Origin of the sequence: Antarcticimicrobium sediminis, assembly GCF_004348975.1 — a bacterium.
Lineage (GTDB): Bacteria > Pseudomonadota > Alphaproteobacteria > Rhodobacterales > Rhodobacteraceae > Antarcticimicrobium > Antarcticimicrobium sediminis.
The window spans coordinates 1-56,917 of the sequence record NZ_SMFP01000002.1; the positions used below are offsets into that span (position 1 = coordinate 1).

Here is a 56,917-nt window from a genome sequence, read left to right on the forward strand (position 1 = left end):
CCAACATCCCACACTGTGCTCCCCGATAGCCTCGGGGGCATTATCCACATCAGTGTAAGGGGGTCATTTTTGGACGCCGATCACCCCGCTACGGGGTCAATTTTGCATGCCTGTTCACAGTTCGACGTTCTTCTTCTGGTGTGCACGGAGGGGCAAACCGTTTTCGGGGTCGCGCGTGTGGAAGTGAATCGCGTTGAGCTCGTGGTTGCCCATGATGGCCTGCGCGCGACCTGCATCCGTAAGCTCGCGCACAATCTGGATGACAGCGCCGTTTTCGGGGCCACGATCGATGAAGTCGCCAAGAAAAACGATTTGCCGGTCAGGTTCCGGGTGCGACCACGTCAGCCCGTTGCGCTGCCAACCGAGATTTTTCAGTGCCACGCGCAGTTTCCCGGCTTGCCCGTGGATATCAGGGATGATGTCGGTAATGCTCATAGGGACGGGGTCTCTTTCTGGCAAACGGAACAGCAAGACACTGGATAGGTCGAATATGGTGGGTGCCTTGATTTTCTACGGTTCATTTTGTTCCGACTCCACTTAAAATCTCCAGTTGAGCCCGATCAATCCAGTGCACCGCCACATCTGGCGGCGACGATTTTTCTTGTTTCGCAAGCAGGCCCCTGTAGGCTGCCAACTGTGACAGATAGTTTGAAAAACTGCCCGAACCGCTCTTGTGGTCAAGGATCAGCCGCTTCCCTGGCCCCGTCGCCAGTAGGTCGATGAGCCCGTTGAATTCTGCACCTGACGCATCACGCTTCTGGATCGGCACTTCACATTCGATTTGCGTGTAACCCTCGGCGGTCAACCAAGCATTCAACGCACCAGCCTGGGCCTGCAGCACATCCAGCATAGCCTCGTCGAGCCCCGTTGCCGCAGACAGGCGTGGTCGCAGATCTGGCCGCATCAACAGAACACGCAGCGCCTTGTGCAGCGCTGTCCCTCTTTCGCTGGCCGTGGCCGCAAGGGTTACAGATTGCGGCGGAACGTCCAACGTCACAACACGCGTCTCAACTTCCTGCTGCGCCTCTGGCACGATCAACGATGGGCGGACACGCCAAGGCGTCTGTGTGCTCTCGATTGTCGGTCGCAGTTCACCAAACGCCACCCTGTCCGGAACCTCAGCGGGCCTCGCAAGTTCCGGCACGTCCGGTGCCTCGGCGCTGCAGATCAATGTGCGCGCCGGGAAACTGACGCCGCCCAACTTCAGACAGCCGGCCTCTGGCTCCATGTCGGCCTCGAGGACAAGCATTTCGGCGTGGTTCGCAGGCCCGTCGCTTTCACCGAGTTTCTTCAGTGCGAAATCCGGCCACTCAAGGATCAGTCGATCTCGCCCGCGGGTCAGGGCAACATAGAGAAGCCGCCGCGCATCCGCTTCCGATGCGGCCCGGCGATCAGCGATGAAGATCTCTTTCTTTTCCTTGATGGGCAGGTCGGGCGTCCAAATCAAATGGGCCCGCTCAAGGATCGCACCGAGATCGCTGAAATCCGTAAACTCCGCGCGCAAGCTACCCGGCTTCTCGCCGATTTTTTTGTCGAGGCCGACAACCACGGTGATCGGCCATTCCCGACCTTTGGAGGCGTGCCATGTGACGATCTCGACCCCCTGGCCCTGGCTCTGCCCCGGATCTGGGTGGCGGTCGAAATCGCGCTCATCGCGGCGTGCCTCGAGCCATCCCAGAAAAACCTGCGCGCTTGCCCCGTGGAACCCCGCCGCCGCCTTGAAGTCTCGATGCGCAGCCACGAACTCGCTGACTTCCGATTGCAGCCGCATCAGATCGGCATGGGCCTGCGCCGCTTCCGGCAGGTGCGCAGCCCAGTCGAGGATGCCCCCTGCGTCGAGCACCCGCAGCAGCAGGGTTTCGAGCGGCATGGCAGGAGCGTTCCGGGCGACATCCCGCAAGGCGCCGAGTTCGGCACAGGTCTCCAGTTCGCCGTCCGCAAGCATCGTCATCGCCTGCAGAAGAGGCATCGTGACGGGACCAAGGGTCAGCAGCGCCAGAGCGGCATGGCGATCCGTCGGGTCCACCGCGAAGGCCAGCGCATTGCGCGCCGCCATGACGGCCGGTGACTCCAACCAGCCCGGCGCGTTGATGCGAACGGGCACGCCTTGGCGTTCGAGCGCGCTGGCATATCGCGCGGCCATGGAATGGGTCGGCGAGAGAATGGCAATATCGCGCGGCTCGACCGGGCGGAACGAGGGAGCTTTGGGATCGCCGTCCCGCTCTACGATCGGGCCGCCCTGTTCGAGTATGTCGGCTACACGCGCCGCCACATGCTCCTCGGGGCGTGATTTCTTCGAACGGCGCCCTTCAGAGATTCTCAGGATCTCGGCAAAGGTTTGTCCCGTCTCAGGCCGCTGCGGTTCGAGCGGTACATAGGTTTCCCCAAAAAGGCCTGCCGAGATGGCGTTCACCATCTGCATCAAGCGCGGATCGGATCGCCAGTTCCCGGTCAAAGGCGAGGCTGCCTCGGGGTTCTGTTTCTCGAGCGCCTCGCTGAGCCGCGGGTCAGCCCCCTGGAAACTCATAATGGATTGTTTGGTGTCGCCCACGATCAGGACGCGCTTTGCGGATTGCGCGATCCGCCACAGCAGCGCGAACTGTACCGGGTTCGTGTCCTGGAATTCGTCGATGATGACACAATCCACCTCGGCGAGGAGCGCCTCGAGAATTTCGGGGCGCTTGCGCAGCAGCCGCTCCGCGTCGCAGATCATGTCCGCGTAATCGATGACGCCCACCTCGCGCTTCATCTCGGCGTATTTCGACATCACTTCCTGTGCGCCGTGAACCAGGGCCGTGAGATGCGCGCAGGCGTCGTCCAATGGCCCTGGATGGACCGCGATATCAGAGGCCGCCGCGATGACGCCATCGGAAAGCGCGTCGTAGCCTTCCGGGGTGGGCGCGCCCCGTTTCGATTGGCGCAACTCGCCTAGCGACTTCCACAGCCCCCAATCGCGGCGCAACTCCCCGGGCCGCAAGGCTCGTTTCAGCGACTTGAAGTCCTTGGCGAAGGCTTTGCGCGCGGCATCCGACGTGGCATGGGCAGTCAGGTCATTCGGAAAGGCCGCCAGCAAGGCCTCGATCGCTGCTGTCAGACGCGCATCCAAAGGCGTGGCATCGCCCACGACCGGGCCATAAAGGTCGCGCAGGCGCGTCACGGCCGCATCAGCCAGCTTGGGATCGTCGCCGCTGTCGCCAAGTCCTCTCAGAAGATCGATCGTCGTGAGAATCCTGCTGCGAAAACTGTCTTCCTGGCTGGCGCTCGAGAAAAAGCTCGACCGGTAGCCAAAGCGCGGCAGGTCTGCTTTCACGGTATCCAGAGACGCGGCATGCGCCATTGCCTGACGGATAAGCAGGTCGCGCTCAGCCTCGGCCAGCGCGCGCGGCTGCGGAGAAGCCCCTGCGGCAAAGGCATGTTCTGACAAAATGCGCAGCCCCAACCCGTGGATGGTCGAGACATAGGCCTGTTCGACAGCCAGCGCGGCTTCGACCATGCCCTCTACCAAGAGGCTCGACCTGATCCGACCACGCAATTCGGCGGCCGCAGCTTCTGTGAAGGTCACGGCCAGAATGCGTTCGGGACCCACAAGCCCTTCCTTGACCCATTTGGTCAGGTCGGATTTGATCCGAAATGTTTTCCCCGAGCCGGCCCCCGCAGGAACGATCGTCAACCTCTCAGCCATTTATGCCCTCCATGCTGTCGGTTGTCTCGGTGCCCGGCATCATGAAGCGCGACACGAGAGGCGAGGCGTCTAGCGCATAGGGCGCCAAGTTGGCCGTTTTCTCGAAGAAGCTTCGATCCCCCTCGCTATTCAGCCGGATTACACCGGAGCCCACCTCGGCAAGCCGGGTGATCAGTAGGCCCATCGCGCTCGCCGAGATCTCGCCGGTCATCACCGTGACCACGCCATCGGGTGGCTCGAGCCCCTCAAGGAGAACCCCCTGATCATTGATAAGATGGTAGGCGACCCCGATCTTTGGGCTCCCTGCCAAGGCGGCTTCGAGCACTTCACCGGTTTTTTCCGGCCGCATGAGCATCGCACGGTAGAGGCCAAGCTGCAGATCCCAACCTGCTTCGAGGCGCGCCCGACGTTTTGCGGTACCGCTTTTCTTGTGATCGACGACCAGCAGGCTGCCATCAGCGATTTGCAACAAACAGTCTGCACGGCCGCGCAACAGGATACCCAGCGCCTCACCCCGGAGATTGATCTCATTGTCGATCACTCGGGCACCCAGCCCTTCGAGGGTGTCGCGCCAGACATGGGCTGCATTGCGGATATCGCGCTGAAGACCCTCCCGTTCGACAGCCCAGATCGAGCGCTGCAGGAAAGGCGCATATTTGCGGATGGCCAAGGTCAGCAACTCCGGCACGGCTTCTTCGATCTGGTCATGATCTGGAAGGGGCGCATCCTTCGGGAACAGAAACTCCAGCACGTCATGAGTGATCGTCCCCGATACCATGACGTTGAGCCCGTCGGGGGCCCATGTCACCGGTTCTGCCCTGAACTCTGACAGGCTCCAGGCCAGCGGGCTGACCAGAAGCGTCTCCAAGCGGCTTGGAGACTGAGGCCGCATGCGTCCATCATCAGCGAGACGCCGCCGCAGCAGATCACGACCCAAGCGCAACAGGCCATCTTTCGGCAAGGCGCTGGTCTGCGGCTCTGTCGTCGTCTGGAGGATACTGTGCGCGAAGGGCCAACGCGCTCGCGGGATCGAGCGCAGATCATGGATCAGGGCCTCGGCGTCTTCGGTGCGCTTCTGCCCGTTTCCGACCGTGCGCGCCACGAGCGACAGTGCGGCGGCGGCAGGCTGGCGGCCGCCATTCGGGGCAAAGACGGGGCGCAGAAGGGTCAACGACTCCGAGGCACTTAGAAATTGACGTCGCAGTTTCTCGAGGTGCCGCGCCAAGGTATCGCCACGCGTTTCGATCTGCAGGCCTGTCTTTTCCCGCAGGAGACGCAGTTCACCATCGAGAAATAGTGGAGAGGCCGAAACGGAGCGGGGCCAGCGATTGCCACTCATCCCCATGGCGATGAGATGCCGCGCTGGGCGCCAGGGCACGGCCCCTTCCGTAAAGACACTCACGCCCTCGACGAAGGCCTCGGACGGTGTAGGCTTGGGCGTCGTTGGTGTGGCCAAGCGAAATAGCGGTGTCCAGTCTAACGCATTGCTTTGCGACAGGACAGCGCGCAACGCCGCAAGCTTCGAGTGGAAGGCGGCGACGTCCTCGCGATGTTCGGATGCCTTTGTTAGGAGCTGTGCGGCTTGCTCCAAAGCCTGCAGGATGCCAGCTGGCGTCTGGGCGACAGGGTTACGCACCAGCGCATAGAAGCGCTGGGCACGGCCCGTCAGCGATCTGGCTGCGAAGGGTTCGAACCGGCCTTGCATGATCTCCCGGGATAATTGGAGCCCCGTTTCCGCAGGCCATGGCATTAACGGCGAGATGTAGAGACTGGTCAGCGCCATGGCCGGCGCTGGCGCCTGCAAGCACAGAAGAAGGTGGAGAAGCGTTTCTCCTGCGATGTCGCGCCGCGCAGGCTGGTCAGGAAGCCCGGAAATCGGAACACCTGCGTCATCGAACGCCCGTCGAAGGTGCGCGAAATACCCCACTTCGTCCGGCACCAACAATCCGATGTCGGCGGGCGATACGCCTTGGTCGATCAATCGCTGCGTACGCGCGGCCGCAAAATCGGCCTCTTCCGCCTCATCGCGGAGCGCGAAGAACGCAAGCGTTTCGTCGAGCGGCCCTGAAGGAATGGTCGCCCCGGTCAAACCTTGCTGCGCGCGCCACAAGCTCGTGCCCTCGGGCGCACCGGCCAGCAGCGGCGCACGCCGCGCCGCCCACTCTTTGCGAAAAGCCTCATCGGCAAGCCCGTGATGAGCAAGCAAATGCGCATGGAGGCGCCGTTCGATCGGCGTGGCAAAGCTGCAAAGATCGGCGGCCACCAAGGGTAATTGCTCGAGCGCATCTGCGGCAGTACAGCTCAGCACATGGGTATAAACCTGCAGGTTCTCCGCGAGCGCCGCCGGGGCTTGACGCCAGAGGTCGCAGAGCGCCGCGAGGTGCCTGTAAAGGCGAGTGTCAGGGTCAAGGCAGGCAAGATCGATCTCGTCCGGGCGCAGACCAGAGGTCGCCAGCGTCACGCTCCGCAGCGCCGCTGACACGGCCGCGGCTGTTTCAACCGGTGCCACTTCCATGCTGGCAGACCAAGGAAACGCCTCGTCTGCCAAGACAGCGTTCAAGTTAATGGTTTGTGGGCGGGGGGCCAGATAGGTCTCGGCAAGCAGGTCGGATGTGATCGTCCGGAAGGCGCCGGTCCCGGCATAGACAGTCACCAAAGGCTCAAGACCAATCATCCGCTCCTCCTCGTCCTCATAGGTATCGACCCACATCTGCTCGTTCTTGCCTCGCATGGAGCGGCGCGTTCAAGCCAAGGCCTCAGGCGGAGCAACGAATCGAGACGATACGTGGTCCTCTAACCCCTGTTCAGGAAAAGTCTTTCTGGAATGGCCGCAAGTTTCAACCCACCCCTCTGCTCGGTACGTCCGGAAATGACGCGTCCACGATGTAGTCTCAAAACGAATCGAGACGAGAAGGAGATGCAATTGGTTCGAACGAGTATTTCCCACCCCCTGCGCATTGATGAACTGTCCCTCGGGAATGGACGTTTGGGCATCACCTTTTGCCCGGGCAAGAAAGGTGACAGCGTCTTTGGTGCCGCTTGGGATCGCGATCTCGATCACGATATGGCGGCCATCAAAAGTTGGGGTGCGGATGCGGTCTTGACCCTGATCGAGGACCATGAATTCGACTTGCTCGGTGTGCCGCGACTTGGCGATGCCGTGAAAGCCTGTGGCATCGACTGGGTCTACTTCCCTGTCCGGGATCTGGATGTTCCCACCTCGGCAGCCATGGATGGCTGGAGGGCGCTGTCGCCGAGACTGCACAAGATTCTCGAAGGCGGAGGGCGCATCGTCGTCCATTGCCGCGGTGGCCTTGGACGCGCCGGAACGATTGCTGCATTGCTGTTGACCGAACGCGGTTGCTCGGCCCCGCAAGCCATCTGCGATGTGCGTGCCGTGCGCCCCGGAGCGATCGAAACTGGCGAACAGGAGCGCTGGCTGACCCGTCGCGCGCGGCACTACGGCCTTCCCGGAATTCGGCTACATGCAAGCCTGCTCGGTGGCGCGTTGGGCGACAGTCTGGGCGCTGAAATCGAGTTTCTGTCACGCGACGCGATCCAGAGACGATACCCGGAAGGATTGACGGAGTTGCCGCCGCACCAAGGATTGCGCGGTGCTATTACCGATGACACCCAGATGACCCTGTTTACCGCAGAAGGGATCATCCGCGCCCATGTTCGCGGTGCGCTCAAAGGCATCTGCCACCCGCCCTCTGTGGTGCACCACGCCCTTTTGCGCTGGTATCGTACGCAAGGCGGCAAGCCCCGTGTTGCGACGGATGACATAGGCCTGATCACGGATCGGCGGCTCTGGGTCCGGCGCGCGCCTGGAATGACCTGCCTGTCAGCCCTCTCCGAAAGCCAGCACTTCGGGACGCCTGCACAGAATGGCAGCAAGGGCTGCGGCACGATCATGCGCGTGGCCCCGGTGGCTTTGATGGTGCCTCGCGAACAGGTCCGCCCCTTGGCGATCGAGATGTCGGCCCTGACACATGGACACCCAACCGGGCAACTGGCCGCCGCAGCATGGGCCGAGATGCTCGCCGACGTGGCCGGTGGATCGAGACTTGAGGAAACCGCAAAAACGATTGCCGCGCAATACGAACGTCTCGATGGCGGTCAGGAAACCGCCCATGCAATTCGCAAGGCGCTCGATGCACCGCGTGACGGGACGCCCGAGACGGTCGAGTCACTTGGTGGCGGCTGGACTGCCGAAGAGGCTCTTTCGATCGCGCTCTATGCTTGCGTCGCGGGCAAATCCTTCGACGACGCGCTCCAGATCGCCGTGCTGCATGGCGGAGACAGCGACTCGACCGGCGCGATCGCGGGCAACATGCTTGGGCTGATAGATCCCGCAGCGGTTCTGCAACATCGCTGGGCATCTGCGATCCAGGGGGCCGACATTATGGCTCGATTGGTACATGATTACTTGCTTTTGAAAAATGAAAACGAGGGCGCGGAACTGCTGGTCGGCGCTTATCCGGGGGTATGAAAAAAATGCAAAATCGTGATGAACATGGCTGCAAGGTGCAGCCCGCCACTGAAGCCACGCAACAGGCGCTGCGGCCCCCTATCTCTCTGGATCGGGAAATCGACGCAATGCTTGTTTCCGATGCCTATCTCTTTCGCGGCAAGGATCGCAATGCGCTGGAGGTATTGGCTTTCCGGGTGCTGGGTGAGCTTCTCAGGATGAACCCATTGGGCTCCAATGAGGCGTCCTTCATGTCACAGATCAGCAGGCTCGTACCGGGTAAAACCGATATCGAATATCAGGCGATTTATCAGCGGGCACTTGATGAATGGACGGAGGCATATGGCTATTGACGCGCGCCTTGTCTCTCCACAAACAGCACAATCAGACACCCACCATCGCACCCGTGTCGCGAGAAAATCGCCCCTGGGCGAGGCCCTGAAATACATCGCCAAATACTGGGACGGCCTCTGCCTGTTCCTGACCGATAGTCGGATTGAGCTCGACAACAACACCGTCGAGCGAACCATCCGCCCCATAGCATTGAACCGGAAGAACGCCCTCTTCGCCGGCCACGATGCCGGGGCGGAGAACTGGGCTGCCATCGCCTCGCTGATCGAGACCTGCAAGCTAAACTCCTTCGAGCCCCACGCCTGGTTGGCCGCGACCCTCAGCGCCATCGCGACCGGCCACATGCAAAGCCGGGTCGAAGAACGGCTGCCCTGGAACTACCCCTGCAAGGTGTGATCGGAACACCGGTTACGGTAATCCGGAAGTGATCGTGACTGAAAAACTTCGGTCATACGGTGCGGCGATGAAGATCGTGGGAAATGTTCATCGACAGGAAACAGGCCGCTGGCTAAACAACAAGGCCGAGAATTCACATCTGCCATTTCGACGACGGGAGCGGGCCATGCTAAGTTTCCGGCGGATGCGAAGTTTGCGGAAATTCGTCGCCGTCCATGCTTCCGTTTACAACCATTTCAACCAGGAACGACATCTCTACAGCCGGACCAATTTCAAGCTCAATCGGGCCGCCGCTTTTGCCGAATGGCGCGGTCTCGGCTCGGCATAAGGGACAGCCTCACTGACCTTGCAGAGACGAGTTTGCATTCGTCTGACAGCACCGCTACCGGGGCCGGGCGGGTCTCGGCAAGAGGGGGGCCAATCGTTTGGGGGTGGGACACGGCGCCCCTATTTCTCCAGCGCCTCGATCCCGCTCCAGCCCTCTGGCAGATCCGTGCGGGCCAGCTTCCGGGCCCGTTCGGCAAGCTGTCTGGCGGCCTTGTCCTGCGGATTGGCGTCGGCGATTTCGGCAAACCCGGCCTCTGCCGTTGCGAAACGCCCCGCGCGCAGCGCCGCCAGCGCGGCCTCGAACGCGGGGCGGGTGTCCGTTTTCATCCGGGCGCTGTCGGTCGGGTCGGCGGCGAAGATTTCGTACACCACAACAGGTTTGTTCCGCCCGGCCACGCGCACCACGTCCAGTTGTCGGTGCGGGTAGGCGGCGGGATCGGGTAGTGCGGCGATCACCTCTTCCGATGCGGCGATGCCGATACCGTAGCGCGCCGTGAGCCCCTCCAGTCGCGCGGCGAGATTGACCGCGTCGGACACGACATTTCCGCTCATCCGGTTCTTGTCCCCCATGATCCCCATGATCAGATCGCCGGTATGCAGCCCGATCCCGGTGGTGACAGGCGCCTGGCCCCGTGTCTCGCGGTCGGCATTGAAGCGGCGCAGTTCGTGCATCATTTCGACCGCCGCCTGCACACCATCGCGCGGCCTGCCCGGGAACAGCGACATGATCCCGTCGCCAAGGAATTGGTTCACCACGCCGTTGTTCTTGTGCACCAGCGGACCGAGACTGCCGAAATATTCGTTCAGAAAGGCAAAGGTCTCTGCCGGACCGCTCTTTTCCGCAAACCCGGTGAAGCCGCGGATATCCGAAAACATCACGGTCATCTGCCGTTCGACATTGTTGCCCAGTTCGATGTCCAGAATACTGTCGCGCTCCAGAAAGCGCAGAAATTCGATCGGCACAAACCGTTCATAGGCGGTCGACAGGCGGGCCAGTTCGATGTGCGCATGCATCCGTGCCGACAGTTCTTCGCGGGAAAACGGTTTGGCCAGATAGTCCGTGGCGCCCACCTCAAACCCCGCACGCAGGTTCTCGACCTGGTTCTTGGCGGTCAGCATCACCACAGGCAGGACCGCAGCCGGGCGGGTGGCCCGGATGCGGCGGCACACTTCGAATCCCGACATGCCCGGCATCATCACGTCCAGCAGCACGATATCGGGATCGAACCCGTCCTCGAGCTTGCGCAACCCCTCGGGTCCGTCCTGTGCCATCTCGATCCCGAACCCTTCGAGTTCCATGAAGTTGCGCAGCACTTCGAGGTTGATCGGGTCGTCGTCGATCAGCAAGGCGCGGTATTGCCGTTCCTTTTGATCCGTATCGCGCCGCCGGATGATCGGTTGCACCGTGGCGATGTCGGAGAAGGCCCCGGGATGAAACAGCTTGGTCCCGTCACCGGGGCGGGCTTGCGACATTGCCCCCGGCAAAAGCCGTGAGACAGTCTTGCTCTCGACCGGCTGGGCCGCGTCATCCGTGACCGCGATATCGAACGAGAGGGTCGTGCCGTGCCCCTCGCGGCTGTCGACCGTGATGTGCCCGCCATGCATCTCGACCAGGCTCTTGGTGATCGCGAGGCCCAGGCCGACCCCGCCAAATGCGCTTTCATCCGAGGCATCCAGCTTGCGGAAGCTTTCGAAGATGGTCGTCTGCGCCTCAAGCGGGATGCCCATGCCGGTGTCCGAGACAGTGACCTGCGCGCGGCCCTCACGCAGGTCCAACCCCACAGTAACCCGCCCGCCGGGGGAAAATTTGATCGCGTTGTCGACAAGGTTGAACAAGATCTGCTGCAAACGGTTTTCATCGGCCAGCAGCGCCCGCGCGTCCTTGGGCACCTCGTTGATCAATTCGACGCCGTTCTGCGCCGCGCGGGGGGCCATCACGCAGAACACCACATCGACCAACGCGCAAAGGTCCAGCGGCTTGGGCTGCAGGCTCAGTTCGCCTTCGCGCAATCGCGACAGGTCCAGGATATCGGTCACCAGATGCGACAGGCGCTCTCCCGAGAAGACGATCAGCTTCAGCGTGTCCAGCGCCGGGTCCGGAAGAGGCCCCTTGGCGCCTTCGATCAGCGCCTCGGCCAGCCCAATGATGCCGTTGAGCGGCGTGCGCAGTTCGTGGCTGGTGGTGGCGAGGAATTCGTCCTTCAACCGGTTGACCCGGGCCAGTTCCTCGGTGGCGCGCTTTTCCAACTCCAGCGCCTCGGATTGCCTTGCATACAGCAGCGCGTTCGACAGCGATATTGCCGCCAGCGAGGCCAGCGTCGACAGGATTTCCTGACGCTGGACCGTGAACACGCCTTCTGAGAGCGAGTTTTCCAGATGCAGAACCGCCTGCAGCCCATGCTGGCCCACCACCGGCAGGCACATCAGCGATTTCGGCGCGCGGGCGCGAACATAGGCCCGCCGGGCGTGGCGCGACGCCGACCGGGCATCCGACAGGATCACTGTATCGCGCGAAGCCGCCACTTGGGCGACCAACTCGCGCGGATACTTGGCCGGGTCAAGCGTGTTGACCTCGCCGCCATCGGTGCAGATGGTGATATCGGGCGCGACCCCTTGCATCCGCCCTTCGGCGGCCAGCCGCAGCTGCCCGTCATCATGCATCAGATATAGCGATCCGGCATCGGCCCCGGCATTTTCCAGCGTGATCTGCATCAGCCGTTTGAGCAGCGTGTCCAGTTCGGTGACTTCCAGGATCAGATGGCTGGCCTTGATGACCGAGGTGACATCAAGCGCATCATCTGCAGAGGCGGGCACCGAAGCCGGCACCGGTTCGACCAGATCGGGCCAGTCGGCCTCGAGCGCACGCAGCTTGTTGGTCGCGCCCCACCGGGCATAGGCGCGATGCGCGCGCCGCAGATATCCCGCGCAACCCGCGCTGTCCCCGGTTTCCTGCGCGAGAGCAGCGGCACATTCGCAGGCAATGCCAAGATAGCTCCAGGCGCCGCTTTCCTCGGCCTTGCGCAACGCCTCCTCGTAAAGTGCGCGCGCCTGGTCGGTGGCCCCGTTCATGCGGCGCTCTTCGGCCTTCAGCAGCGGATACTGATACAGGTGGTTGGTGGGGTACTTCTCGGTCATCCGCCTGAGCGCTGCGAGATGTTTGCGCAGCTGCACACGGCGTTTTCGGGGCGACGGTGCCGACAAGTGGCGACCGGTGCGGGTCAGGCTCAGCCCCAGAAGCAGATGATAATCGACAAATTCCGGGCCAAGCGTGGCAAAGCCCAACTGCGCCCGCAGCTTGGTGCTGATTTCCCCGACCATCCCCCAGTCGCCAAAGATATGGGTCAGCAGCAGTTCGGTGGTGCAGAAGGACCCGACAGATGCCTCGCCGATCATCTGGTCTTCGATCTGGCGATCGTCCTGGGTCCACAGCCCGGTTTCGCCGGGATTGCTCAGCCGGGCCACCGCACGGCGATAGATGCAGGTGATGGAGCTCAGCACCTCATGGCGCAGCCGACGATCATAGCGCTCGTACTCCACCAATTGATCGGCGATGCGATCCAGCGGTTCACACATCAGCCATGCGTATTTCAGCAGGCTGTAATAGTAGTACCCGACATATTCGAGGTCCGATGCGGTCCAACTCTGGACCAGCCCGACGCGCAATAGCGCACACAGATCGTCGTAGCGGCGGAAATGCCAGGCCAGGACGACGCTGTAGGTATAGGTGAACCGCCCGCGCACCAGCGGGTGGATATTCCGCGGCTCCAGAAGCTTGAACAGGTTGGTGCCGATTTCATAGGCCTTGTCGACCGAATTGAAGGCCAGATAGATGACGATGGCGTAATTCTGGATCGAGAACAGCCCGGCACTGGTCAGCCCCTTGCGCAGGGTCAGGCGGAACATGCGCAGTGAGATCAGGACGAAGAGGTCCTTGTTTTGCAGAAAAGCCGGGGTCGAGACGATCATCAACATCTCGATCAGCTGCTCGGACTTGGGGTCGTCCATATCCGGCAGTTTGGAGAAATCGAGAACATCATGCCGGCGCAGGTCGATCTGCGTGCCGATCAGCTGGGTCATGATCTTTGGGCCGGGGGCGCCGCCCAGATTGACGCCCAGAAGTTTCAGCCCCTCGACGCCGAATTTGATCGCCTTTTCATACTCTGAACGCGAGGTGAACAGGGTGACGAGGGTCTGATAAACCCGCGCCTTTTCCGCGTCCGAGGCGAGATGGGCAATCAATTCCTGAAAATGCGGTTCTGCAGCGGCAAAGCCGCCGGACATGAACGCGGCCTCCATCGCCTCGGTGCGCAGGTTTTGGGTGACTTCGGGGGCGGTGGCCCAGTCGACGCCGGAGATGCGGGCGGGCAGGCTGTCGGCCAGCGACAGGTATCCCGCCGCGATGCCATAGGCGGCAACGGCCTTGGCCCGGCGGGCGCCGTGAATTGCGCCCTGCGTCACCCGCCGCCCGATCTCGGGGTCGGTGATCAGGGCGGCGCCCATCGCGATCTGATCCATCGCGCTGAACAGGCGGTCATCCTCTTCCGGGGTCTCGATATCGCGCAGCAGAAACGCGCCGATCTCGTAGTGCAGCTGCACGCGCCGGTCTTCGGGGATCGACCGGTACGCGGCATCGCGCACCATGTCATGGCTGAACTTGAAAACCCCGGTCTCGTCTCCCCCGACCTTGGCCCCGACCTTGGCCCGGACCTTGGCGACAAACCCCTCGCTGATCGCCTCACCCAGATCGTCGAGAATTTCCTTCTCGCTTTGATCCGATACGATCCGCAGCGATGCGGCTGCGAAACTGGTGCCGAAGGCCGCGGCCAGCCGCAGCGCCGCCACTGTGCGCGGCGACAGTTTTTGAATGCGCTCGGTCATCAAATGCGCGACATCGACCTCGACCATCCGTTCGGTGACCGCATCCATCACCCATTGCCACTTGCCCGACACGGGGTCAAAGCGGATTGCACCTTCGCGGTAGAGCGCAATCAGCAGCCGGTGGACGTGAAACGCGTTGCCTTGGGTCTTGACCGCGATGACACCGGCCAGTTCGTCGACATCGACCTTGGGATCAAGATGCATCGTGTCTATGATCAACTGCCGGATATCGGCATCCGACAACGGGCCGACCTCCAGATGCGCGACGGTGCCGCCGGCATCAGAGACCGCATCGAAGAGCCTGCGTACGGGGTGACCTTCGGCTGTTTCATTGTCTCGGTAAGCCCCGACAATCAGGAAATGCGTTGGCGAGGCGGTCAGAAAGATATCTTCCAAAAGCCGGACAGACTCCGTGTCCGCCCATTGCAGATCATCGAGAAACATGATGACCGGTGCCGAGGCGTCCGACAGCGTTTCGAAAAACGCCTGCATGGAGACCCGGAACCGTTGGTTGGTTTCCATCGGGTCGACCGGGGTTTCCGCTTGGATGTCGCCGACGATATGCCTCAGCTCTGGCAGGAACTCGCTGACAACCGACAGGTTGTCGCCCAATGCCTCGGTCAGCGCGGTGCGGAACCGCGCGACCGTATCCTCGCCCTTGGCAAGCTTTTCCAGGATCAGATTGCGCAACGCTTGACGCAGACCCAGATAAGGCAGGCCGTGGATTTCCTCGTATTTCCCAGAAATAAAGACCGGCTCGGCACCGTGGCTCGTCAGGGTGCGCAGGGTTTCGACCAGCGCGGTCTTGCCCGACCCGCTGGGGCCGCTGACCATCAAGAGGCCGGCGCCACCCTCGATTACCGCATCAAAGACCTGGCGCAACTGCGCTTGTGCGGCGGCGCGCCCGTAAAGCTTGTCGGGAATGGCAAAGGTCGCCTGCTGGTCACGCACGCCCAATGCAAAGTCTGGCAACGTGCCATTGCGCAGGAAGGCATCGCGGCAAAGCCGCAGGTCGGCCAGCAGACCATAGGCGGTCTGGTATCTGTTACCGGGCGCCTTTTCCAAAAGCCGGGCGACGATCCGCGACAGCGCCTCCTGGCCCGGTTTCTCGGGCGCGATCCTGACGGCTGGCACCGCCAGATGCATGTGCAGCAGCTCCAGTTTGTCGATGCTTTCAAACGGCGGCGCGCCGGTCAGCATCTCGTAGAAGATCACGCCAAGCGCATAGAGGTCGGCGCGGGTGTCTGGCCTTGTGTCCGTGCGCCCGCTCTGCTCGGGTGCGCAATAGACGATTTCCGAGACATCACGCCCCTCGATATCCGACGGGTGTTCCCGAGGGCGCACCAAGCATTCCGGATGCAGCGCCAGCTTGAGCTCGCGCCGTTCGGCATGCACGAACACCGCATCCGGGGTCAGACGCCCATGCGCGATGTGCCGGTTGTGCAGAACCTCGACGGCCTCGGTCAGCTGGACGGCAAAGCCCAGGAACATGTCGGTACGCATCCGGCTCTTCCGGATCAGCCGCGACAGGCGCATTCCGGGCGGATCCTCCATCACCAAAGACAGGGCTTTGGCGCTGCGGTCCACCGAAAGCGGCTGTGCCAGCGTGGCGCTGGGGCGGTCCTGGAACAACTCCAACCGCTCTTCCAGTCGCTTCGTCAGGTCAGCTGTGACCGGCGCCCCGTCCCAGACCAAGACCGACGCCCCGTCGGCCCCGGTGGCAGAGCGGTAGGGGCCGGATGCGGCGTCCTGCCGATACCGGGTCATGCTTGTGCCATCTGGTCTGCGTGCGCCATGGTTCTTAGCCCATCCCCGAAAAATCGGGCGTCGACACCAGCGAAAAGTAAGCTTTGGCACTGGTGCTATTTTCGACATCGTCACTGGTTAACGATAGCTTAACGTGGTTCAGGCCGAAATCCAAACGTTCGGAAGGAGTGTCCGGATCCCGGTCGGCCAGCGTGTGCCGTGCGGCCAGCGCAGGCAGGGCCTTGGCCTTCGAGGTGGAACACAGCCCGCCGGCCCGAAGATCGGCGGCGAATGCCGGGATCGCGCCTATCCCGCGTGCAGGGAGCTCGAGGCCGAGCGTCGGTGTAAGATCATTTGCGAGGTCGAGATCGACGCGGCACCGCCCCTTGGTAAGGTGCCTTGCGGCCAGTCCGGCGATATCTGCGGCCAAACCAAGCGACCCCGGCCATCCCAGCACCTCCAGCAGCGACATCACCGCGTTCGGGGCAATGCCGTCGATCACCAGCCGCAGCGACGGCGCCATCAGCCCGTCCCGGCCTGCCATCGCCCCGATCTGTTTCAGAAAGCCATCCTGTGGGACTTGCCCCATCAAGTACCGCACCCTCGGGCAGGGCTGGCCGGGCCAGAGGGCGCGGCACAGGGCGAGGGCGACCTGTTCGGCCGCCTCTGCGTCCTCCGAACCGGACACGGGGGCCAGAAACACACTGGGCTCCCCCAGATCACCGGTTGCGGACATGTCGTGTTCCAGCCAGAGCACCGAGGCTGGCAAAGCGCCGTCGCAAAACCCCCGCAGCACCGCCGCAACCGTCCCAGACACCGCAGCCCCCGCCGGTCCCGGCTGGCCGGACAGCAGGGCCAGCGAGTAATCCGCCACGCCCGCCCCCCCGCGCAAATCGCATTCCAGAATATGGCCCGAGGCAACATCCGGATAGCGGCCCGCAAAACGCCCCAGCGACGTTTCGGCACGTCGGGTCAGGAACACATCGCCAAGCGCCCGCGCCGCCAAGGCCACGTGCCGTTGTGCACATATCATCGTTTCGGACCGGAGAACCGGGGCGAACCCGATGTTACCAAAGATAGTCGCAGACGTTCTGCCCGATGAACAGGTTCAGATCGTTGCCCTGCAGGCCCACGACCTTGCTCGCCATGTCATCCGGCATGCCGAGCTTTTTCAGATAGGCCTGCGCCGCGTCGGGGCTTTGCCCGTAGGCGGCCATGAAGCCCTGCCGCGTTGCGTCATCGGCAAAGCATTTGGACACGACTTCGCAGGTGTAAAAGGCTTCTGAACGTTCGCCACTCATGACTTGTTCCTTTCGGTTGGTTTGGTGGGGCTATTTGCTTTGCAACGGGGTCGACCGCTGCAAAACGTCCCGGTTGAAGGTAAAGAGGAAATCGAGTGTGCCGCGCGGGGCCTTGGACTGCTCGGGCACAGCATAGGAATGGCAGGTCTGACAGCTTGATGTGCTCTGGCTGTAGGTCTCCATTGTCGCGTTGCCGAGGATTTCCGGCACCAACCGCCCGTCGGAATTCAACAGCTCCCATTGCGTGCCGTGCAGGCGATAGTTCCGCAGCGGGCTGTTCTTGAACCCCGCTGCCAGTCGTTCGTTGAAGCACCTGAAGTTCTGGTCGGTGTCCGAGCAGGCGGGTTTGGCGATCCCGATCGGCTCGGCATAATAGCCCGGCGGGTAAAACGACGTGATCCGCGACGGGCGCCCGTCGGTCGGTTCTTTCGGGGGCCGGTTCAGCCGCGCCGCGCCGTTGTGGTCCCGCTCGAAAAACAGCCACTGCGGAACCTTTCCGCCATCAGCGTAGACCCCCGCCGTGGTCTCGCCGATCTCGTTCCATGTTGGCGCGACGTCGGCGTGTGCGAAGGTGCCCCAGCCCCATTTCGCGAACCTCTGGGTCTTGTAGACCACGTGCAGACCGACCAGCGCCACCGGCTTCAATTGACATTCATGGCTGAGCTTGCCGTTTTCGATCACCGGCGTGATGTAAGCCCAGGCCTTGTGGAACTTGTCGGGATCGTGGTTCTTGTCCATCACCATCCAAGACGATTTCAGGATGATGGCGCCGCGCTGGCGGCCCTCGGGGGGCTTGATCCAATGGCCCTCGGGGAGGGATAGCTTTTGGTGCTTTTCAAGGAATTGATCCAGCGCGTGGGCGTTCCACAGCTTGTTCTCGACCGTGTAGTCATACGCCGCCTTGTTGAAGATCACGTCATAGCGCACCGGCACCCCGTTGCGGTCCAGCAGCGCGTCCCCCTCGGGATTGACGTATTCGTCCAACAGGCGCGGCTGCATGGTGTTGGGAATCTGGTCGCCATAGGGGACGTCGGTCATGGCGGATTTGACATCGACCTCGGCACAGGCCGCCGGCAGCGGGTAGACATCGCTGTCCCAGTCCAGCGGCGGCAGATCCGTGCGAAAGATGTGGTTGGTGCTTTTCCAGGTTTCCCAGACCGTGGTCCAGCTGCCGTCGAGGCTGGCGGTGTAATCGGGCACACCCGGCATCACCCGGCCCCTGTCGTCGAGTTTGACCGGCCAGTTGATCCCCGCGAATATCCGCGCGGTGAAGCTGTCGGCCTGATTGGCGGTGATCGTGTTGACGTCCCCGATGAAACAGGCGTTCACCGTGCTGTTGACCGGGCCTATCCCGGCGGAGTCGCAGGAACAGGCCAGCTGTTCAATCGGATCGCAATCCGACGTGCCCTGTGCCCCGGCCATGCCCGCGGCAGCGGCGCTCAGCAGGTAGGTCAATGTCGCGATGTGAAAGGATTTGCGCATGACCGCCAACCTTTCCAATGTCTATTCGCACCCCCGTGCGAAATAGCTTGGGGGCGAAGACATGCCTCCACCCTACGTCGGAATCGCATTTTTTCATAGCCAGTCGCCACTTTATTCATCAGTCCGGCTGCGCAGACCATGTCAGGCGCGGCTCGTGTCAGGGGGGCGATCTTGCGGTAGGGCAGGGTGCGAGTTCCCCTCTCGTCCTGCTAAAACGTCGCCTGTTCAAGGGGTTGAAATCCGTACGGAGATCCTCCGACTGGCGGTGAACCTCTATGGAATGTCGAGGACACGCTGACCAATGCGGTTGCGTTGGCCATGGCTGCTTCCGCCGCGATCAGGGTTTTAAGACGGGTCACGTGTTGCACGGGCGGACCTCCAACTGGGTCAGGTCGATGAGGGGGCCGTTTGCCGCCTCGGCATCGACGGGGTCGTGCGTGACCATCAGGGCCGGGATGTCCCGGTTGCGGATGTGCTCAAAGGTAAAGGCCCGCATCTCGGCGCGAAGCGCGGCGTCGAGCTTGGAAAAGGGTTCGTCGAGCAACAAGGCGCGGGGTTCGGCCAGCAGCGTACGCATCAGCGCCGCGCGCGACCTTTGGCCGCCCGACAGGGTGGCGGGATCGCGATCATGCAGCCCCGCGAGGCCCGCCCGCTCCAGCGCCGCCTCGACCGCCGCCCGCCGTGCTGCGCGGCCCCGGACGGAACGGGCCAGCCCGAAGGCGAGGTTGTCACCGACCGAGAGATGCGGGAACAGCGCCGCGTCCTGAAACATCAGCCCCACCCGCCGCGCCTCGGCGGGCAAGGGTGCCAGATCGGTTCCATCCAGCCGGATCGACCCCGACAGGGAAAAGCCATGGGTGAGATGTCCCGCGACGGCGTCGAGCAGCGTTGACTTGCCAATGCCCGAGGGGCCCATCACGGTCGCGACCTCGCCGGGCCGCACCACCAGCGTGAGCGGTGGAAAAAGCGGTTCGGCCCCCTTGGCCGCCACGGCGACAGCGTGCAGCTCCAGCGTCATGCCGTGCCCCCCGGATGCAAGCCCTTGCGGTTGCGATGTACTAGCGCCGGGATCAGGAAGGCCGCGCCATAAGCGGCAAAGGGAAGGCCGGCCTGCAACGTGGCATAAACCCCGGTGACCCGCCGATCCGAGGAGGAGGAGAGCGTCACCGCCTCGGTCGTCAGCGTGGCGATCCGGCCCGCGCCCATGAACAGGGTCGGCAGGTATTGCGCGACCGACACGGCGATGCCGATGGCCGCCGCGGTCAGGATGGGGGTCAGCAGCACCGGCAGCTTGATCGTGAACAGCCGCCGCCACGGTCCCGCCCCGAGAGAGGCCGCCGCCCTTGGCAGACGCGGGTCAAGCGCGCGCCAGGGATCGGACAGGGCGATCATCACATAGGGGAAGACGAACAGCGCCTGCGCCCAGATCACCGTCAGAAATCCCCCCGACAGGTCAAGGCGCAGGAACAGCACGTTCAGCCCGAACAGAAACCCGATCTGCGGCACGAGCAGCGGCAGGTAGATCAAGGCCTCGGCCCAGCCCGCGCGACCGCGCCGCGCGCGGTCCTCTCCCTCCAACCAAGCGATGGCGAGCGCCAGCGACAGGGCAGTGGTGGCGGCAGCGAGCAGGGCGGTGTTCGCCAGCGCCTCGGCCCAGCCGCTGCCGGGGGTGGACCAGGCCCGTAGCGACCAGCTTTCCGGGGAAAGACGTGGCCAAGGCCAGCGCCAGGCCAGCGACCAGAGCAGCAGCGAGAGCATGGCGAGCGCACCGGCAGCAAAGAGAACGGCGGAGAGTGTGGTCGCCAGCCAGAGCCCGGGTTCGGCCGACAGACCGCGGCCACCCCGGCGCACCCACCAGCGCCCGATGGCGCGCCCCGCGCGCTCCACCGCGACGAGCAGGCCGAAGGCGAGCGCGACAAGTCCGGCCTGCACCAGCGCCCCCGCGGAGGCGGGCAGCAGGAGCGCAATATCGGGCGCGGAGAACAGCCGCAGTAGCAGGACGGCCAGCGTCGGCGGATTTGACGGGCCGAGGATCAGCGCCATGTCCACCACCGACAACGCATAGGCCAGCATCACCATCACGGGCAGGCGGATCAGCGGCCAGACCTGCGGCATGATTACCTTGATCCAGACAATGCCGCGTCCGTAGCCCAGCGATCGGCCCGCCGCGAGGTGTTGACGCACCGGAATTTGGCTGAGCGCCGACAGGATCACCAGCAGCAGGAAGGGCACCTCTTTGACCATAAGCCCAAGGATCAGCGCCCCCCCGTCCGGGTCGTTCACGCTTACCAGCATCGGCGGCCTGTCCCAGCCCATCAGCGGCGCGAGCGCCCGCGCGATCCAGCCCGAGGGCGACAGCAGGAAGGCAAGCCCGATGGCTATGGCCGCATGGGGGGCCGCAAGGAAGGGGGTCAGCAGCCGTCCGCTCGCCCGGGGTGACATCCGCCCGTGCATTGCCGCGCAGACCCCCACCGCCAGCGCGATCGACAGCACGGTCGCGCCAAGCCCCGTCACCAGCGTCAGACGCAGCGCCGTGTCAAACCCCGGCAGGTCGGCCAGTGTCCGCAGCGGAGCGAGCGAGATTTCACCGGCCCCGATGGCGGGCAATATGCCGAACCCCGCCCGCGCCGTCTGCCAAAGACCGGCGACGATGGGCAGGACAAGCCCGGCGGCGACGATGACGAGCACGAGTGCCCGCAGACCGCGCCCCTCTGCGGTAGCCAAGCTCACCGGGTGTAGCGCCGCGCCCAGGCCTCGGTGAGATGGGTCACCCAGCTGGCGTGCGGTTCCGGGAGCGTCGGACCGAGATCCTCAAGCGTCGGCAGTGCCGCTGCGCCGGGCAGCGCCGAAAACGCGGCGTGGGTCTCGGCATCAAGCCGCGCGGGGTCCAGAACCGAGAAGGAGCCCAGAACCTCGATGTTCTGCATGCGGGCCTGCACCGCCGGTTCGAGCAGGAAGTTCGCCACCACCTGCGCCCCTTCGGCATTGGCTGCATTATAGGGGATGGCGACAAAGCTCACGTTGCCGATGGTGCCGCCCTCGGGCACGAACACGCGCGCGGTGTCTGGCAGCAGGCCCTGCGCAATGGCCGCCGCGGTCGAGGCCGGGTCGAAAGACACCGAGATGTCCACATCGCCGTCGTTCAGTAGTTGCTGCTGCACGCTCTGGTTTTCCGGAAAGGCGGTGCCGCCGCGCCACATATTGGGACGCAGCGCGTCATACCATTCCCAAAGCGGGGCGGTCTGCGTGGCGAAGGCGGCTTCTGTCACCGGCTCCAGCAGCACGGCGGGGTCGGGGGCCAGTTCGATCAACGCCTGCTTCAGGAAGGTGGCCCCCATGAAGTTCGAAGGATCAGGGTGGGTGAAACGGCCGGGGGTCGCGGCGGCCCAGTCCACGAACTCCGCCATGCTGCGCGGCGGCGTCTCCACCCGCGCGCTGTCATAGGTGAAGACGAATTTCGCCAATCGCCACGGGCTTTCCATCCCCTCGACCGGCACGGTGAAATCAAGCGCGGCAGGCGCGCCCGGCGACAGGTCGACATAGCGCGCGTTCGGCAAATCCGCGACAAAGGGCCCGAACAGCAGATCCTGTTCCCGCATGGCAAGGAAATTCGGCCCGTTGATCCAGATCAGATCGACCGATCCGCCGGTGTCCTTGCCTGCCGCACGCTCCGAGATCACGCGGGTTACCGCTTCGGCGGTGTCGCTCAGACGGACTTGGCGTACCGACACGCCATAGCGCGCCTCGGTCTGTTTCCCGACCCAGGTGATGAAGGCGTTGGTCCGCTCATCTCCACCCCAGGCGTTCCAATAAACGGTCTGGTCCCGGGCGGCATCAAGCGTGTCCTGCCAGTCTGCCAGCGCGGGGGGCGCGGCGAAAGCGGCCAGGAGCGAGAGCGTGGTGATCAGGCGCATGGGCGATCCTTGTTTTATACTCGACGGTTAAAGAGACTTTCGGCGCAGGCAATCGTTACAGGATTTTTCAACTTTTCCGATCAGGGGAGAGCGCGACCCAGCCGTGCCGCCAGCGCGTCAGCGTGGTGATCGCGCAGGCTGCGGCGAAGACATAGGCAAGCACCGGGAACCACGCAGGGAACAGGCACATCGCAACGAAAAGCGCGATGGTCTCGAAGCCCTCGGTCAGGCCGCCGAGATAATAGATGCCTTTGGAGGGATATTTCTCGGCTGCAAGGCCACGGCTGGCGGCGATGGCCGCAAAGGCCAGAAACGACGAGCCGGTGCCGACGAACCCCGTGATCAGCACGGCCGCAGGAAGCGCGTTTTGGCCCGGATCCGCCAGCGCGAAGCCAAGGGGCACAAGCGCGTAGAACACGAAATCCAGCGCGATGTCGAGAAAGGCACCGCGATCGGTCGGGTCGCTCAGCCGCGCGACAGCGCCGTCAAGCCCGTCCATCGCCCGGTTCAGCGCGATCAGGACCAGCGCCGTGCCATAAAGGCCAAATGCAAGGGCGGGCAAGGTCAGGGCTCCGACCAGAAAGCCGGCAACCGTTATGTGATCTGCATGCACACCCCGGTCGGCGAGCCAATGGGCCGGTATTGCAAGCAGGCGACGTTGTAGCGGGATCAGGGCGGCGTCGATCATCCGCGCGCCCCTTCATCAAGGTCGATCTGCGGCTGGCGGACGACAAGGCGCACCACGACCGTGATCGCGGTGAGAGCCGACAGGATGACGCGTTTCTTCAAGGTTTGCCCCTCCGCTCGGACGACGCGCCAATGAGAGGCCGTTTCATGCGTGCCCGTTGGTGTAACGGAAATACCGAGTGGGCAGTACAATAAATCCGATATTCCGATATCAACAGCCCGTGAAGCGAGGCACCGATCCCGAGCCGGGAGGCGTCAGCCCCAGGGCCGAAGCCGCGCGCAATACCGACTGTTTCAAGGCGTTGGGGGAGGCGCAGATCTGGTTACCCTCTCGGCGCCAAAAAACCGCGACAGGTTCAGCAGGTCTTGCAATCAGTCGGCGTCAGGGACGTTTCCGAGCCTTACGATAAACGTCGGCTCTCCGACCTCACCGGATTCCTGATCCTCGACCACCATATAGGCATCGGCACCGGCGCAGGCGTCGGACCGGCTTTCGCGCTCTGCCCGCTCTTGTGCCTGTGCCGCGGTGGAATATTGCAGCTGTTTATCAATCTGCAAGCTCATCTGCCCAGAGCGCCCAGCCTTCTTTTCGACGTAGGTCTGGCAGATGTAATGCACCTTCTGGGCGGTCTCTTGTTCTTCGCTCATGTCGACTCCTGGGGTGAACTACAGGGTAGTTGGGGCATTTCGCAGGCGTATCGGTCGATGTCCGAGGGGCCCGTCCGGATAGGGCCTCTTCGAACGATTTGTTCGAAGAGGCAAGAGAATTAGTCTGCGAACCTATGCGGCAGTAGTGAGGGCTATTTCGCCTTTTTGCCGCCAATCGACAGCGCGGGTTTCCCCGCCAGAGAATTTGAAGTTGCCGAAACCTTTGGCTTTTCTTGCTTTGGTTTCTTGGCTTCTTTGTTTCCGCGTTTGTTGTTTCCCTTACCCATGGCTTGTCCTTCCAAAATGCAGCGCCCTGTTGCCGGAATGGCGATAGTCTGGCTGCGGTCGTTCACAGGTTGCCAGTCAAAGGCGATCGGTCAAACCTGTATTCCTGATCACGTTGGATTGGCGCGCTTGTCTGCGGCTTCGTCCAACGCGCGTTGTTGTCCACGTGACACCGTTGTTATCGGGGTTCCGAAAATCTCATTTGCGGCGGCAAAGTCTTCGGGGGTATCAATCTCGGCCCAGTTCAGGCCGGTGATGTCAAGCGCACGAAAGACTGTGCCTTTTTCCACGAGCCGCGCATAGGCCGCTTCGTAATAATCCTGCAGGTGGGTCTGGCTTTTCATCATCTCTGAAAGCTCGGCAAACAGAAGGGGCCCGGTCTTGGCGCTGATCTTTTCGATCCCGATGGATTCGCCCAAGGCCAGTTTGGGGTCGACGGATTTTCCGACTTCGAGCACCTGCATCTGATCATCCGTGATGACCTTGACCTCTTCATCCTCCAACGCGATGTTCCGGTCAATACACAACACGTTCGAGCGATCACTATCAACGAGCTGGCGCAGGATCTTGACGTCGAACACCACGTCGGCGTCGAACTTGACAAATTCAGCGGTGCCGATGACAGCCGAGGCCAACATCAAGGAATATCCAGTGTTTGTCTCGCTGTAGCGGTCGTTGATCACATAGGTGACGCGGATACCCCGAAACGTCTTGTCGACGAATTGTTTGATTTCATCGGCTCTGTGACCCAGCACCAGAACGAACTGGGATATCCCACAGCTCAGGCAATTTCGGATCATCCGTTCCAGGATGACAGAGCCGCCGACGGAGAGCAGGCTTTTGGCACATTTGTCGGTCAGCGGGCTGAGTCGGGACCCGACTCCGGCGGCCAGTATGACGGCCATGGGTGGGCGGTGGGATTCATATCTCATATCATTCTATCCTTGGCATACCGTTGCGAGGGGGGGGCTATTTCTGGAGGAAAATCTTTCGGTTTTCTCCGATATTTTTCCCCCGGAGCCATGACCTGTAGAGGCCCCAGAAAATCTGGCTTGCCGCAAATATCCAAAGCATGGGGAGGAGTTGATCAAACACGAGGGCGAAAGACAGCATGAAGATGAACACCCCTTCATCAAAGGCAAGTATCTTGCTTTGCTCTCTCAAAAACCACGCCCAGTTTGCCCGAAATCCAAAGCCCAGGCCCGCTGTGGTTTCAGCCTGTCTCAGCTGCGCCATCTTGGCGGGGTATTCTGGGTCACGCGCGGTTTCGATCTCAAGCGCGACGTATTTGGTGTAGCCGCGCAAGCCGTAGAAGGCGATGCCGATCATGGCGAGAAAAACCGGGGTTGCGCTGCCTGTTTGCGCATAGGCGGCGTATCCGGTGGCCCCGAACCAAAGCGCGACCTGTATTTGGTCGGTCAGGCGGTCGTAATAGCTGCCAATGGGCGATGACACCTTGCGATAGCGCGCCATTTGCCCATCCATGCAATCAAGGATGTGGCTCAGGTTGATCAGGACAGCCGCCGCGATGAACCAGCCGGTTCCCCCGACAAGAATCCCGAGCGTTGCCACCACAGCGACCAGAAACGACGCCGCGGTTATGCGGTTCGGCGTCAACGACGCAAGCTCGACCGCGCCATAATTGGCAACGATGGCGAGCGGGGACGTGACGAACGACGACCACCATTCATCATCGCGGGTTTTGGTGGCCCAAAGCTGTTTTAACTTGCCTGTCATACCACCACCTTGACCTGCATGCGGTCGGAGGAGGGGGGCATGAGCAGGTTCGCCCCCATCGGCCGGACCGGTGCAACCAGATCTGCCGCGTCGGCCTGCAATGTCAGCAACACGTCCTTGAGCGCGGCAAGGAAAAAGCGGATGTCATAGTCGGACAGCTCGCCGATATTGCCGACCTGAAAGACCTTGCCGGCGAAGCACCCTTTGCCCTCATATATGATGATGGACTTCTCGCGCAGTCGGTCGCGCAGATCGCGAACAGACATCGACGGCGGCATGCGCACCGTGGTCAGGATCGAACACATGTCCGCTTCCTCGATCAGAAAGTCGAGGTTGAGCCGGCGCATCCCGTCGCGCAACAGATCCGCGCGGGCCTTGATGCGGGCAAACCGTTTCGTCACGCCTTCGCGCAGAATGTCGATCAGCGCCTGCTCAAGCGCAAAAAACAGCGGAACCGCAGGCGTATTGGGCGTCTGGCTGTGATCTTTCAGGAAGGCGTAGAAGGTCGCGAGGTTCAGATAGGTGGTTTTCGCCGCGTGTCGTTTTAGCCGTTTGAAGTGCTTCTTGCGCCCGACGACAAACGACAGACCGGGATAGGAGCCTATGGCCTTGGAACTGGAACTGGACACGAAGGCGATGTTGCACGCCTCCATGTCGATCCCTTCCGCGCCGACGGAACTGACCCCATCGACCACGAACAGCGCGCCATTGGCCTTGGCCAAGGCGCCGATTTCCGCGAGCGGATTCAACATGCCGGAACAGGTCTCGTGATGGGCCATCGCCACGACATCAATCTTGTGGGTCGCCAGATATGTGGCAATCTGCGTCAGATCGAACGGCGTTCCCCAGGGCATGTTGATCAGGTGGGTTTTCTTGTTGTGGATCAAAGAGATCTTGTGCAACCGCCCGCCAAACTCGCCATTCGACAGGATCAGGATCGCGCCCTTTCCCACGACCGAGGACAGGATGGCCTCATTGGCCGCGGTCCCGGACCCGGTGATCACCACAGCGCGATAGCGCGCGCGGTTTCTGATCTGAAAAAGCGAGATCAGTTTGTGTTCGATGCTGCCAAGCAGGGCATCGAAATCAGGTTCGCGGTGACAGATGTCCTCCTTGCTGATCGCAAGGCGCAGGGTCTCGGCCACATTCACAGGGCCGGGGGTGAAAAGCAGAAATTTATCCAAAATTTGGTCATGCTCCAACGACACCATGACCGGGGTCATGAGGTCTGCACGCCCATGATACGTCCGCGCACGAGGCTCGCGCAGGGACATCGAGAGGGCACAAATCGAGTTCGAAAGCACAGCCACGCGTGGTGGCTATTGAAAAGCGCGGCCACCAAGGGTGGCGATCGAGGTGTCGTTCGAAAATTGAACGCTTGCAGAAATAGAAAAAAGACGGCTGATCCCTGCAATGGATTTGGATCAGTCGGCATCATGCGCCGGAATTCAGCGTCTGACCGGCCATGCGGTAAAGTCTAACAAATTCGCGGGTCGCAAGAGAGAGCCAACGCGCAGAGAGACGGGGCGGCGTTGGATCTTGACCGAAAATTCCGGCAGCAAGGTCAGAGATCCTGATGTGCTGCGATTGACTTTGGAAAAACCGTCGTGCGTTTTGGTCTTGCGTTTTGAAGGGACGCCAGACTGCAAACCTGTATAGACAAACCCGGCGGATAGCAAGAAATGGTTTCAGTTCGGGGTCATCGCAGCCTGCTTTGCCCCGCAAGAGGTTCTCCTTGACCAAGGGGGTGTAGGGGGCTAGCCCAAGACATCTCATGGAAACATCCCCCCAGACCTTGGACACAGCAAACGGGCTGACCCCGCTTTGCAAACTCGTCGATCATTACGATGGTCTGCTGTGCGATATCTGGGGCGTTCTGCACAACGGCGTTGCCGCCTTCGGCGATGCCGTCGACGCATTGTGCCGGGTCCGTGCCAGCGGCCGTTTTGTCATATTGATCACCAATGCGCCGCGTTTATCCAAGGACGTCTATCCGCAGCTTGCACGTTTCGGTGTTCCGCGTGCGGCGTTCGATACCATCCTGACCTCTGGCGACGTCACCGGAATTCTGGTTGCGAGCCAACCTGACGCGCCCCTGTTTCACTTTGGCCCGGCGCGGGATCGTTCGGTTCTGGAGGGGCTGACAAATCCGATCGTCGCCATGAAGGACGCCAAGATCTGCCTTTTGACCGGCCCGCTCGATGACGACATAGAAACGGTGGATGTCTATCATCCCTGTCTTGTGCAGATGCGCGACAACGCGGTGACAATGATCTGCGCAAACCCGGATTTGCTGGTCCGCAGCGGCCCGCGAATGGTCATCTGTGCCGGTTCGATTGCGCAGCGCTATGCCCAACTGGGAGGTACCGTGATCTATGCCGGGAAACCGCAGGCTGAAATATACGACGAAGCGCTGAAAAAGGCGGCCGCGCTTGCGGGCAAGGAGATTCCGAAACCCCGATTGCTGGCGGTCGGCGACGGGATGCCAACCGATATCAAAGGGGCCGCAGACAACGGGTTTGATGCTTATTTTGTTGCCGGCGGGATCCACGCCGAGGCGTTTCCCGACATGAATCTGGCCGCCAATGTGACGAAAGCTGGCGAAACCCTCAAAAGCCAATTCGCGGGTCTGAAGCTGGTCGGAATTTGCGACCATTTGCGGTGGGGCTGAGCGCGCGGCATAAGCCAAACCGGCGCGCTTCACTCTGATCCCTCGGGAAGGGGCTGCTAGCGTTCGCCACGGCGATAGGGCTGCATCAACGCCTGTGGCACCCGGGCGCGCCGCGCCATGACGATCAGCGCCACGATCGACAGCACATAGGGCAGCATCAGGAACAGCTGATAAGGCACCCCGTCGACCACGGTTTGAAGCCGCAATTGGAAGGCGTCGAAAAAGGCAAACAGCAGCGCCCCCAAAAGCGCCCGACCGGGCTGCCAAAGTGCAAAGACCACGAGCGCGACACAGATCCAGCCGCGCCCCTGTACCATGGTCGGAAAGAACGAATTGAACGCGGCCAGCGTCAGAAACGCTCCGCCGACCCCCATCAGGGCCGACCCGGCCATGATGGTGCCGATGCGCAACCGGATCGGATCGATCCCCTGCGCATCCACCGCGTGCGGGTTCTCGCCCGTCATGCGGATCGCCAACCCAAGCGGGGTGCGGTACAGCACATAGGCCAGCACCGCCACCAGCCCTAGCGCTAGATAGGTGGGGGCGGTCTGGTTGAACAGCACCGGCCCCAGAAACGGGATCTCGGACAGGACCGGTACCGGATAGGCCCGGAACGGCTCTACCGTGGGGGGGGAGGAGGCCGTGGGCACCGCCAGCCGGAACACGAAATAGGAAAAGCTTGACGCGAACAACGTGATGCCAAGGCCGGTCACGTGCTGGCTGAGCCCCAGCAGTGCCGTCAGCACCCCGTGCAACAGCCCAAACAGTGCACCGCCCGCCGCCGCCGCCAGCAGGCCAAGCCAGAGGTTGCCGCCGGAATAGACCGTCAGCCAACCGACCATCGCGCCAAAGGTCATGATCCCTTCGATCCCGAGGTTCAGCACCCCGACCCGTTCGCACAGCAGCACCCCCAGCGTGCCAAAGATCAGCGGCGTCGCGATGCGCAGCACCGCTTCCCACATGCCGACAGAGCTGAGGATATCGAAAAGAAGGCTCATCTGCTTATCCTGTACTGGGTGAGGAACAGCGCCACCAGCATGGTCAGCAGCGACAGGGCGACGGTGACATCGGCGATGTAGGACGGGATGCCAAGCGCGCGCGACATCGAATCCGCGCCCACGAACATCACCGCCGAAAACAGCGCCGCTCCGATCACCCCGATTGGGTTCAGGTTCGCCAGCATGGCGATGACGATGCCGGAATAGCCATAGCTGGGCGACAGATCTGTGGTGACATAGCCCTTGACCCCCATGACCTCGATCGCGCCGGCGAGCCCGGCAAGCCCGCCCGAGAGACAGGCCACCGCCACCAGCGTGCGCCCCAGCGGCACCCCGGCGAAAGCGGCGGCGCGCGGGCTGAGCCCGGCGGCGCGCGCGCGCATGCCAAACACCGTGCGCGCCTGCAGCCACCAGACCGCCACCGCCATGGCCAGCGCGATCAAAAGACCGGCGTGCAACCGCGTCCGCGCCATCAGTTTCGGCAAGACGGCATTGTCGGGCACCGGCACCGATTGCGGCCAGCCAAAGGCCAGCGGGTCCTTCATCGCGCCTTCGATCATCATCGACACGAACAGCACCGCGATAAAGTTCAGCAACAGGCTGGTGACGACCTCATCGACCCCGAATTTCAGCCGCAGGCCAAGCGGCAGCAGCAGCAGGATCATCCCCGCCACGGCCCCGACGCCAAGGCAAAGTACAATCGCCAGCGGTGCCGGCAACCCGGCCACCGCCGGGATCATGCCAAAGGCGGCCACGGCCAGCGCCCCGACATAGAATTGCCCCTCGGCGCCGATGTTCCAAAGCCGGGCGCGAAAGGCCACGGCGGCAGCCAGCCCGGTCAGGATCAGCGGCGTCGCCCGCGTCAGCGTCTCGGAAAACCCAAGGCGAGAGCCAAAAGCCCCCTTCAGGATCAGCCCGTAGGCCTCGAATACATTGGCGCCCGCGATGGCGATCAGCAGCCCGGCAACGATCAGCGCCGCCAGCACCGCGCCCAGCGGTGCCAACAGGTTCAACGTGGTCGAGGGATGCTCGCGTCGTTCAAATCTCATGGGGGGGTGCCTCTGCCTCGATCTGTTCCGCCGCGCTCCAGTCGCCCGCCATCATCAGGCCCAAAAGCTGCGCATTCGCCCGCTCTGCCGGGATCGCGGGCGACAAGCGGCCGCCGACGATGGCCCGGATCCGGTCCGACAGCGCGATCACCTCGTCCAGATCCTCGGAGATCAGCAGCACCCCGGCACCACGCCCGCGCGCGTCCAGCAGGCGTTCATGCACCCCGGCGATGGCGCCCTCGTCCAGACCTCGGCTGGGTTGCGCCGCGACCAGAATGTCAGGCCCCGCCGTCAGCACCCGGCCAAGGATCAGCTTTTGCATATTGCCGCCGGACAACAGCCGGATGCGCCCGTCCACGGTGGCACCACGCACGTCATAATCGCGCAGGATCGCCTCGGTCGCGGCTTTGGAGGCGGCGCGTTTGACCACGCCGCGCGATGAAAACTCCGGCGACCAGATCCGTTCCAGCACCGCGTTTTCCCAGGTGCTCATGTCGCCGATCGTGCCTTCGACATTGCGGTCTTCGGGGATGCGCCCGATGCCGGCAGCGATGGCGTGGGGCACGTCATGGCGCGCGGGCGTCTGGCCCTTGACCAGCAGCGCGCCACCGTCGGGCGGGTACAGGCCGGAAACCAATCCCGCCAGCGTCGTCTGCCCGTTGCCCGAGACACCGATGATGCCCAGTGTCTCGCCCGCATGCAGCTTGAAGCTTATCCCCAGCAGCGAGGCACCGCCCTTGCCGCCCAGCGTGACATCGACCGCTTCCAGCAGCACCGCGCCGGGGCGGGCAGGGGGGCGTTCGGGGCGTTTCACCGCGCGTCCCACCATCAGTTCGGCCAGCTCTTCTTTCGAGGTCGCCTTGGTCGCGCGTTCGGCCACCACCTTGCCTGCGCGCAACACCACCACCCGATCCGAGGCCGACATGACCTCGTGCAGCTTGTGGCTGATAAAGATCAGCGACAGCCCCTTGGCGGCCATCTCGCGCAGCGTGGCGAACAGGCTTTCGGCCTCCTGCGCCGTCAGCACCGCGGTGGGCTCATCCAGGATCAGCACCTCCGCGTCGTTATACAACGCCTTGAGGATCTCGACCCGCTGGCATTCGCCCACCGACAGGTCGGCAATCCGCGCCTCCGGGTCCACCGCCAGCCCGAACCGCTGCGACAGCTCCAGCAGCTTGGCCCGCCCTGCCGCCCGGTCCGAGCGCAGCTTCCACAGCGGCTCGGTGCCGGTCATGACGTTTTCCAGCACGCTCAGGTTCGGGGCGAGGGCGAAATGCTGGTGCACCATGCCGACGCCCGCCCGGATCGCTGCGCGCGATTTACCCGGCGGCAGTTCCGCGCCGTTGACCCGCACCGTGCCCACGTCGGCGGTGTAGTGGCCAAAAAGGATCGACATCAGCGTCGTCTTGCCGGCCCCGTTTTCGCCCAAAAGCGCGACGATCTCGCCTTGTTCCAGATGCAGCGAGACATCCTCGTTGGCGGTGACCGTGCCGAAACGTTTGGTAATATGCTCAAGTTCCAGAACCCGGGTCATGCGTCATCTCCGAAAAGCGGGAACGGATGCTGCCAGCGGGCTTCGCGCTCCAATTCAGCACCAAGCGCCAACAGCCGCAGATCGCCGCCGATGGGGGCGATCATCTGCACCGGCAGCGGCAGCCCTTCGGCGTCGGCACCAAAGGCCAGCGTCAGCGCCGGGGCGCCGGTGATATTGGCCAGCGTCGCATAGGGCGCAAGCGCGTCCATTCTGGCAAGCTGGGCTTCGGGGTCGCGGTGATCTGTGGGAAACGCCCCGAGCTTGGGCGGTGCCTGTGACAGCATCGGCAACAGCAGCACGTCCACCCTGTCAAACAGCCGCCACAGCGCATGGGCCGCCAAGACCGAGGCCTCAAGCGAGGTCCAGAGTTGCGTCGCGGTAAGCCGCTGCCCGCGTGCGGCAAAGGCTTGGGTCAGCGGTTCGCAGCGCGCAAGGTCCAGCCCGGTCTGCGCCAAGCTGGCCAGATTGCTCGATATGATCCGATCAAAGGCTTGCGCGCTGATCCGGCGGATCTCGTCTAGGTCGGTCGCCGCAACCGGGTGCAGCAGATGCCCCGCCGCCGCCAATGTCCCGGCAGCATCGTCAAGGGCGGCGGCACGTTCGGGCGCGATCCCCTTGGTGTCGCTGACAAACCCGATGGTAAAGCGCCCCTGTTCCGGCAGGGGATGCAGGTCCGGGAAGGGGCCGCGCGTAGCCCCGGTCAGCAGCGGCCAAAGCGCGCGTGCATCGCGGATTGTTCGCGTCACCGCGAATTCGCTGGCGATCCCGCCCAGATGGTTGCCAAAGCCCGGTCCGCCCGGAATCGCCCCGCGCGAGGGTTTCAGCCCAACCAGCCCGCAGGCCGCCGCCGGCACCCGGATCGAGCCGCCCGCATCCGTCGCGTGGGCCAGCGGTACGATCCCCGCCGCCACCGCCGCCGCGCTGCCGCCCGAAGAGCCCCCGGCGCTACGCGATGGGTCGAGCGGGTTGCGGCAGATCGGGCCGATGGCCGGTTCGCTTGACAGCGACAGGCCGAATTCCGGAACGGTCGTCGCGCCAAAGGGATGGAAGCCCGCAGCGCGAAAGCGCACGGCAAGATCGCTGTCTGCCTCTGCTGTGTTATCGGCCAGCGCCGCCGACCCCGCGCGCATGGGAATGCCGGCGAAGGGGCCACCCAGATCCTTGATCAGCAGCGGCACCCCGGCAAACGGCCCCGTGGTCGCGCCATTAGGCAGCGCGGCGTCTTCCGGCGCGAGCCAGCTGAGCGCGCCCAGATCCGCCACCTGCGCGGCGCGGGTCCGGGCGCGGTGCATCGCCTCATCCGGGGTCAGTGCGCCCCCGGCAATGGCCGCGGCAAGGCTGATCGCATCGCTCGGGGCATCGCTGGGGGCGCCGGTGTCTTTTATCATGTCGCGCGCCACTTGGGCGCGCGACACTGCCGTTTCGGGCACGTTATCAGGCCGGCTCGTCAAAGTTGCGCGGCACCTCAAATTCGCCCGCCATGATGGCGGCGCGCACTTCCAGCATCTTGGCGACCGCCTCGGCGGGAACCTCGGCTTCGACATAGCTGATGTCGCTGCCGCCGTCTTTCATCAGGCTGAGCGGGGTATAATTCTTGCCCACCGGATTGCCTGATGCCGCGTCGGCCAGTGCCGCGTTCAGCAGCGGGCGGAACGACCACAGCGCGTTGGCAAAGACGGTTTTGGGATAGCGCGGCGTATAGTCGATCAGCGACCCGATCGCCTTGATGCCACGTTCCTGTGCGGCGTCGGCGGTGCCGATTCGTTCGCCAAACAGGATATCCGCGCCGCTGTCGATCTGCGCCAGACCGGCCTCGCGCGCCTTGGGCGGATCGAAGAAAGTGCCGATGAAGCTGACCAGATGTTTCGCCTCGGGGTTCACCGCCTTGACGCCAGCAGCAAAGCCGTTGATCAACATGTTGACCTCGGGGATCGGGATCGCGCCGACCGAGCCGACGGTGCCGGTCTTGGTCATCGCGCCCGCCAGCATGCCGCCAAGATAGGCCGCCTCCCAGTTCCAGGTGCCATAGACGCCGAAATTGTCGCCCGAGGCTTCGCCGGAGGAGCCCATCAGGAAGGCGGTGTCGGGATAATCGGCCGCCACGGTGCGCGCCTCGCGCTCGACCGCGTAGGATTCGCCGACGATCAGAACATTGCCGGCCTCGGCATATTCCCGCATCGCGCGCGGATAATCGGTGCCCGAGACCCCTTCGGAGAAGCTGTACTCGATAGCGCCTTCGGCATCGGCGGCCACCATCGCGGCATGCAGGACCGAGTTCCAGGCGTTTTCAACCGGCGAGGCGTGGATGCCTGCCACCTTCACAGGGGCGGATTGCGCGCGCAGCGCAGGCGCGAAAAGCGCGGCCGCGCCAAGTGCGGTTCCGGTGCCAAGCAGACGGCGACGGTTCATCAGGATGCGTGTCATTTTCGTAACTCCCTCTTTCGGTCCGATCCTTGCCGGACATTCTCATGGCTGCGTGGCAGCGACTTCCTTATCGGCACGTGCGCACAGGCGGCTGTCAAGGCTGGTTGTTAACATCACAACCGGGGACACCGTCGGAGTGCCGCGTAAATGGGCGGTTCCTGACCATTTGGTCAAGACGCATGGCGCGGCGCGTAATCGGCGGGATCGACCCGTGCGGGGCGACCATCCAGCGACAGGCGGCTGACTTCGGGCGCGATCTCGGCCAGCAGCTTGCCGCGGCGGATCACTTTCAGCCGATGCGGACGCAGGCGGATCGCCTCGGCCGGGTCTTTGGCCTGAAGGATCACCATGTCGGCATTGCAGCCGACCTCCAGCCCATAGCCGTCCAGCCCCATGATCTTGGCTGAATTCACCGTCACCGCATCGAACAGCGCGCGCTTGTCCGCGCCCGATCCCATCTGGGTCGCATGCATCGCCATATGCGCCACGTCGAGCAGATCGCCCGTGCCCATCGAATACCACGGATCCAGCACACAATCCTGGCCAAATCCTACGGTCAGCCCGGCCTCCATCAATTGCGGGATCCGGGTCAATCCGCGCCGCTTGGGATAGCTGTCGTGCCGGCCTTGCAGCATCATGTTGATCAGCGGGTTCGGGATCACCCGCAGATCGGCCTCGGCCATCAGCGGGATCAGCTTCGAGACATAATAGTTGTCCATCGAATGCATCGAGGTCAGATGCGAACCGGTCACCCGCCCCTGAAGCCCAAATCGCACGGTCTCGGCGGCGAGACTTTCGACATGGCGCGACAGCGGGTCGTCGGATTCGTCGCAATGCATGTCGACCATCAGCCCACGTTCGGCAGCGATACGGCACAGCGCCTCGACTGAGCGGGCGCCATCGGCCATCGTGCGTTCGAAATGCGGGATGCCACCGACGATGTCCACGCCCATGTCGAGCGCGCGGGTCAGCGCGGCCTCGGCATCCGGGCCGCGATAATAGCCGTCTTGCGGAAAGGCGACGAGTTGCAGGTCGATATAGGGGGCGACGCGCTCACGCACGTCCAGCATCGCCTCGGCGGTGACAAGGCGGGGATCGGAAACGTCGACATGGCTGCGGATCGCCAGCAAACCCTTTGACACCGCCAGATCACAATAGCGCATCGCGCGCTCGACCAAAGCCTCATGCGTCAGGGTCGGGCGCAATTCGCCCCAAAGGGCGATGCCCTCCAGCAGCGTGCCCGAGACATTCATCCGCGGCAGCCCCAGCGACAGGGTGGCGTCCATGTGAAAATGCGGGTCCACGAAAGGCGGGCTGACCAACTGCCCAGCGGCGTCGATCACCTCGCCCGCCTCGGCCGCGATCCCCGGTTCCACCGCTGCAATACGCCCGTTGCGCACGCCGATGTCGATGCCGCTGCGACCGTCGGGAAGCGTTGCATTGCGGATGAGAAGGTCGAACATCGTGGGCCCTTTCCTGAGTCTGCTTTGTGGGCAACCTAGGCAGGGCGCGGGGGAATGTCACGACGCGCAAATGCCGGAACAGGCCGCCTTCGGGGGACGAAACCGGTCTTTTGTGTTGGCTGTTGAAGTCGATCAACAACGGGTGGGGCGGCGGGCCAGATCATTGACCCGCTGGGCAAGCCCGGTCAAGCCTGCGCGGCCTTAGCCCCGCGTCATCGACAGGATTTCGGCGTGAAGCTCGGGCGTTGCTGCCGCCACCACCCGGCCTGATGAGTCGAGGCCCAGCGGCGCGCCGTTCCAATCGGTGATGACCCCGCCCGCACCTTCGATCACCGGCACAAGCGCAAGATAGTCATAGGGTTGCAGGTCCATCTCGACCACTGCATCCACATGGCCCGAGGCCAGCAGCCCGTAAGTGTAGCAATCGCCGCCAAAACGGCGCATCGCCGCGCGGGCGCTGATCCGGTCGAAAATGGCCAGCCCCTCCGCGTCAAAGCTGTCCGGCGATGTGGTGTAGAGCCGCGCGTCGGCGAGCCGGGTGCAGCCGCTGGTTCGGCAACCTTGGCCGCAAAATTGTGTCGCGGCACCTGTCTGACCGACCCAGATTTCGCCGGTGGGGGGGATGGAGATGACCCCGATGGTCGGTTTTCCATGCTCCAGATGGGCCACCAACGTGCCAAAGGCCGGCATCCCGGTGATAAAGCTTTTGGTCCCGTCGATCGGGTCCAGAACCCAGATGTTCGGGCTGTCGAGCTTGGAACTGCCGTGTTCCTCGCCATAGATGCCATGACCGGGGAATCTGTCGATGATTTGCGCGCGCATGGCGCTTTCGATGGATCTGTCCGCCTTGGTGACGGGCGATAAATCTTCTTTCTTTTCAATATCCAGAGGCGTCCGGAAATAGCTGAGTGCCATCGGCGTAGCGCTCTCGGCCAGCGCGCGCGCGAACACTGCCAAGGGGTCGGTTTCCGGTGTTTCCATGGGTGTGTGCATATTTTTTCCTCAGCGGGCTCATTTTGCTCCGGCAACCGGGGGCATGTGGAAATAGTAGTAGACAGAACCCCAAAAAATGCAAGAATACACAAATAACCCCAAACGTCGCACTGCGGCAGGGCGCAGTGCCGGGCAGGGCGCAGGCACGCCAGAAGGCCTGAAGCGATCCGGTGGACTTGTGTCTGTCGGTGAAAATTCAACATGGAGATCGACAATGAAAAATCATATTTTTGCTGTTTCCGCCTCGCTGCTTGCGCTTGCGGCGGCCTCGGCTGCCGTGGCGGGCGAGATCACGGTTTACACCGCGCTGGAAGAAGAAGAGATCGCGGCCTATGCGGCGGCGGCGCAGGCGACGATGCCGGACGTCGAGCTGAATATTCTGCGTCTGTCCACCGGCAAGCTGGGCGCGCGTATCTTGGCCGAGGCGGGCAATCCGCAGGCGGACGTGATCTGGGGCTGGGCCGTCACGGCGATGATGGACCCGCAGATTCTGGATATGCTGGAACCCTACGCGGCCAAAGGGTCCGAGGTTCTGGGCGACGCCTTTCGCGATGCCGATGGTCGCTGGTTCGCGCCGGTCGGTTATATGGGCGCGTTCTGCGTGAACACCGCGCGGCTGGAGCAGAAGGGCCTGCCGATGCCCAAAAGCTGGAAGGATCTGGAAGACCCGGCGTTCAAGGGCGAGATCCTGATGCCGGATCCGAATTCTTCGGGGACCGGGTATCTGCATGTGAACGCGGTTCTGCAAACGCTGGGCGAAGAGGCCGGCTGGGCGCAACTGGCGGCGGTCGATCCCAATATGGCGCAATATACCTCTTCGGGGTCGAAACCGTGTAAATCGGCGCGCACTGGTGAATACACGGTCGGCATTTCGCTGGCCTTCACCGCGATGCAGTCGATCGAAGAAGGCTATCCGCTGGCCATGGTGTTCCCCGAAGGCGGCGTCGGCTATGAGCTGGAAGCCTCGGGCCTGATGTCCAGCAGCGACAACAAGGACGATGCCAAGGCCTTCCTGGATTGGACGATGTCGGAAGAGGCGATCGACCTGTATCGCCAGTACAAGGCGCTGATCACCATCCCCGGTGTCGGGGCGTCGGCGGCTGCGGAAAAGGCCGGTTTGCCAGCGGATATCAGCACCGTTCTGGCCGATGTGGACTTTGTGAAGTCGGCGGCAGGGCAGAACGCCATCAAGGCGACCTGGAAAGAAAAATTCGGCCGTTGATCGGCTGATCATTGGCGCGCGGGGCTTGGTTCCGCGCGCCGTCGGTTTCTTTGCGCGCGACCGTGCTCGCGGGCAAAGGCCAAGACACCCCACAGCCCGGAACCGCACCCCCATGTATCTGACCGTCCGAAATGTCACCAAACGCTATGGCCCCTTCACCGCATTGGACGATGTGTCCATTTCGATCGAGAAGGGCGAGTTTGTGTGCCTGTTGGGCCCGAGCGGATGCGGCAAGACGACCTTGCTGCGGCTGATTGCCGGGCTGACCGATATCGACGAGGGCGAGGTGCTTCTGGAGGATCAATCCCTGTTGGGCCTGCCCGCGCGCAAGCGGGGGTTCGGGATCGTCTTTCAATCCTATTCGTTGTTCCCCAACATGACGGTCGCGGCCAATATCGGCTATGGGCTGAAGATCCGAAACGTGCCGTCAGACCAGATTTCCGCGCGGGTGCGGGATCTTCTCGAGATGGTCAAGTTGCCACAACTGGCCGACAAATTGCCCGGCCAGTTGTCGGGGGGCCAGCAACAGCGCATCGCGCTGGCCCGCGCCATTGCGGTGGACCCGCGCGCCTTGCTGCTTGATGAACCGCTTTCGGCGCTGGATGCCAAGGTCCGGGCCGAGCTGCGCGGCGAGATCCGACAGTTGCAGCGGGCGCTTGGCATTCCGACCTTGATGGTGACGCATGATCAGGAAGAGGCGCTTGAACTGGCCGACAAGATCATCTGCATGAACCATGGAACGGTGGTGCAGACCGGAACGCCGGAAGAGCTGTACAATCACCCGGTGACCCGTTTCGTGGCCGATTTCATGGGCCGCAGCAATATCATCCCCACCGACCGGATCCGTGCGGTTCTTCCCGATCTGATGGCACATCGGCCGGATGGACCGGAGGACGCCTATTCGGCCTGTATTCGTCCTGAGGAAATCACCATCACCGCCGCGCCCGCCGGGACGCAAACCGTGCGCTCCATCGGCTTTCTCGGCAACCTCAGACGGATTGAAACCGATGGGCCGCTTGGGCCCGTGCTGGTGGAAACCCATGGCCAAGCCAAATGCAACGAAGGCGATGCGGTGACGCTGGAGATTCCGGCGCAGGCCTGCACCTGGGTGCGCAATGACCCGGCAGGGCCGGTCGCGTGATGCCGACACGCCAAGCCACCCCCGCGACAGCGCACACAAAACGCGGTCTGGACGGGGATCGGGTTTTGACGGCGTTTTGCGTCGGTCTTCCGGTTCTGGGGCTGCTGCTGTTCTTTCTGTACCCGATGGCCATCGTGTTCCTGCGCTCGATCACCGTTGCGGACGGCACCTATGGGCTGGGCAATTACGGCGAGGTGCTGGCGTCAAAGGGGTTCTGGCGCGCGACATGGCATTCGATGGCGATGGGCGGGGGCACGACGGTGCTGAGCGTGCTGTTGGGCTTCGTCATTGCGCATGGGCTGCACCGCTGTGCGTTCCGGGGCAAATGGCTGATCCGGGCGGCGATCGTGCTGCCGTTGCTTGCGCCGTCTTTGGTGCAGGCGCTGGGCCTGATCTTCCTGTTGGGGCGCAACGGGTTGGTGAACCGCTTTTTCGGGCTGGAGATGGATATCTATGGCTTCTGGGGGTTGTTGATCGCCAACACGCTTTATGCGCTGCCACAAGCGGTGATGATCATCGGCGCCGCGCTGGTTCTGCTGGATGCCCGCACCTATGAGGCCGCCGAGATCATGGGCGCCAGCCCGTCCCGGCAGTTCCGGGATCTGACCCTGCCTGCGGTGCGTCTTGGCCTTTTGAATGCCGCCTTCGTGGTGTTCACCATCACGATCACCGATTTCGGCAATGCCGCCGTCATCGGGGGCGATTATTCGGTTCTGGCAACCGAGATCTATTCACAGGTCGTCGGCCAGCGCAATTTCAACATGGGGGCGGTCGTGGGCATCATGCTGCTGCTGCCCACGGTCGCGTCCTATGCCATCGAACGGCAGGCGATGAAGCGGCAGAAGGGCCAGCAGGGGACCAACAGCCAGCCCTTCGTTCCGCAGTTTACGCCGGTTCGCGACCTGCCGATGGCAGCTATCAATTTCCTGATCGCGGTGCTGATCGCTGCCGTGATCGCCATCGTGGTTTTTGCCAGTTTCGTGCGGCTCTGGCCGTATAACTTCGAGCTCACCACGCGGCACTATAACATCACCCTTGCGGGCGGTTATGGCTCGCTTTGGATGACGATCGTCATATCCCTGATGGCGGCAGCGGGGGGCACGCTGGCGGTGTTTCTGCTGGGGCTTGGCCTGCGCCGGGTTCCATCCGCGCTGGCGCAGCCGCTTCAGGTTCTGGCGGCGATGCCGGCGGCGGTGCCGGGGATGGTGCTGGGGCTGGCCTATATCCTGACGTTCAATTCGACGGCAACGCCGCTGTATCTGCTGTATGGAACGGCGGCGCTGATCGCGATCATCAACTTCTATCACTATCACACGCAGGCCTTTCTGACTCTGCAGACCGGGTTCCGGCAACTTCCACCCGCGCTTGAAGAGGCCGCCGGGAGCCTTGGCGCCGGGTTGGGTAAGGTGGCCGTCAATGTGGTGGCCCCCTTCATCGCGCCGATGCTGGTGTCGGTGTTCTTCTTCCTGTTCATGCGCTCCATGGTGACGCTTTCGGCGGTGGTGTTCCTGACCACACCGAAACTGAACGTGGCCGCCGTGACGATCATGCGGCTGGATGATGCCGGGCTGACATCACAGGCGGCGGCGTTCTCGACCGTGGTGATGGCCGTGGTCTGTGCCGCCCTGATCGGGATGAAAGCCGTGTTGGCAGTGATGGGGCGGGGCCAGACGCGCCCGGCGAAAGGCTGAACCGATGTGGTCCAAGGATCGTCACCAACGCATCCTGTCGATGCTTGAGGTCAGCGGGCGGGTCAGCGCCAATGATCTGGTGAGCATTCTGGGCGTTTCACGCGAAACCGTGCGCCGGGATCTGGTGGATCTTGAGCTTGCCGGGCTGGTCCAGCGTGTTCACGGCGGTGTTGTGCTGCCCGATACCAGTGTCGAGGCGCCTTTTGAGAAACGCAGGCAAAGCCAGACACGGGCCAAGCGCGACATTGCCCGCAAGGCGGTGTCCCTGATCAAACCCGGCGCCTCGCTGTTCGTGGACGCCGGCAGCACCACGTCGATTTTTGCGCAAGAGTTGGTGAAACTTTCCGGCATCATGGTCGTGACCAATTCGATTGAAATCGCAACGACGGTGCAGGCCGCCAACACCGGGATCAATCTGGTGCTGCTGGGGGGGCGGCTGGTTAATGATGTGCCGGGCACCTATGGCGAACTCACGGTGTCAGAGATCCGCCGCTTTCAGGTCGACATGGCCTTTATCGCGCCGGTCGGGCTGCATGCGGAAAAGGGCGCGTTTTCCTATGAACTGCTTGAGGCGGATGTCGCGGGCGCGATGATCGAAAACGCGGCCGAGACGGTCTTGCTGGTTGATCACACCAAGCAAGCCACGCTCAGCCGGGTCCGGTTCTGCGAGATTGGCCAGATCGGAACGCTGGTCGCCGACAATAGTTCATCCCCGGCGCAGTTGGAGCCGTTTCGCCGCGCCGGGATCAAGGTCGTCATCTGAGGGCTGGGACGGCCCGGAGTACCCCGTCCAAGGCTGGTTGTGTCATCCTCAAGGAAACGAGTTCGTCAGCGGTTCAGGCAAACGAAAGCCGCTTTTCAGACCATCGGGAAAGGGCCTCGACAGCGATCCAAAGGCTCAGGGAAAGGCCGGAGAGCGCGATCAAAGCCGCGAACATCAGGGCGGTCTGACCGCGGCCGTTTGACATCAACATCAGATGCCCCAAACCTTGTGAGGCCCCGACCCATTCTCCGATCAGCACCGCCAGCGGACCATAGACCGCCGCCAGCCGCAGGCCCGAAAGCAGCCCCGGCACCGCATGCGGCAAGCGCAGCAGCAGGGTTTCGCGCCAGCGCCCGGCCCCGGACAGGCGTGACAGGTCGCTCAGCCCCGCAGGCAGGCTCATCAGCCGGTCAAACAGCGCCGAGGCAATCGGGAAATAGGTCACAAGCGCGATCGTCACGATCTTGGACGGCATGCCATAGCCCAGCCAGAGCGTTATCACCGGGGCCAGCGCAAATGCTGGAATGGCCTGCGCCAGTACCAGCATCGGGCGCAGCAGCCAGCGGGCGCGCCGCGACAGCGCCAGCAGCAAGGCCGTTTCAACGCCCAAGGCGATCCCGATCACAAGGCCAAGGCCAAGGTTGGATGCGGACCAAAGCGTGTTTTGCCAAATCAGCGCGGCATTGTCCCACAAGGACTGGGCGACAAGACCGGGGCCGGGCAGGATAAAGCGAGGCACACCGCTGAGGCTGACCACCGCCTGCCAGACCGCGAGCGTGACCAGCACCGGAACGGCGGCGCGCCACAGGCCCCGGGCGGCGCGCGCGATCAAGCGGCCTCCGACGCAAGGTGCAGGCGCATCCGCTGCAAAAGCGCGGCCTGCGCGGTCAGGGTGGTTGCGGCTTCTGGTGCGCGCGGCGGGGCCGTAGGGGGCAGTGGACAGGGATCGACGCCCGTGCGCGTCACGATCCAGGCGCTGTCTGCCAGCCGGATCGCCTCGGCGGGGTCATGGGTGATCAAAACCACGGTTCGACCGCTCAGAAGCCCGGCGGCCAGATCCTGCATCGTGTGGCGCGTCATCGCGTCCAGCGCCGAGAACGGCTCGTCAAGCAGAACGATGGCCCGATCCTCATACAGGGTCCGTGCGAGGGCGACGCGCTGGCGCTGCCCGGCAGAGAGCTGTGAGGGTTTGCGGGTCTCATGGCCGGCAAGCCCGACATCCGCCAGCAGCGCCGCCGCCCGGTCTGGCTGCGGGCGTTCGCCGCGCAGGCGGGCGCAAATCGTGACATTGTCCCGCGCCGTGGCCCAGGGCAAAAGCTGATCGTCCTGCGCCATCATGGCGACGCGCGGGGCAATGGCGGCATTGTCCTGTGCCGTGATCCGACCATCCAGACGCGCGGCACAGGGCAGGGCGGCGATCAATCGCAAAAGCGATGTCTTGCCGACACCGGACGCCCCCAGAAGCGCGCTCCACCGACCTGCGGGGAGAGTCAGATCGAACGCCTCGATCAGGCACCGGCCCCCGGCGTGGAGCGATCCCGCCATATGGATGGCCGGGGCGATCATACCGCCACCGGGTGAGAGGCCATGCTCCAGAAACCGATTTCCAGCCGCGTCGCCGTGCTAAACCGGGCCTGAAGCTCGCCCGCGCGCGGCAGATCCTCCCAGCCGGGGCCAAGACGGCGCAAAATCGCGCCATCGATCAACGCCCCGACATCCCGGCACAGGGCCTGAAACGCTTCCCCGCCATAGGTTGCGCACCACTCTGAGTAGGCACCGCTGTTGCCCGCCAACCGGGCGCCGATTTCGCCATATCCCAGCACGCAGGGGGCCAGCGCCGCCAGCAGATCTAGAAAATCGCCGGAATAGCCCGCCTCCAGCACATAGCGGGTATAGGCCAGATTTTCGGGGGCCTCGGGCGTTGCCTCCAACGTGGCGCGGTCGATGCCCTGCGCGGCGCAGGTTTCCACATGCAGCGGCATTTCCTCATGCACCAGCGCGTGAACCGTGGCGCTGGCCGCGGCCATTTCGTCCAGCGTCTTGGCCTTGGCCGCCGCCAGCGCCCATGCGCGGGCGAAATGGATCAGGAACACGTAATCCTGACGCAGGTACTGCAGGTAATTTTCCTGTGGCAGGGTTCCGTCGCGCAGCCCTTCGACAAAGGCGTGGTGGGTGTAGCGGCCCCAATCCTGCGCCGCGCCCGCACGCCAAAGCGCGAAGGCACGGCCATAGTCCGGCCCGCTCATTGCGCGACTTCGGCAGTAACGTCGGCGGTGACGTCGCGCACCAGATCGGCCGCGGGAATGGGGGTTTTCACGGCCCCTTGCTCAAGCAGAAACGCCTCGAATCGCGCGTAACGGCCCTGATCGACGGCGGCGGGGCGGCTGGCAAAGCGTGGCCATGTATCGGCCCAAGCGCGGGTGTTCAGCTCGTTGCGCAACTCGGCGCTGGTGGCGAAAAAGGTCTGCCCGGCGGCTTCGGGATCATTCAGGATGTAGGCGGCGGCGCGTTCGGTCGCGTGGAGGAAGCGGGCGATCAACTCGCGATTCAGCCCCTCGGCGCGCGCGATATAGATCAGCTCGTCATAGGCGGGCACGCCTTCGGCCTCGGGGTAGAAACAGCGCCCTTCGTGGCCTTCCATCTCCATCTGGTTCAATTCGAAATTGCGAAAGGCCCCGATCACACCATCGACCTGTCCGGACATCAGCGCGGGCGAGATCGACCAGCCGATATTGATCTGTTCGACGTCCTCGGGGGACAGGCCGCTATGGGCCAACATGGCCGACAGCAGCATTTCCTGCACCCCCGCCACGGAAAAGCCGACCTTACGCCCGGCCAGATCTGCGACCGACTGCACCGGCCCGTCGGCCCGTACCACAAGGCAGGTGAGCGGGGTCTCGATCAGGGTGCCGACGCGGACCACGTCCAGCCCTTCGCGGCGGTTGAGATGCAACTCGGGCTGGTAGCTGAGGGCAAGATCGACGTTGCCAGCCGCCACCATGCGCGGCGGATCATTGGGGTCGGCGGGGGTGACCAAGTCGACCTCAAGCCCGGCATCAGCGAAAAAGCCCAGCTCTTCGGCCAGAATGATGGGCCCGTGATCGGGATTTATGAACCAGTCGAGCATGACGGTCATGTGGTCCTGTGCCAGCACCGGGGTGGCCAGCAGGGTCATTGCGCATGTTGCGAGTATCTTTTTCACGTCTGTCTCCGTCATGGGGTGTGTGTTGGGGGGAAAAGGTCAGGTGCCGGGCAGCGCCAAAAGCGCGATGTCCCCGGCCCAGCGGTGGCGCAGGGTGGTCCCGGCGTTATGGGCGCGCAGACCTGTTTGACAGGCCAGCACGATCCGTGTGCCAAGATCGGGCAAGGCCAGATCAGCCAAGGCGTCGGTGGCGAGGTGTCGTGCGTCCGCGCGAAAGGGGGCGGGTCTTTCACGGCGCAGATCAATCACCATGTCGGCAGGGGTGATCTGGTCCGGGGCGATGAAAGGGGCGGGGCGGTCGGGTTCGGGGGCGTCTTCAAAGCGGAAGTCCGAGCTGCGCCAGTTGGCGGCATCCAGAACCATCATCCGGCCCAGCGGCGAGGGGGCCAGATCAAGCAGAACGGCCAGCGCCATCTGCGCCTGTATCGCCCCGATCGCGGCCACCACGGGGCCCAGAACGCCAGCGGTTTCGCAGGTCGGGGCACCGTGCGGCAGATCAGGGAACACGGCGCGCAGGGACGGCGCGCTGCGGCAAAACCCGCCGACATAGCCCCGCAGCCCCAACGCCGAGGCCGATATGAGCGGCGTGCCAGAGGCATAGGCAACATCAGACAGGGTGAAGCTGACAGCAAAGGTATCGGCGCAATCCAGCACCACATCGGCCTGCGCCACCAGAGCGGGCGCATTGGCGGGGGTGAGCCAATCGACCAAGGGCCGCACGGTGACGTCGGGATTCAGCGCGGCCAGCGCCTCGGCGGCGGCCTCGGCCTTGGGGCGTGCGATATCGCGCAGCCGGTACAGGGGCTGGCGGTGCAGGTTGCTTTCGCCCACGAGATCACCGTCGATCAGGGTGATCGTCCCGACCCCGGCGCCGACAAGATATTGCAGCACCGGAACGCCCAGCCCGCCCGCGCCTGCGACCAGAACACGGGCCGCGCGCAGGCGGTTTTGTCCGGCCTCACCGACCTCGGGCAGGGCGATCTGTCTTGCATATCGGCTCATCGTGCCACCGTCAGCCAGTCGCGGATACGGGCGTCGGGGGTCGGGTTCAGGGTGATATCCGTCACTGCAGCCACCGTATCGGCCCCGGCTTTGAAGGCGCCCGGCGCCCGCTCGACCGACATGCCCCCAATGGCGCAAAGCGGGATGTCGCCAATCAGGCTTTTCCACTCGGTCAGCTTATCGAGGCCCTGCTCGGTCCATTTCATCTTTTTCAGGATGGTCGGATAGACCGGGCCCAAGGCGATATAATCGGGGGTCAGGGCCAGCGCGCGGTCAAGTTCGGCGCGATCATGGGTGGAAATTCCCAGTTTCAGGCCGGCGCGACGGATCGCGGCGATGTCGGCACTGTCCAGATCTTCCTGCCCCAGATGCAGCCAATCCGCGCCAAGTTCGATCGCCAGTTGCCAATGATCATTCACCACAAGGGCGGCGCAATGGCGGCGGCACAGGGCCAGCGCGGTGCTGATTTCGGCGCGCAGGGCTGCCTTTGGGCGATCCTTGATGCGCAGTTGCACCAGCCGCACCCCAAGGGGGACGGCGCGCGCCACCCAATCGGCGCTGTCGAATACGGGATAGAAACGGGGCAGGGTCATAGCCAGGCCTTTCCGATCACGGGGGTCGAGGGCACGGCCATGTCGCGCGCGATCATCGGCCCGGAGGTACGCGCCAATGCGCCCGCCTCGGCCGCCAGCGCAAAGGCGCGCGCCATGGTGGGGGGATCCTCGGCCTCGGCCACGGCGGTGTTCAGCAGGATCGCGTCGAACCCCAGTTCCATCGCCTGTGCCGCGTGGCTGGGCAGGCCAAGGCCCGCATCCACCACCATGGCCACATCGGGAAAGGCCGCGCGCAGGGTGCGCAGCCCGTGGATGTTGTTCAGCCCCATGCCCGAGCCGATCGGCGCGCCCCAAGGCATCAGCACCCGGCAGCCGGCATCAATCAGCCGCGCCGCCAGAACCTGATCTTCGGTGGTATAGGGAAACACTTTGAAACCATCCGCGCACAGCGCCTCGGCGGCCTCCAACAGACCAAAGGGATCGGGCTGCAGCGTGTCGGCATGTCCGATCACTTCAAGCTTGATCCAGTCGGTGCCGAAATATTCACGCGCCATCTGGGCGGTGGTGATCGCCTCGCGCGCGGAATGGCAGCCGGCGGTGTTGGGCAGCAGATGCACGCCAAGGCCGCGCACCATCTCCCAAAATGCCTGCCCCGCACCGCGCTCACGGCGCAGCGACACGGTGGCGACCGAGGCGCCGCTTGAGCGGAACGCGGCCTCCATCATGGTCGGTGAGGGAAAGCGTGCCGTGCCCAGCATCATGGGCGTTTGCAAGGTCTCACCATAAAAATCGCGCATGATCAGCCCCCCTGCATCGCGGTCAGAACCTCAAGCCGGTCGCCGGGTGACAGTTGGGTTGCGCCGCGCGTTGCGGCGGGAACAAAGCTGCCGTTGAGCGCGGTTGCCACGCGGGCCTCGCCCCAGCCCAGTTCGGCCAGCGCCTCATGCAAATGCGTTGCGGTGACGGCCTGCTGTTCGCCGTTGACTTCAATCTTCATGAACCAAATCCCCCATGTGACCTGTTGCAAGAACCTCTGCCGCCTGTTCGGCCAAAGCGGGCGACATCAGATAGCCGTGCCGGAACAACCCGTTCAGGTGCAGCACGCGCCCCCGGCGCAGCACGCGCGGCACATTGTCGGCAAAGGCCGGGCGCAGATCGGCGCCCATTTCGACGACCTCGGCCTCGGCAAAGCGCCGGTCCAGCGCATAAGCCGCCGACAGCAATTCCAACGCCGAGCGCGCGGTCATCGGGCCGCGCGCGGCGCTTTCGATCTGCGTCGCGCCCAGCATGAATATCCCGTTCGCCCGCGGCACCACGTACAGCGGGTGACGCGGATGCAGCAGGCGGATCGGGCGCGATAGGTGGATTTCATCCGAGTGCAGCACGACCATCTCGCCGCGTACACCGCGCAGCCCCGGCACATCGCCCTGAGCCGCCAGACCACGGCAATCCAAGACCGGGCCGCTCAGGTCTTTCGGCTCGACCGCGCCGGTTTCCACCTCGACCCCCGCATCGGCCAATGTCCGGATCAGATCGGTCAAAGCCTGTCGCGGATCGAGATGCGCCTCGGCGGCGAAGAACACCCCGCGCCGGTGCTGCCCGGCCAGCTCAGGTTCCAGCGCCGCGATCGCCGCCGCATCACAGGCGGTGTTGCCCTCGGTGCGCGCGGCAAAACGGTCCAGCTCGCCCCGGTCCCGTTCCGGCGCAAGGGCCAGCGTGCCCTGTTTGATCACGTGGGTCACGTCTGACCAAAGCCCAATGGCTTGGCGCCCGTGGGTCACGATCGGGGGCTCTGCCGTGGCGCTTTCACACTCGGGCGCCAGCATTCCGCCGGCCCACCATGAACAGCCATGCGGCCCCGGCGGTCCGACCCGGTCAATCACCCGGGGATGCAGACCGCGGGCAAGACAGGACCGCGCCGCCCAGAGGCCCGCGACCCCTGCGCCGATGATTGTGACGTCACTCATTGGACCACTCCGCATGAAAATGATGAACCGGGCCATGCCCGCCGCCGATGTTCAGCTGGTCCGCCGCCGCGATGGCCCCTTGCAGATAGGCATGCGCAGCGCGCACCGCCTCGGGCAGGGGCGTGCCACGTGCGAGACCCGCCGCGATCGCAGCCGACAGGGTGCAGCCGGTGCCATGGGTGTTGCGGGTGGTGTGGCGGGGGGCCGATAGCCGCAGCACCGCCCCGGGCGTGATCAGAAGATCGACACAATGCGCCCCGTCGCCATGGCCGCCCTTCATAAGCACCGCGCGCGGCCCCAAGGCCAGCAACGCGCGGCCCTGTTCCAGCATCTCGGCCTCATCCGTGGCCTCGGGCAGATCCAGCAACCGCGCCGCCTCGGGCAGGTTCGGGGTAAGAAGGTCGGCTCGCGGCAGCAGTCGGGCGCGCAGGCTTGCAACCGCGTCATCGGCCAATAGCGCATCGCCGGATTTCGCCACCATCACCGGGTCCAGAACCACCGGAGCCGCGCATCGCGCCAGCCCATCGGTGACGGCGTCAATCGCCTCTGGTTCACCCAGCATGCCGATCTTGATCGCGCCGATGTCCAGATCGTCAAAGACCGCGTCCATCTGGGCGCGGATCATCTGCGGCGCGACCGCAGCCACCGCCGTGACGGCACGGGTGTTTTGCGCGGTGATCGCGGTCAGCACGCTGGCGCCATAGACGCCCAACGCACTGAATGTCTTGAGATCGGCCTGAATCCCGGCGCCGCCGCCACTGTCGGATCCTGCAATCGTCAACGCCTGAAAAGCCATATACGCCCCCATTCAGAACAAGGGCCAAAAGCGTCGCGATACGGAAAGTCTTGGGCCATGGGTGGCCACAGCTTTGCTCCGTTCCCTCCGCCGGAATGACCCGGATCAGGTTCGATGGGTCAGCTTTCGCCTCTCAGCCATGACGGCACCCCAACGGATGCGGCCGGGGTAGCGCGCTGCGCAGAGCGAGTCAAACGGATTGCCGAAAGCGGGCGGCGCGTGCAGTGGAAAAGTTGGAGGAGGGGGCGTTTCCGTTTCTGGCGCGCGCCCGGTGCGATACGGATGGACAGCGCGCAGGCTGCGGATTAACTCTGTCACATGACATGGGATCACGAACTCGATGCGCGCGGCCTGTTGTGCCCCTTGCCGGTGCTCAAGGCGCGCAAGCGGCTGATGGGGATGGCACCGGGGCAGATCCTGCGCCTTGTCGCCACCGACCCGGCGGCGGTGGTGGATGTACCGCATTATTGCACTGAATCCGGCAACCTGCTGCGCGACAGCGGGCAGGAGGGCGAGGCGCAGATCTATCTGATCGAGCGCCGCTAACCGCGTCAGACCAGCCCGAAGGCGGCATAGGGGATGAACCGCACCGGCGTGCCGGGCGTGATCGTCAGTGCGCTGTCGGGCAGTTCCACCAGCCCGGTGGCCCAGCTCAACCCGCTGATGCGGCCAGAGCCTTCGGATTGGAACACCTCCGCCGTGCCCGCCTCTGTCAGCCGCGCGCGCAGGAATTCCCGCCGCCCCGGTTTCTTGGTCTTGGAAAAGGCCGCCGGCACGGTAAATCCCTGCGGGCGCTGCCATCCGGCCCCGGCCATCAGCGACAGGGCCGGGCGGGCAAACACCAGCGCACAAACCAGCGCCGCGACCGGATTGCCGGGCAGGCCGAAGACCGGCCTGCCCTGCCACATCGCCAGCGCCAGCGGGCGCCCCGGTTTTACCGCGATGCGCCAGCTTGACAGTGTGCCCTTGCGCCGCAGCAAGGCCGAGACGTGATCCTCGTCCCCTGCCGAGGCTCCGCCCGAGGTCAGGATCACGTCAGCCTTGTCCGCGCCGTCGTTCAGGCGGATCTCGATCTGTTCCGGGTCGTCGCGCACATGGCCAAGGTCAACCGCCTCGCAGCCCCAGCCCTTTGCCAGCGACAGCAGCATGGGTCGGTTTGCATCCCAGATCTGATGCGGCGCGGCAGGGCTGGCCGGGCTGGGCACGATCTCGTCGCCGGTCGACAACACGCCGACCCGCAGCGGGCGGAACACCTCGACCTCGGGGATGCCAAGCGCCGACAGCAGCGCCAGATCCGGCGCGCGCAGACGATGACCGGCGGGCAGGGCTTGCGCCCCCTCGACCACGTCTTCGCCGGCTTCGCGGGTGTTGGCGTGGGGTTTGAGCGGTCCGTCAAAGATCACCGCGCCACCGTCCAGCGCGGTGTCTTCCTCCAGTACCACGGTATCCACGCCTTGCGGCAGGATCGCGCCGGTGAGGATTCGGATCGCGGCCCCCATTGGCACTGTGCCGTCAAACGGCTGGCCCGCCGCCGCACGCCCATCGACCAGCGGCAGGTGCTGGACGCCCGCACCGGTTGCGGCATGGGCAAAGCCAAAGCCATCGACGGCGGAATTCGGGCGCGGCGGGTTGGATCGGCGCGCGATGCACTCGGCGGCAAGGACGCGCCCGGCGGCCTGCGCGGTGGGCAGGGTTTGATGCGCGGTCACCGGGTGCAGCGCCGCTCGCAATTTGTCCAGCGCCACCTCCACCGGCACCCAGGTCACCCCCTGCGGCATGGCGAAACAATCATTGCGCAGCCGGGGGGGCAGGATCGCGGGCGCAAGCCCCTTGCGGGCGGCAGAATCGATCGCGCCCTCGTGACCCAGCCCGAGGATCCAGCCCTCTTCCAGATCACCGTCGCGCGTCATCGCATCAAGCTGCTCTGGCGCCAAGGCCCGCAGCGCGGCGGACAGGATGCGGACCTGCGCGCGATCCTTGATCTCGCCCGGCTCGGCCAGTTCCGCGACGGTTTTCGCGATCAGCGAGGGGAACACCTCGACCAGCGTGATCGGGGTCTGTGCGGACTCGAACGGGCGCACGGAAAGCGCCGCGCCGAACCGTTTGCGCAACGCCTGAAGCCGGGCAATGCCCAGCAGCGCCTGAGAGCCGACCGACCCAGCGCCCGCCAGTTTCCAGACCGGCTGCGCGCCCTTGGCGGTATCGCACGCGCGTTTGTCGGCGAAGGGGTTGGCATGCTCGGCCTTGGTGCGCGGCAGGTCGGGAATGTCGCGGCCCAGCGGGTTGGCCCAGAATGGACCCGCTCCGGGGAAGCGCCGGTTGATCTCTGCCGCCGCATCCAGCCGGTTGTTGGCATTGTCGGGCCCGTCTTCGATCCGCGCCGCGATCTCGGCCCATAGCGCGAGGGGATCATCGGTACCGGTCAGGGCACGGGCAAAGCCGCGTGGATAGGCAAAGGGAAAATCGAACCCGGCAAGCACCCGTCGCCCGGCGTCGATTTCCGCCGCGAACAGGGTGCAAAGCGCGTCGGTCGCCGCCTCGCGGGTGCGGTGGTAGCTGGTCGCCATCTCGCCGTCCCGCGCCACACCGATCCAGATCGCATCCTGTGAGGGCCGCGCGGGCGAGGGGGTGGAGGCCCCTGACCAATCGGTGACGACGACAGTGTCGAACCTCACAACCCGACCTCTCGCAGGATGAAATCGGCAATCGCTCCGGTGTCGTCGAGATCAAACACCGGCAGGGCGCAGCCCGGTTGCGGTGTATCGGCGGCCACGGCGCGCACGCTTGGGTTTTCCCCAGCCAGCAAGGGCTTGGCGGTCTCGGCGCGATGCGCTTCGATCTTGGGGTGATGGTCACGCTTGAAACCTTCGACCAGCACCAGATCGACCGGCGAGAGCCGCGCCAGCAGTTCCTCCAGCGGCGGCTCATCGGCCCCGCGCAGCTCATGCATCAAGGCCCAGCGATGCGGCGAGGCCAGCATGACCTCCTGCGCGCCGGCCTCGCGGTGGCGATGGCTGTCGCGCCCGGGCTGGTCCACATCGGTGCTGTGATGGGCATGTTTGACGGTGGAAACGCGTAGACCGCGCCCGGTGATCTCGGCCACCAGACGTTCCATCAACCCGGTTTTGCCAGCGTTCTTCCAGCCGGTGACGCCATAGACCTTCACAGCGCCTCCAGCAGATGCGCCGCCTCGGTCAGGTCTTCCGGGCGGTTGACGTTGAAGAACGGATCGAAGGGCTGCGCCGGAAACTCCGCCAGCCCGGCCTGATGCGCATCGGTCCACAGCACGATCTTGCGCAGCCCGCCCTCCAGCGCCGCGCGCAGATCCCCTCGCAGCGCAACCGGCCAGAGGCCAAAGGTTGGATGACGCCACAATTTACCCTCGGCGTCGCGCGATCCCGCCAGCGCCAGCCCCTCGAGGCCCGCCGCCGCGCGCAGCCGTGCGACCAGATCGGCCGGAAAGAACGGCGTGTCGGCGGCGGCGGTCACTATTGTATCGATCCCCTCGGCGGCGGCCCAGTCGAGCCCGGCCAGAACCCCGGCCAGCGGTCCGGGGTGATCGGGCATACTGTCCGGCAGCACCGGCAGCGCGAATTCGGCAAAGCGTTCGGGCGCACCATTGGCGTTGATCGCCAGACGGTCGCATTGTGGTGCAAGCCGCGTGATGACGTGATCGATCAGTCGGGTGCCGCCCAGCTCGCGCAGCCCCTTGTCGCCGCCGCCCATGCGGGTGGCCTTGCCGCCGGCCAGAATGACCCCCGCGATCCCGCTCATGCGTCCGCCCCTTTGCGCCGATGTTTCCCGGCCTCTTCCGGCACCTCGCCGGGGTCGGCATCGCGCAGCAGCCGGTCTTCTCCCGACAGGCAGACGAACCGCTGCCCGCGCATCCGCCCGATCAGGGTCAGCCCGACCTGACGCGCGATTTCCACCCCCCAGGCGGTGAAGCCCGAGCGCGAGGCCAGCACCGGGATGCCCATCAGCGCGCATTTGATTACCATCTCGGAGGTCAGCCGCCCGGTAGTATAAAGGATCTTGTCGTCGGCCCGGACCCCGTGGCGGAACATGAACCCGGCGATCTTGTCCACCGCGTTGTGGCGCCCGACATCCTCCATGTAAACCAAGGGGGTGTCGCGCTGGCACAGCACGGTGCCGTGGATCGCGCCGGCCTCCAGATACAGCGACGGCGTGCTGTTGATCTGCTTGGCCAGCGCATAAAGCCAGCTTGTGCGGACCTCGGCCTGCGGCAGGGTCAGCCCCTCCAGCCCCTCCATCATGTCACCAAAGACGGTGCCCACCGCGCAGCCGCTGGTGCGGGTCTTTTTCTGTACCTTTTCCTCATAGGAGGTCTGCCGCGTGGTACGCACCACCACGGTTTCGATCTCTTCATCGAAATCGACGCCCGTCACCTCGTCATCGGGGCGCAACATGCCCTGATTGCGCAGAAATCCCAGCGCCAGATACTCGGGGTGGTCGCCGATCGTCATGGCGGTGACGATCTCTTGCCGGTTCAGATAGATCGTCAGCGGGCGTTCCTCGACGACCGAGATCTCGGTCGCAGCGCCGGTGTGATCCGTGCCGGTGATCCGCCGGGTCAGCCTTTGGTCCGTGGGATCGGGCAGCAGAGGAAGGTCGGGCAGCGTCACGCGGCGGCTCCTTTTTAAGGCGGGGTCTCTTTCCTGCTCGGCGGGCATCTTGTATGCCGAACTGGAGAGTTGCAAGGGGTGCGCGATGCTGGGCTATGTGGTGGCAGACGGGCAGGGGGCCGCGGATCTGGTGATCCGGCAGGTGGCCGAGCGGCTGCGCGCGCAAGGCGTGCATCTGGCCGGGGCGGTGCAGGTCAACAGCGACACCGAAATCGAAACGGGCGCAGACGTCAGATGCGAGATGGATCTGCATATCCTGTCGCGTGACACGGTGGTACGCATCAGCCAAAGCCTCGGGGCGTTGTCGCGCGGCTGTCGGCTGGACCCGGGCGGGCTGGAACGCGCGGTCGGGCTGGTGGCCCATGCGCTGGCCGAGGGGCCGGAACTGCTGATCGTCAACAAATACGGCAAGCAGGAGATCGAGGGCCGCGGATTTCGCCCCCTGATCGGCGAGGCGCTGGCCGCAGGTATCCCGGTGCTGACGGCGGTCAACCGGGACAATGTGGCGCAATTCCGCCTCTTTGCCGAGGATCTGGCCGAACCGCTCCCCGGTGAGGCGCAGGCGGTGTTCGAGTGGTGCATGGCGCGGCGGGCGGTGCCTGCGGGCTGAGCGGACCGGGCGGGGACAATTTGTCCGCCCCCTTTGCGGCGAACCCTCAATTTGTCCGTTTCGATGCCCCGCCGCGTATGTAATCTGCTGCAGAACGAGACGGAACACTCTGTAATGAATGACATTCTTCAGGGATTGGCGCGTGCGGCCAAATTGGTGGTGACGCTGAATGCCGACCTTGTGGAGATCACCCTGCTGTCGTTGCAGGTCAGTCTTGGCGCGGCGGTGATCGGCTCGGCCATCGGGTTGCCATTGGGGGCGTGGTTGGCGATCAACCGCTTTCCGGCGCGGCGCATGGTCATCGCGCTGCTCAACGCGCTGATGGGGCTGCCGCCGGTGGTGGTTGGCTTGTTCGTCTATGTGTTGTTCTCCCGTTCTGGGCCGCTCGGGGTGCTGGGGCTGCTGTTCACGCCGACCGCGATGGTGATCGCGCAGGTCATCATCATCACGCCGATCATCGCTTCGGTTGCGCATCAGGCCATCCGCGAACTTTGGGCCGATTACCATGATCTGCTGATCTCGCTTGAGACCACGCACAGCCAACGCATCGCCACCTTGCTTTGGGATGGGCGGCGGGCGCTGATGACGGCCTCGCTTGCCGGGTTTGGCCGCGGTATTGGCGAGGTGGGGGCGATCATGATCGTGGGCGGCAATATCGACCATGCCACCCGGGTGCTGACCACTGCCATCGCGTTGGAAACCGGAAAGGGCGAATTCGACATGGCGCTGGCGCTGGGCTTCGTGCTGATCGGGTTGGCCATCGCGGTAAATCTGACGCTGCATATGCTGTCGCGCACCGAAAGGGGATCAAGATGGTGAACCCGATGATGGTGCTCGACAAGGTCGAGCTGCGCCGGGGCGGGCGGGTCATCGTCGGCCCGATATCGCTGGGCCTGCGTGACGCGGGGGTGACCATGGCGATGGGCCCGAACGGCGCTGGCAAGACCACGCTGCTGCGCGCGCTGCATGGGTTGGAGCGGGTGTCATCGGGGCAGATCCGCTGGGCCGAGAGCGCCGAGGCGCTGCGTGCGCGGCAGGCTTTCGTGTTTCAGACGCCGATCCTGATGCGTCGCTCCGTGCTTGACAGTATCGCCTATCCGCTTCGGCTCAAGGGGGTGTCGCGGGGCGAGGCGCGCGAGCGCGCGGCGGCCTGCGCCGAAACCGTCGGCCTGCGGGTTCGTCTGAAAAAGGACGCGAGCACCCTGTCCGGGGGCGAAAAGCAGAAAATGGCGCTGGCGCGGGCGCTGATCACGGAGCCGGCGCTGCTGTTTCTGGACGAGCCTTCGGCCAATCTCGACGGTCGTTCGACCCGAGAGATCGAAGAGATCCTGACCCATATCCGCGCCGGCGGCACGCGGATCGTGATGTCGACCCACGATATCGGACAGGCCAGACGTCTGGCCGATGAGGTGGTGTTTCTGCATGACGGGAGACTTGTCGAACAGGCCTCCAGCGCGGCCTTTTTCGACGCGCCGCAAAGCAACCAAGCCTATGCCTATTTACAGGGAGATATCGTGATATGACGTTCAAGACCCTTCTCGCCGCGGCGCTTTCCGCGGTCTTCGCCGTCGCGGCGCAAGCGCAGGACATGAAGATGTCGGTGACGACCTCGTTCGCCAACTCTGGCCTTGCCGACGTGCTGCTGCCCGAGATCAAGAAAGACACCGGCATCAACGTGCAACTGCTGATCGTGGGTACCGGTCAGGCGCTCAAGCTTGGCGCGCAGGGCGATGTGGATGCGGTTCTGGTTCACGCCAAGGCGGCCGAACTGGCGTGGTTGGCCGAGGGCAATGGCACCCATCGCCGCGAGATCATGTATAATGATTTCATCTTTGTCGGACCTTCGGATGATCCGGCCGGGGTCGCCAAGGCCGACAGGGCGACCGACGCGCTAAGCGCCATTGCCGAGGCAAAGGCCCCCTTTGTCAGCCGTGGCGACAACAGCGGCACCCACAAGATGGAGCTACGCCTGTGGGACGCGGCCGGGATCGCGCCGCAGGGCGATTGGTATCGTGCGGTCGGTCAGGGCATGGGCGCGGCGCTGAACACCGCATCGGGGATGAACGCCTATCTCATGTCGGATCGCGCCAGCTGGCTGAAATTCGCCAACAAGGGCGATCTGAAACTGGTCTATGAGGGCGACCCGATCCTGTTCAACCAATATGCCTATATGCCGGTGAACCCCACGAAACACCCGCATGCGAAAAACGATCTGGCCAATACGCTCGAAGCCTGGCTGGTCAGCGATCGCGCCAAGGAACTGATCGACGGCTATACGCTGAACGGTGA

The 56,917-nt window shown here is 63.9% G+C and carries 49 protein-coding genes, 2 pseudogenes and 1 riboswitch (1 of these 52 cut by a window edge); of the genes and pseudogenes, 14 read left to right on the top strand and 37 right to left on the bottom strand.

What is annotated here, in order from left to right; all coding sequences use genetic code 11:
* Window positions 1-114: 114 nt before the first annotated feature.
* The 3 genes from E1B25_RS03315 to E1B25_RS03325 form a co-directional block, all read right to left on the bottom strand.
* Window positions 115-435, bottom strand: a complete 321-nt coding sequence (locus E1B25_RS03315) for a metallophosphoesterase (RefSeq protein ID WP_245510599.1) — start codon at window positions 433-435, stop codon at window positions 115-117.
* An 82-nt stretch (window positions 436-517) separates the two neighbouring features.
* The gene (locus E1B25_RS03320) at window positions 518-3,682 is read right to left on the bottom strand and encodes a UvrD-helicase domain-containing protein (protein WP_132827261.1); all 3,165 of its coding nucleotides are present in this window, start codon (window positions 3,680-3,682) and stop codon (window positions 518-520) included.
* Window positions 3,675-6,413, bottom strand: a complete 2,739-nt coding sequence (locus E1B25_RS03325) for a PD-(D/E)XK nuclease family protein (protein WP_132827262.1) — start codon at window positions 6,411-6,413, stop codon at window positions 3,675-3,677. The genes E1B25_RS03320 and E1B25_RS03325 overlap by 8 nt, the downstream gene beginning before the upstream one ends.
* Before the next feature lie 93 nt (window positions 6,414-6,506).
* Here E1B25_RS03325 and E1B25_RS03330 point away from each other — a divergent pair, with 93 nt between their 5' ends.
* The 4 genes and pseudogenes from E1B25_RS03330 to E1B25_RS03345 all read left to right on the top strand — a co-directional run.
* Window positions 6,507-8,174, top strand: a complete 1,668-nt coding sequence (locus tag E1B25_RS03330; protein ID WP_245510600.1) for an ADP-ribosylglycohydrolase family protein — start codon at window positions 6,507-6,509, stop codon at window positions 8,172-8,174.
* Window positions 8,171-8,506: a hypothetical protein gene (locus tag E1B25_RS03335; RefSeq protein ID WP_132827264.1), complete on the top strand. Its 336-nt coding sequence runs from the start codon at window positions 8,171-8,173 to the stop codon at window positions 8,504-8,506. The genes E1B25_RS03330 and E1B25_RS03335 overlap by 4 nt, the downstream gene beginning before the upstream one ends.
* Before the next feature lie 40 nt (window positions 8,507-8,546).
* A pseudogene (locus E1B25_RS03340) lies at window positions 8,547-8,900 on the top strand (IS66 family transposase); the annotation flags it as partial.
* 13 nt (window positions 8,901-8,913) lie between these two features.
* Window positions 8,914-9,228: pseudogene (locus E1B25_RS03345) on the top strand (DDE-type integrase/transposase/recombinase); the annotation flags it as partial.
* A 119-nt stretch (window positions 9,229-9,347) separates the two neighbouring features.
* Here E1B25_RS03345 and E1B25_RS03350 read toward each other — a convergent pair.
* The 13 genes from E1B25_RS03350 to E1B25_RS03410 form a co-directional block, all read right to left on the bottom strand.
* Window positions 9,348-15,872 (bottom strand): AAA family ATPase, encoded by a 6,525-nt coding sequence (locus E1B25_RS03350; protein ID WP_165937542.1) that lies wholly within the window; start codon window positions 15,870-15,872, stop codon window positions 9,348-9,350.
* 34 nt (window positions 15,873-15,906) lie between these two features.
* On the bottom strand, window positions 15,907-16,884 hold the full coding sequence (locus E1B25_RS03355) for a hypothetical protein (protein WP_132827266.1): 978 nt from the start codon (window positions 16,882-16,884) through the stop codon (window positions 15,907-15,909).
* 34 nt (window positions 16,885-16,918) lie between these two features.
* Window positions 16,919-17,152 (bottom strand): hypothetical protein, encoded by a 234-nt coding sequence (locus E1B25_RS03360; protein WP_132827267.1) that lies wholly within the window; start codon window positions 17,150-17,152, stop codon window positions 16,919-16,921.
* 30 nt (window positions 17,153-17,182) lie between these two features.
* Entirely contained in the window at window positions 17,183-18,634 is a 1,452-nt protein-coding gene (locus E1B25_RS03365; protein ID WP_132827268.1) for a hypothetical protein, read from the bottom strand.
* Window positions 18,635-18,989: 355 nt separating this feature from the next.
* On the bottom strand, window positions 18,990-19,652 hold the full coding sequence (locus tag E1B25_RS03370) for an ATP-binding cassette domain-containing protein (RefSeq protein ID WP_132827269.1): 663 nt from the start codon (window positions 19,650-19,652) through the stop codon (window positions 18,990-18,992).
* Window positions 19,649-21,364, bottom strand: a complete 1,716-nt coding sequence (locus E1B25_RS03375; protein WP_132827270.1) for an ABC transporter permease — start codon at window positions 21,362-21,364, stop codon at window positions 19,649-19,651. The genes E1B25_RS03370 and E1B25_RS03375 overlap by 4 nt, the downstream gene beginning before the upstream one ends.
* Window positions 21,361-22,548, bottom strand: coding sequence for an ABC transporter substrate-binding protein (locus E1B25_RS03380; RefSeq protein WP_132827271.1), 1,188 nt, complete (start codon window positions 22,546-22,548; stop codon window positions 21,361-21,363). The genes E1B25_RS03375 and E1B25_RS03380 overlap by 4 nt, the downstream gene beginning before the upstream one ends.
* 67 nt (window positions 22,549-22,615) lie before the next feature.
* The gene (locus E1B25_RS03385) at window positions 22,616-23,236 is read right to left on the bottom strand and encodes a CDP-alcohol phosphatidyltransferase family protein (RefSeq protein ID WP_132827272.1); all 621 of its coding nucleotides are present in this window, start codon (window positions 23,234-23,236) and stop codon (window positions 22,616-22,618) included.
* A 371-nt stretch (window positions 23,237-23,607) separates the two neighbouring features.
* Window positions 23,608-23,883 (bottom strand): hypothetical protein, encoded by a 276-nt coding sequence (locus E1B25_RS03390; protein WP_132827273.1) that lies wholly within the window; start codon window positions 23,881-23,883, stop codon window positions 23,608-23,610.
* A 152-nt stretch (window positions 23,884-24,035) separates the two neighbouring features.
* Window positions 24,036-24,236, bottom strand: coding sequence for a hypothetical protein (locus E1B25_RS03395; RefSeq protein ID WP_132827274.1), 201 nt, complete (start codon window positions 24,234-24,236; stop codon window positions 24,036-24,038).
* A gap of 42 nt (window positions 24,237-24,278) precedes the next feature.
* Window positions 24,279-25,073 carry a phosphocholine cytidylyltransferase family protein gene (locus E1B25_RS03400; protein WP_245510601.1) on the bottom strand — a complete coding sequence of 265 codons (795 nt, stop codon included), beginning with the start codon at window positions 25,071-25,073 and terminating at the stop codon, window positions 24,279-24,281.
* Window positions 25,074-25,137: 64 nt separating this feature from the next.
* Window positions 25,138-25,905: a CDP-alcohol phosphatidyltransferase family protein gene (locus tag E1B25_RS03405; protein ID WP_132827276.1), complete on the bottom strand. Its 768-nt coding sequence runs from the start codon at window positions 25,903-25,905 to the stop codon at window positions 25,138-25,140.
* Complete coding sequence (locus E1B25_RS03410) at window positions 25,902-27,089, bottom strand: pyridoxal-phosphate-dependent aminotransferase family protein (RefSeq protein WP_245510602.1); 1,188 nt, start codon at window positions 27,087-27,089, stop codon at window positions 25,902-25,904. Before E1B25_RS03410 ends, E1B25_RS03405 begins: the two co-directional genes overlap by 4 nt.
* Before the next feature lie 611 nt (window positions 27,090-27,700).
* Between E1B25_RS03410 and E1B25_RS03415 the strand changes: the two genes are divergently transcribed.
* On the top strand, window positions 27,701-28,576 hold the full coding sequence (locus E1B25_RS03415) for a TIGR01459 family HAD-type hydrolase (protein ID WP_165937543.1): 876 nt from the start codon (window positions 27,701-27,703) through the stop codon (window positions 28,574-28,576).
* Between the two features lie 56 nt (window positions 28,577-28,632).
* Here E1B25_RS03415 and E1B25_RS03420 read toward each other — a convergent pair whose 3' ends face one another.
* The 7 genes from E1B25_RS03420 to E1B25_RS03450 form a co-directional block, all read right to left on the bottom strand.
* Window positions 28,633-29,574, bottom strand: a complete 942-nt coding sequence (locus E1B25_RS03420; RefSeq protein WP_132827278.1) for an ABC transporter permease — start codon at window positions 29,572-29,574, stop codon at window positions 28,633-28,635.
* Window positions 29,571-30,623 carry an ABC transporter permease gene (locus E1B25_RS03425; RefSeq protein WP_132827279.1) on the bottom strand — a complete coding sequence of 351 codons (1,053 nt, stop codon included), beginning with the start codon at window positions 30,621-30,623 and terminating at the stop codon, window positions 29,571-29,573. Before E1B25_RS03425 ends, E1B25_RS03420 begins: the two co-directional genes overlap by 4 nt.
* Window positions 30,613-32,157, bottom strand: a complete 1,545-nt coding sequence (locus E1B25_RS03430) for an ABC transporter ATP-binding protein (protein ID WP_132827280.1) — start codon at window positions 32,155-32,157, stop codon at window positions 30,613-30,615. Before E1B25_RS03430 ends, E1B25_RS03425 begins: the two co-directional genes overlap by 11 nt.
* Window positions 32,154-33,545: an amidase gene (locus tag E1B25_RS03435; protein WP_132827281.1), complete on the bottom strand. Its 1,392-nt coding sequence runs from the start codon at window positions 33,543-33,545 to the stop codon at window positions 32,154-32,156. The genes E1B25_RS03430 and E1B25_RS03435 overlap by 4 nt, the downstream gene beginning before the upstream one ends.
* Window positions 33,546-33,591: 46 nt before the next feature.
* Window positions 33,592-34,581 carry a BMP family protein gene (locus tag E1B25_RS03440; protein WP_132827282.1) on the bottom strand — a complete coding sequence of 330 codons (990 nt, stop codon included), beginning with the start codon at window positions 34,579-34,581 and terminating at the stop codon, window positions 33,592-33,594.
* A gap of 170 nt (window positions 34,582-34,751) precedes the next feature.
* On the bottom strand, window positions 34,752-36,044 hold the full coding sequence (locus E1B25_RS03445; RefSeq protein ID WP_132827283.1) for an amidohydrolase family protein: 1,293 nt from the start codon (window positions 36,042-36,044) through the stop codon (window positions 34,752-34,754).
* A gap of 201 nt (window positions 36,045-36,245) precedes the next feature.
* The gene (locus tag E1B25_RS03450) at window positions 36,246-37,037 is read right to left on the bottom strand and encodes an inositol monophosphatase family protein (protein WP_132827284.1); all 792 of its coding nucleotides are present in this window, start codon (window positions 37,035-37,037) and stop codon (window positions 36,246-36,248) included.
* A 214-nt stretch (window positions 37,038-37,251) separates the two neighbouring features.
* Between E1B25_RS03450 and E1B25_RS03455 the strand changes: the two genes are divergently transcribed.
* The 4 genes from E1B25_RS03455 to E1B25_RS03470 all read left to right on the top strand — a co-directional run bounded on the left by E1B25_RS03455 (window position 37,252) and on the right by E1B25_RS03470 (window position 41,854).
* On the top strand, window positions 37,252-38,259 hold the full coding sequence (locus tag E1B25_RS03455) for an ABC transporter substrate-binding protein (RefSeq protein ID WP_132827285.1): 1,008 nt from the start codon (window positions 37,252-37,254) through the stop codon (window positions 38,257-38,259).
* A 112-nt stretch (window positions 38,260-38,371) separates the two neighbouring features.
* Window positions 38,372-39,400 carry an ABC transporter ATP-binding protein gene (locus tag E1B25_RS03460; RefSeq protein WP_132827286.1) on the top strand — a complete coding sequence of 343 codons (1,029 nt, stop codon included), beginning with the start codon at window positions 38,372-38,374 and terminating at the stop codon, window positions 39,398-39,400.
* Window positions 39,400-41,091 carry an ABC transporter permease subunit gene (locus E1B25_RS03465; RefSeq protein WP_132827287.1) on the top strand — a complete coding sequence of 564 codons (1,692 nt, stop codon included), beginning with the start codon at window positions 39,400-39,402 and terminating at the stop codon, window positions 41,089-41,091. Before E1B25_RS03460 ends, E1B25_RS03465 begins: the two co-directional genes overlap by 1 nt.
* A 4-nt stretch (window positions 41,092-41,095) precedes the next feature.
* Window positions 41,096-41,854, top strand: coding sequence for a DeoR/GlpR family DNA-binding transcription regulator (locus tag E1B25_RS03470; protein ID WP_132827288.1), 759 nt, complete (start codon window positions 41,096-41,098; stop codon window positions 41,852-41,854).
* Window positions 41,855-41,927: 73 nt separating this feature from the next.
* Here E1B25_RS03470 and E1B25_RS03475 read toward each other — a convergent pair whose 3' ends face one another.
* The 10 genes from E1B25_RS03475 to thiD all read right to left on the bottom strand — a co-directional run bounded on the left by E1B25_RS03475 (window position 41,928) and on the right by thiD (window position 49,375).
* A complete protein-coding gene (locus E1B25_RS03475; protein WP_425358920.1) occupies window positions 41,928-42,683 on the bottom strand; it encodes an ABC transporter permease in 756 nt (251 codons plus the stop codon).
* The gene (locus E1B25_RS03480; RefSeq protein WP_132827290.1) at window positions 42,683-43,420 is read right to left on the bottom strand and encodes an ABC transporter ATP-binding protein; all 738 of its coding nucleotides are present in this window, start codon (window positions 43,418-43,420) and stop codon (window positions 42,683-42,685) included. The genes E1B25_RS03475 and E1B25_RS03480 overlap by 1 nt, the downstream gene beginning before the upstream one ends.
* Window positions 43,417-44,100 (bottom strand): TenA family protein, encoded by a 684-nt coding sequence (locus tag E1B25_RS03485; protein WP_132827291.1) that lies wholly within the window; start codon window positions 44,098-44,100, stop codon window positions 43,417-43,419. Before E1B25_RS03485 ends, E1B25_RS03480 begins: the two co-directional genes overlap by 4 nt.
* Window positions 44,097-45,029 carry an ABC transporter substrate-binding protein gene (locus tag E1B25_RS03490; protein ID WP_245510603.1) on the bottom strand — a complete coding sequence of 311 codons (933 nt, stop codon included), beginning with the start codon at window positions 45,027-45,029 and terminating at the stop codon, window positions 44,097-44,099. The genes E1B25_RS03485 and E1B25_RS03490 overlap by 4 nt, the downstream gene beginning before the upstream one ends.
* A gap of 66 nt (window positions 45,030-45,095) precedes the next feature.
* Window positions 45,096-46,058, bottom strand: coding sequence for a HesA/MoeB/ThiF family protein (locus E1B25_RS03495; RefSeq protein ID WP_132827293.1), 963 nt, complete (start codon window positions 46,056-46,058; stop codon window positions 45,096-45,098).
* On the bottom strand, window positions 46,055-46,651 hold the full coding sequence (locus E1B25_RS03500; protein WP_132827294.1) for a thiamine phosphate synthase: 597 nt from the start codon (window positions 46,649-46,651) through the stop codon (window positions 46,055-46,057). The genes E1B25_RS03495 and E1B25_RS03500 overlap by 4 nt, the downstream gene beginning before the upstream one ends.
* Complete coding sequence (locus E1B25_RS03505; RefSeq protein WP_132827295.1) at window positions 46,648-47,409, bottom strand: thiazole synthase; 762 nt, start codon at window positions 47,407-47,409, stop codon at window positions 46,648-46,650. The genes E1B25_RS03500 and E1B25_RS03505 overlap by 4 nt, the downstream gene beginning before the upstream one ends.
* 2 nt (window positions 47,410-47,411) lie before the next feature.
* A complete protein-coding gene (gene thiS / locus E1B25_RS03510; RefSeq protein WP_132827296.1) occupies window positions 47,412-47,609 on the bottom strand; it encodes a sulfur carrier protein ThiS in 198 nt (65 codons plus the stop codon).
* Window positions 47,599-48,579 (bottom strand): FAD-dependent oxidoreductase, encoded by a 981-nt coding sequence (locus E1B25_RS03515; protein WP_132827297.1) that lies wholly within the window; start codon window positions 48,577-48,579, stop codon window positions 47,599-47,601. Before E1B25_RS03515 ends, thiS begins: the two co-directional genes overlap by 11 nt.
* Entirely contained in the window at window positions 48,572-49,375 is an 804-nt protein-coding gene (gene thiD / locus E1B25_RS03520) for a bifunctional hydroxymethylpyrimidine kinase/phosphomethylpyrimidine kinase (protein ID WP_132827699.1), read from the bottom strand. Before thiD ends, E1B25_RS03515 begins: the two co-directional genes overlap by 8 nt.
* A 65-nt stretch (window positions 49,376-49,440) precedes the next feature.
* Window positions 49,441-49,538: riboswitch (TPP riboswitch) on the bottom strand.
* Window positions 49,539-49,693: 155 nt separating this feature from the next.
* Here thiD and E1B25_RS03525 point away from each other — a divergent pair.
* Complete coding sequence (locus tag E1B25_RS03525) at window positions 49,694-49,921, top strand: sulfurtransferase TusA family protein (RefSeq protein ID WP_132827298.1); 228 nt, start codon at window positions 49,694-49,696, stop codon at window positions 49,919-49,921.
* Window positions 49,922-49,926: 5 nt separating this feature from the next.
* Here the strand turns inward: E1B25_RS03525 and E1B25_RS03530 are convergent, their stop codons facing one another.
* From E1B25_RS03530 to E1B25_RS03545, 4 genes are read right to left on the bottom strand one after another with little or no spacing between them, the layout of a single operon-like run.
* Window positions 49,927-52,050 (bottom strand): molybdopterin-binding protein, encoded by a 2,124-nt coding sequence (locus E1B25_RS03530; protein WP_132827299.1) that lies wholly within the window; start codon window positions 52,048-52,050, stop codon window positions 49,927-49,929.
* Window positions 52,047-52,541: a molybdopterin-guanine dinucleotide biosynthesis protein B gene (gene mobB / locus E1B25_RS03535; protein ID WP_132827300.1), complete on the bottom strand. Its 495-nt coding sequence runs from the start codon at window positions 52,539-52,541 to the stop codon at window positions 52,047-52,049. The genes E1B25_RS03530 and mobB overlap by 4 nt, the downstream gene beginning before the upstream one ends.
* Entirely contained in the window at window positions 52,538-53,149 is a 612-nt protein-coding gene (mobA, locus tag E1B25_RS03540; RefSeq protein WP_132827301.1) for a molybdenum cofactor guanylyltransferase MobA, read from the bottom strand. The genes mobB and mobA overlap by 4 nt, the downstream gene beginning before the upstream one ends.
* Entirely contained in the window at window positions 53,146-54,066 is a 921-nt protein-coding gene (locus tag E1B25_RS03545) for a formate dehydrogenase accessory sulfurtransferase FdhD (RefSeq protein WP_132827302.1), read from the bottom strand. The genes mobA and E1B25_RS03545 overlap by 4 nt, the downstream gene beginning before the upstream one ends.
* Window positions 54,067-54,103: 37 nt before the next feature.
* On the opposite strand from E1B25_RS03545, the gene E1B25_RS03550 reads away from it, so the two are divergent.
* The 4 genes from E1B25_RS03550 to E1B25_RS03565 all read left to right on the top strand — a co-directional run.
* Window positions 54,104-54,628: a DUF2478 domain-containing protein gene (locus E1B25_RS03550; protein WP_132827303.1), complete on the top strand. Its 525-nt coding sequence runs from the start codon at window positions 54,104-54,106 to the stop codon at window positions 54,626-54,628.
* 114 nt (window positions 54,629-54,742) lie between these two features.
* Window positions 54,743-55,447, top strand: a complete 705-nt coding sequence (locus tag E1B25_RS03555) for an ABC transporter permease (RefSeq protein WP_132827304.1) — start codon at window positions 54,743-54,745, stop codon at window positions 55,445-55,447.
* Window positions 55,441-56,151, top strand: coding sequence for an ATP-binding cassette domain-containing protein (locus E1B25_RS03560; protein ID WP_132827305.1), 711 nt, complete (start codon window positions 55,441-55,443; stop codon window positions 56,149-56,151). Before E1B25_RS03555 ends, E1B25_RS03560 begins: the two co-directional genes overlap by 7 nt.
* Window positions 56,148-56,917: the 5' portion of an ABC transporter substrate-binding protein gene (locus E1B25_RS03565; RefSeq protein WP_132827306.1), read on the top strand. Its footprint extends 34 nt past the window's final position; 770 of the gene's 804 nt are visible here — the first part of the coding sequence; it begins with the start codon at window positions 56,148-56,150; its stop codon lies off the right edge, out of view. Before E1B25_RS03560 ends, E1B25_RS03565 begins: the two co-directional genes overlap by 4 nt.

Bases quoted from the DNA above. Each gene is read 5' to 3' on its own strand.
- thiD (WP_132827699.1), bottom strand. From the start codon at position 49,375: ATGGCTTTTCAGGCGTTGACGATTGCAGGATCCGACAGTGGCGGCGGC.
- E1B25_RS03465 (WP_132827287.1), top strand. From the start codon at position 39,400: ATGCCGACACGCCAAGCCACCCCCGCGACAGCGCACACAAAACGCGGT.
- E1B25_RS03360 (WP_132827267.1), bottom strand. From the start codon at position 17,152: ATGAGTGGCGAACGTTCAGAAGCCTTTTACACCTGCGAAGTCGTGTCC.
- mobA (WP_132827301.1), bottom strand. From the start codon at position 53,149: ATGAGCGGGATCGCGGGGGTCATTCTGGCCGGCGGCAAGGCCACCCGC.
- E1B25_RS03390 (WP_132827273.1), bottom strand. From the start codon at position 23,883: ATGAGCGAAGAACAAGAGACCGCCCAGAAGGTGCATTACATCTGCCAG.
- E1B25_RS03455 (WP_132827285.1), top strand. From the start codon at position 37,252: ATGAAAAATCATATTTTTGCTGTTTCCGCCTCGCTGCTTGCGCTTGCG.
- E1B25_RS03435 (WP_132827281.1), bottom strand. From the start codon at position 33,545: ATGATAAAAGACACCGGCGCCCCCAGCGATGCCCCGAGCGATGCGATC.
- E1B25_RS03445 (WP_132827283.1), bottom strand. From the start codon at position 36,044: ATGTTCGACCTTCTCATCCGCAATGCAACGCTTCCCGACGGTCGCAGC.
- E1B25_RS03400 (WP_245510601.1), bottom strand. From the start codon at position 25,073: ATGGCCGTCATACTGGCCGCCGGAGTCGGGTCCCGACTCAGCCCGCTG.
- E1B25_RS03490 (WP_245510603.1), bottom strand. From the start codon at position 45,029: ATGACCCTGCTGGCCACCCCGGTGCTGGCACAGGACCACATGACCGTC.
- E1B25_RS03420 (WP_132827278.1), bottom strand. From the start codon at position 29,574: ATGAGCCTTCTTTTCGATATCCTCAGCTCTGTCGGCATGTGGGAAGCG.
- E1B25_RS03470 (WP_132827288.1), top strand. From the start codon at position 41,096: ATGTGGTCCAAGGATCGTCACCAACGCATCCTGTCGATGCTTGAGGTC.
- E1B25_RS03440 (WP_132827282.1), bottom strand. From the start codon at position 34,581: ATGACACGCATCCTGATGAACCGTCGCCGTCTGCTTGGCACCGGAACC.
- E1B25_RS03355 (WP_132827266.1), bottom strand. From the start codon at position 16,884: ATGATATGTGCACAACGGCACGTGGCCTTGGCGGCGCGGGCGCTTGGC.
- E1B25_RS03350 (WP_165937542.1), bottom strand. From the start codon at position 15,872: ATGACCCGGTATCGGCAGGACGCCGCATCCGGCCCCTACCGCTCTGCC.
- E1B25_RS03315 (WP_245510599.1), bottom strand. From the start codon at position 435: ATGAGCATTACCGACATCATCCCTGATATCCACGGGCAAGCCGGGAAA.
- E1B25_RS03425 (WP_132827279.1), bottom strand. From the start codon at position 30,623: ATGAGATTTGAACGACGCGAGCATCCCTCGACCACGTTGAACCTGTTG.
- E1B25_RS03430 (WP_132827280.1), bottom strand. From the start codon at position 32,157: ATGACCCGGGTTCTGGAACTTGAGCATATTACCAAACGTTTCGGCACG.
- E1B25_RS03485 (WP_132827291.1), bottom strand. From the start codon at position 44,100: ATGAGCGGGCCGGACTATGGCCGTGCCTTCGCGCTTTGGCGTGCGGGC.
- E1B25_RS03460 (WP_132827286.1), top strand. From the start codon at position 38,372: ATGTATCTGACCGTCCGAAATGTCACCAAACGCTATGGCCCCTTCACC.
- E1B25_RS03495 (WP_132827293.1), bottom strand. From the start codon at position 46,058: ATGAGCCGATATGCAAGACAGATCGCCCTGCCCGAGGTCGGTGAGGCC.
- E1B25_RS03370 (WP_132827269.1), bottom strand. From the start codon at position 19,652: ATGACGCTGGAGCTGCACGCTGTCGCCGTGGCGGCCAAGGGGGCCGAA.
- E1B25_RS03505 (WP_132827295.1), bottom strand. From the start codon at position 47,409: ATGCGCGATTTTTATGGTGAGACCTTGCAAACGCCCATGATGCTGGGC.
- E1B25_RS03560 (WP_132827305.1), top strand. From the start codon at position 55,441: ATGGTGAACCCGATGATGGTGCTCGACAAGGTCGAGCTGCGCCGGGGC.
- E1B25_RS03450 (WP_132827284.1), bottom strand. From the start codon at position 37,037: ATGCACACACCCATGGAAACACCGGAAACCGACCCCTTGGCAGTGTTC.
- E1B25_RS03545 (WP_132827302.1), bottom strand. From the start codon at position 54,066: ATGCCCGCCGAGCAGGAAAGAGACCCCGCCTTAAAAAGGAGCCGCCGC.
- E1B25_RS03555 (WP_132827304.1), top strand. From the start codon at position 54,743: ATGAATGACATTCTTCAGGGATTGGCGCGTGCGGCCAAATTGGTGGTG.
- E1B25_RS03550 (WP_132827303.1), top strand. From the start codon at position 54,104: ATGCTGGGCTATGTGGTGGCAGACGGGCAGGGGGCCGCGGATCTGGTG.
- E1B25_RS03320 (WP_132827261.1), bottom strand. From the start codon at position 3,682: ATGGCTGAGAGGTTGACGATCGTTCCTGCGGGGGCCGGCTCGGGGAAA.
- E1B25_RS03380 (WP_132827271.1), bottom strand. From the start codon at position 22,548: ATGCGCCTGATCACCACGCTCTCGCTCCTGGCCGCTTTCGCCGCGCCC.
- thiS (WP_132827296.1), bottom strand. From the start codon at position 47,609: ATGAAGATTGAAGTCAACGGCGAACAGCAGGCCGTCACCGCAACGCAT.
- E1B25_RS03480 (WP_132827290.1), bottom strand. From the start codon at position 43,420: ATGATCGCCCCGGCCATCCATATGGCGGGATCGCTCCACGCCGGGGGC.
- E1B25_RS03365 (WP_132827268.1), bottom strand. From the start codon at position 18,634: ATGCGCAAATCCTTTCACATCGCGACATTGACCTACCTGCTGAGCGCC.
- E1B25_RS03525 (WP_132827298.1), top strand. From the start codon at position 49,694: ATGACATGGGATCACGAACTCGATGCGCGCGGCCTGTTGTGCCCCTTG.
- E1B25_RS03330 (WP_245510600.1), top strand. From the start codon at position 6,507: ATGGCCGCAAGTTTCAACCCACCCCTCTGCTCGGTACGTCCGGAAATG.
- E1B25_RS03405 (WP_132827276.1), bottom strand. From the start codon at position 25,905: ATGACAGGCAAGTTAAAACAGCTTTGGGCCACCAAAACCCGCGATGAT.
- E1B25_RS03385 (WP_132827272.1), bottom strand. From the start codon at position 23,236: ATGATCGACGCCGCCCTGATCCCGCTACAACGTCGCCTGCTTGCAATA.
- E1B25_RS03325 (WP_132827262.1), bottom strand. From the start codon at position 6,413: ATGCGAGGCAAGAACGAGCAGATGTGGGTCGATACCTATGAGGACGAG.
- E1B25_RS03335 (WP_132827264.1), top strand. From the start codon at position 8,171: ATGAAAAAAATGCAAAATCGTGATGAACATGGCTGCAAGGTGCAGCCC.
- E1B25_RS03500 (WP_132827294.1), bottom strand. From the start codon at position 46,651: ATGACCCTGCCCCGTTTCTATCCCGTATTCGACAGCGCCGATTGGGTG.
- E1B25_RS03515 (WP_132827297.1), bottom strand. From the start codon at position 48,579: ATGAGTGACGTCACAATCATCGGCGCAGGGGTCGCGGGCCTCTGGGCG.